The 57,671-nt window shown below is 40.4% G+C and carries 63 protein-coding genes (2 of these 63 cut by a window edge); 21 read left to right on the forward strand and 42 right to left on the reverse strand.

The genetic code is table 11. The annotated features are described in order from the left end of the window. Together E4K67_RS15090 and E4K67_RS15095 are read right to left on the reverse strand one after the other, a co-directional pair. A protein-coding gene (locus tag E4K67_RS15090) for a DEAD/DEAH box helicase (protein WP_135548136.1) crosses the window boundary here: on the reverse strand, positions 1-77 show its 5' end (the start). 2,299 nt of this gene lie to the left of the window's left edge; 77 of the gene's 2,376 nt are visible here — the first part of the coding sequence; the start codon lies at positions 75-77; its stop codon lies beyond the left edge, outside the window. Between the two features lie 7 nt (positions 78-84). After that, positions 85-672, reverse strand: coding sequence for a hypothetical protein (locus tag E4K67_RS15095; RefSeq protein ID WP_135548138.1), 588 nt, complete (start codon positions 670-672; stop codon positions 85-87). 136 nt (positions 673-808) lie between these two features. Between E4K67_RS15095 and E4K67_RS15100 the strand changes: the two genes are divergently transcribed. Both E4K67_RS15100 and E4K67_RS15105 read left to right on the forward strand, forming a co-directional pair. Further along, complete coding sequence (locus E4K67_RS15100) at positions 809-3,241, forward strand: DEAD/DEAH box helicase (protein ID WP_135548140.1); 2,433 nt, start codon at positions 809-811, stop codon at positions 3,239-3,241. Continuing rightward, entirely contained in the window at positions 3,234-4,154 is a 921-nt protein-coding gene (locus E4K67_RS15105) for a tRNA-guanine transglycosylase (protein ID WP_135548142.1), read from the forward strand. Before E4K67_RS15100 ends, E4K67_RS15105 begins: the two co-directional genes overlap by 8 nt. Before the next feature lie 149 nt (positions 4,155-4,303). Here the strand turns inward: E4K67_RS15105 and E4K67_RS15110 are convergent, their stop codons facing one another. The 13 genes from E4K67_RS15110 to E4K67_RS15170 form a co-directional block, all read right to left on the reverse strand. Beyond that, positions 4,304-6,049: a hypothetical protein gene (locus E4K67_RS15110; protein ID WP_135548144.1), complete on the reverse strand. Its 1,746-nt coding sequence runs from the start codon at positions 6,047-6,049 to the stop codon at positions 4,304-4,306. A gap of 264 nt (positions 6,050-6,313) precedes the next feature. Beyond that, positions 6,314-8,056 carry a hypothetical protein gene (locus E4K67_RS15115; protein WP_135548146.1) on the reverse strand — a complete coding sequence of 581 codons (1,743 nt, stop codon included), beginning with the start codon at positions 8,054-8,056 and terminating at the stop codon, positions 6,314-6,316. A 35-nt stretch (positions 8,057-8,091) separates the two neighbouring features. After that, positions 8,092-9,849 (reverse strand): GmrSD restriction endonuclease domain-containing protein, encoded by a 1,758-nt coding sequence (locus tag E4K67_RS15120; protein WP_135548148.1) that lies wholly within the window; start codon positions 9,847-9,849, stop codon positions 8,092-8,094. Between the two features lie 98 nt (positions 9,850-9,947). Next, positions 9,948-11,117, reverse strand: coding sequence for a PD-(D/E)XK nuclease family protein (locus E4K67_RS15125; protein WP_158408486.1), 1,170 nt, complete (start codon positions 11,115-11,117; stop codon positions 9,948-9,950). A gap of 13 nt (positions 11,118-11,130) precedes the next feature. Then, positions 11,131-13,479, reverse strand: a complete 2,349-nt coding sequence (locus E4K67_RS15130) for a UvrD-helicase domain-containing protein (RefSeq protein WP_135548152.1) — start codon at positions 13,477-13,479, stop codon at positions 11,131-11,133. Positions 13,480-13,509: 30 nt separating this feature from the next. Then, complete coding sequence (locus tag E4K67_RS15135; protein WP_135548154.1) at positions 13,510-15,291, reverse strand: ATP-binding protein; 1,782 nt, start codon at positions 15,289-15,291, stop codon at positions 13,510-13,512. A 10-nt stretch (positions 15,292-15,301) separates the two neighbouring features. Beyond that, on the reverse strand, positions 15,302-16,504 hold the full coding sequence (locus E4K67_RS15140; RefSeq protein WP_135548156.1) for a hypothetical protein: 1,203 nt from the start codon (positions 16,502-16,504) through the stop codon (positions 15,302-15,304). Between the two features lie 249 nt (positions 16,505-16,753). Beyond that, a complete protein-coding gene (locus tag E4K67_RS15145; RefSeq protein ID WP_243454484.1) occupies positions 16,754-17,365 on the reverse strand; it encodes a 7-carboxy-7-deazaguanine synthase QueE in 612 nt (203 codons plus the stop codon). After that, positions 17,343-17,738 (reverse strand): 6-carboxytetrahydropterin synthase QueD, encoded by a 396-nt coding sequence (gene queD, locus E4K67_RS15150; protein ID WP_199242553.1) that lies wholly within the window; start codon positions 17,736-17,738, stop codon positions 17,343-17,345. Before queD ends, E4K67_RS15145 begins: the two co-directional genes overlap by 23 nt. Further along, complete coding sequence (gene queC / locus E4K67_RS15155) at positions 17,735-18,394, reverse strand: 7-cyano-7-deazaguanine synthase QueC (RefSeq protein ID WP_135548158.1); 660 nt, start codon at positions 18,392-18,394, stop codon at positions 17,735-17,737. Before queC ends, queD begins: the two co-directional genes overlap by 4 nt. Before the next feature lie 15 nt (positions 18,395-18,409). Further along, positions 18,410-19,210: a GTP cyclohydrolase FolE2 gene (gene folE2 / locus E4K67_RS15160; RefSeq protein WP_135548160.1), complete on the reverse strand. Its 801-nt coding sequence runs from the start codon at positions 19,208-19,210 to the stop codon at positions 18,410-18,412. 43 nt (positions 19,211-19,253) lie between these two features. Beyond that, positions 19,254-21,275 carry a tRNA-guanine transglycosylase DpdA gene (gene dpdA / locus E4K67_RS15165; RefSeq protein WP_199242554.1) on the reverse strand — a complete coding sequence of 674 codons (2,022 nt, stop codon included), beginning with the start codon at positions 21,273-21,275 and terminating at the stop codon, positions 19,254-19,256. Positions 21,276-21,789: 514 nt separating this feature from the next. Then, on the reverse strand, positions 21,790-22,110 hold the full coding sequence (locus E4K67_RS15170; protein WP_135548161.1) for a hypothetical protein: 321 nt from the start codon (positions 22,108-22,110) through the stop codon (positions 21,790-21,792). Positions 22,111-22,485: 375 nt separating this feature from the next. Between E4K67_RS15170 and E4K67_RS15175 the strand changes: the two genes are divergently transcribed. Together E4K67_RS15175 and E4K67_RS15180 are read left to right on the forward strand one after the other, a co-directional pair. Further along, positions 22,486-22,725 carry a Uma2 family endonuclease gene (locus E4K67_RS15175; RefSeq protein ID WP_243454485.1) on the forward strand — a complete coding sequence of 80 codons (240 nt, stop codon included), beginning with the start codon at positions 22,486-22,488 and terminating at the stop codon, positions 22,723-22,725. A 28-nt stretch (positions 22,726-22,753) separates the two neighbouring features. After that, positions 22,754-22,957, forward strand: a complete 204-nt coding sequence (locus tag E4K67_RS15180; RefSeq protein WP_135548163.1) for a hypothetical protein — start codon at positions 22,754-22,756, stop codon at positions 22,955-22,957. A 202-nt stretch (positions 22,958-23,159) separates the two neighbouring features. Here the strand turns inward: E4K67_RS15180 and E4K67_RS15185 are convergent, their stop codons facing one another. Next, a complete protein-coding gene (locus E4K67_RS15185; RefSeq protein WP_135548165.1) occupies positions 23,160-23,591 on the reverse strand; it encodes a response regulator in 432 nt (143 codons plus the stop codon). A gap of 188 nt (positions 23,592-23,779) precedes the next feature. Here E4K67_RS15185 and E4K67_RS15190 point away from each other — a divergent pair, with 188 nt between their 5' ends. Then, positions 23,780-24,031: a helix-turn-helix domain-containing protein gene (locus E4K67_RS15190; RefSeq protein ID WP_135548167.1), complete on the forward strand. Its 252-nt coding sequence runs from the start codon at positions 23,780-23,782 to the stop codon at positions 24,029-24,031. A gap of 559 nt (positions 24,032-24,590) precedes the next feature. Here the strand turns inward: E4K67_RS15190 and E4K67_RS15195 are convergent. From E4K67_RS15195 to E4K67_RS15210, 4 genes are all read right to left on the reverse strand, one after another. Further along, the gene (locus E4K67_RS15195; protein WP_199242555.1) at positions 24,591-27,203 is read right to left on the reverse strand and encodes a S8 family peptidase; all 2,613 of its coding nucleotides are present in this window, start codon (positions 27,201-27,203) and stop codon (positions 24,591-24,593) included. After that, positions 27,196-28,191, reverse strand: coding sequence for an AAA family ATPase (locus E4K67_RS15200; protein WP_135548169.1), 996 nt, complete (start codon positions 28,189-28,191; stop codon positions 27,196-27,198). The genes E4K67_RS15195 and E4K67_RS15200 overlap by 8 nt, the downstream gene beginning before the upstream one ends. A gap of 432 nt (positions 28,192-28,623) precedes the next feature. After that, complete coding sequence (locus tag E4K67_RS15205) at positions 28,624-29,427, reverse strand: permease prefix domain 1-containing protein (protein ID WP_135548171.1); 804 nt, start codon at positions 29,425-29,427, stop codon at positions 28,624-28,626. Further along, complete coding sequence (locus E4K67_RS15210) at positions 29,411-29,755, reverse strand: PadR family transcriptional regulator (protein WP_135548173.1); 345 nt, start codon at positions 29,753-29,755, stop codon at positions 29,411-29,413. Before E4K67_RS15210 ends, E4K67_RS15205 begins: the two co-directional genes overlap by 17 nt. A 357-nt stretch (positions 29,756-30,112) precedes the next feature. Between E4K67_RS15210 and istA the strand changes: the two genes are divergently transcribed. The 11 genes from istA to E4K67_RS15270 all read left to right on the forward strand — a co-directional run bounded on the left by istA (position 30,113) and on the right by E4K67_RS15270 (position 38,934). Next, entirely contained in the window at positions 30,113-31,648 is a 1,536-nt protein-coding gene (istA, locus tag E4K67_RS15215) for an IS21 family transposase (RefSeq protein WP_135548175.1), read from the forward strand. Continuing rightward, on the forward strand, positions 31,648-32,391 hold the full coding sequence (istB, locus tag E4K67_RS15220; RefSeq protein ID WP_135548177.1) for an IS21-like element helper ATPase IstB: 744 nt from the start codon (positions 31,648-31,650) through the stop codon (positions 32,389-32,391). The genes istA and istB overlap by 1 nt, the downstream gene beginning before the upstream one ends. 295 nt (positions 32,392-32,686) lie before the next feature. Then, entirely contained in the window at positions 32,687-32,854 is a 168-nt protein-coding gene (locus tag E4K67_RS31550; protein ID WP_135548179.1) for a DUF2000 family protein, read from the forward strand. A gap of 22 nt (positions 32,855-32,876) precedes the next feature. Next, positions 32,877-33,785 (forward strand): DMT family transporter, encoded by a 909-nt coding sequence (locus E4K67_RS15230; protein ID WP_135548181.1) that lies wholly within the window; start codon positions 32,877-32,879, stop codon positions 33,783-33,785. Further along, entirely contained in the window at positions 33,775-34,074 is a 300-nt protein-coding gene (locus E4K67_RS15235; protein ID WP_135548183.1) for a hypothetical protein, read from the forward strand. The genes E4K67_RS15230 and E4K67_RS15235 overlap by 11 nt, the downstream gene beginning before the upstream one ends. A gap of 303 nt (positions 34,075-34,377) precedes the next feature. Beyond that, positions 34,378-35,295: a bifunctional helix-turn-helix transcriptional regulator/GNAT family N-acetyltransferase gene (locus tag E4K67_RS15245; protein ID WP_135548185.1), complete on the forward strand. Its 918-nt coding sequence runs from the start codon at positions 34,378-34,380 to the stop codon at positions 35,293-35,295. Between the two features lie 49 nt (positions 35,296-35,344). Next, positions 35,345-36,244, forward strand: a complete 900-nt coding sequence (locus E4K67_RS15250) for a DMT family transporter (RefSeq protein WP_135548187.1) — start codon at positions 35,345-35,347, stop codon at positions 36,242-36,244. A 178-nt stretch (positions 36,245-36,422) separates the two neighbouring features. Continuing rightward, positions 36,423-36,881, forward strand: a complete 459-nt coding sequence (locus E4K67_RS15255; protein WP_135548594.1) for an RrF2 family transcriptional regulator — start codon at positions 36,423-36,425, stop codon at positions 36,879-36,881. 59 nt (positions 36,882-36,940) lie between these two features. Beyond that, positions 36,941-37,579, forward strand: a complete 639-nt coding sequence (locus E4K67_RS15260; RefSeq protein ID WP_135548189.1) for a class I SAM-dependent methyltransferase — start codon at positions 36,941-36,943, stop codon at positions 37,577-37,579. A gap of 237 nt (positions 37,580-37,816) precedes the next feature. Further along, on the forward strand, positions 37,817-38,686 hold the full coding sequence (locus tag E4K67_RS15265) for an N-acetylmuramoyl-L-alanine amidase family protein (RefSeq protein WP_135548191.1): 870 nt from the start codon (positions 37,817-37,819) through the stop codon (positions 38,684-38,686). Beyond that, on the forward strand, positions 38,683-38,934 hold the full coding sequence (locus tag E4K67_RS15270) for a hypothetical protein (protein WP_206752205.1): 252 nt from the start codon (positions 38,683-38,685) through the stop codon (positions 38,932-38,934). The genes E4K67_RS15265 and E4K67_RS15270 overlap by 4 nt, the downstream gene beginning before the upstream one ends. Positions 38,935-39,849: 915 nt before the next feature. On the opposite strand, the gene E4K67_RS31325 is transcribed toward E4K67_RS15270, so the two are convergent. From E4K67_RS31325 to dsrJ, 9 genes are all read right to left on the reverse strand, one after another. Next, complete coding sequence (locus E4K67_RS31325) at positions 39,850-39,978, reverse strand: hypothetical protein (protein WP_338031876.1); 129 nt, start codon at positions 39,976-39,978, stop codon at positions 39,850-39,852. Position 39,979: 1 nt separating this feature from the next. Then, the gene (locus E4K67_RS15275) at positions 39,980-40,300 is read right to left on the reverse strand and encodes a hypothetical protein (RefSeq protein WP_338031877.1); all 321 of its coding nucleotides are present in this window, start codon (positions 40,298-40,300) and stop codon (positions 39,980-39,982) included. A 166-nt stretch (positions 40,301-40,466) separates the two neighbouring features. Then, a complete protein-coding gene (locus E4K67_RS15280) occupies positions 40,467-40,679 on the reverse strand; it encodes a hypothetical protein (protein ID WP_135548193.1) in 213 nt (70 codons plus the stop codon). Continuing rightward, the gene (locus E4K67_RS15285) at positions 40,676-40,915 is read right to left on the reverse strand and encodes a hypothetical protein (protein WP_135548195.1); all 240 of its coding nucleotides are present in this window, start codon (positions 40,913-40,915) and stop codon (positions 40,676-40,678) included. Before E4K67_RS15285 ends, E4K67_RS15280 begins: the two co-directional genes overlap by 4 nt. Before the next feature lie 435 nt (positions 40,916-41,350). Beyond that, entirely contained in the window at positions 41,351-42,031 is a 681-nt protein-coding gene (locus E4K67_RS15290) for a GGDEF domain-containing protein (RefSeq protein ID WP_135548197.1), read from the reverse strand. 18 nt (positions 42,032-42,049) lie between these two features. Further along, a complete protein-coding gene (locus tag E4K67_RS31330; protein ID WP_338031878.1) occupies positions 42,050-42,373 on the reverse strand; it encodes an HD-GYP domain-containing protein in 324 nt (107 codons plus the stop codon). Next, a complete protein-coding gene (locus E4K67_RS31335) occupies positions 42,279-42,482 on the reverse strand; it encodes a hypothetical protein (protein WP_338031879.1) in 204 nt (67 codons plus the stop codon). The genes E4K67_RS31330 and E4K67_RS31335 overlap by 95 nt, the downstream gene beginning before the upstream one ends. A 465-nt stretch (positions 42,483-42,947) precedes the next feature. Next, entirely contained in the window at positions 42,948-44,102 is a 1,155-nt protein-coding gene (dsrP, locus tag E4K67_RS15300) for a sulfate reduction electron transfer complex DsrMKJOP subunit DsrP (RefSeq protein ID WP_135548199.1), read from the reverse strand. A gap of 60 nt (positions 44,103-44,162) precedes the next feature. After that, positions 44,163-44,573: a sulfate reduction electron transfer complex DsrMKJOP subunit DsrJ gene (dsrJ, locus tag E4K67_RS15305; protein WP_135548201.1), complete on the reverse strand. Its 411-nt coding sequence runs from the start codon at positions 44,571-44,573 to the stop codon at positions 44,163-44,165. A 446-nt stretch (positions 44,574-45,019) separates the two neighbouring features. Here dsrJ and E4K67_RS15310 point away from each other — a divergent pair, with 446 nt between their 5' ends. Then, positions 45,020-45,718, forward strand: a complete 699-nt coding sequence (locus E4K67_RS15310; RefSeq protein ID WP_135548203.1) for a C40 family peptidase — start codon at positions 45,020-45,022, stop codon at positions 45,716-45,718. Between the two features lie 527 nt (positions 45,719-46,245). Here E4K67_RS15310 and E4K67_RS15315 read toward each other — a convergent pair. The 9 genes from E4K67_RS15315 to E4K67_RS15355 all read right to left on the reverse strand — a co-directional run bounded on the left by E4K67_RS15315 (position 46,246) and on the right by E4K67_RS15355 (position 53,428). Continuing rightward, on the reverse strand, positions 46,246-47,184 hold the full coding sequence (locus E4K67_RS15315) for a peptidase (RefSeq protein WP_243454486.1): 939 nt from the start codon (positions 47,182-47,184) through the stop codon (positions 46,246-46,248). Positions 47,185-47,444: 260 nt separating this feature from the next. Next, complete coding sequence (locus tag E4K67_RS15320) at positions 47,445-47,651, reverse strand: hypothetical protein (RefSeq protein WP_135548205.1); 207 nt, start codon at positions 47,649-47,651, stop codon at positions 47,445-47,447. 33 nt (positions 47,652-47,684) lie between these two features. Then, positions 47,685-47,855: a DUF2933 domain-containing protein gene (locus E4K67_RS15325; RefSeq protein ID WP_135548207.1), complete on the reverse strand. Its 171-nt coding sequence runs from the start codon at positions 47,853-47,855 to the stop codon at positions 47,685-47,687. 39 nt (positions 47,856-47,894) lie between these two features. Continuing rightward, positions 47,895-48,674 carry a prolipoprotein diacylglyceryl transferase gene (gene lgt / locus E4K67_RS15330; RefSeq protein ID WP_135548209.1) on the reverse strand — a complete coding sequence of 260 codons (780 nt, stop codon included), beginning with the start codon at positions 48,672-48,674 and terminating at the stop codon, positions 47,895-47,897. A 157-nt stretch (positions 48,675-48,831) separates the two neighbouring features. Continuing rightward, positions 48,832-49,050: a hypothetical protein gene (locus tag E4K67_RS15335; protein WP_135548211.1), complete on the reverse strand. Its 219-nt coding sequence runs from the start codon at positions 49,048-49,050 to the stop codon at positions 48,832-48,834. Between the two features lie 15 nt (positions 49,051-49,065). Continuing rightward, positions 49,066-51,645: a heavy metal translocating P-type ATPase gene (locus E4K67_RS15340; RefSeq protein WP_135548213.1), complete on the reverse strand. Its 2,580-nt coding sequence runs from the start codon at positions 51,643-51,645 to the stop codon at positions 49,066-49,068. 64 nt (positions 51,646-51,709) lie between these two features. Next, positions 51,710-52,045, reverse strand: a complete 336-nt coding sequence (locus tag E4K67_RS15345; RefSeq protein ID WP_135548215.1) for a metal-sensitive transcriptional regulator — start codon at positions 52,043-52,045, stop codon at positions 51,710-51,712. 260 nt (positions 52,046-52,305) lie between these two features. Next, a complete protein-coding gene (locus E4K67_RS15350; RefSeq protein WP_135548217.1) occupies positions 52,306-52,698 on the reverse strand; it encodes a hypothetical protein in 393 nt (130 codons plus the stop codon). A gap of 352 nt (positions 52,699-53,050) precedes the next feature. Next, complete coding sequence (locus E4K67_RS15355; RefSeq protein WP_243454487.1) at positions 53,051-53,428, reverse strand: YncE family protein; 378 nt, start codon at positions 53,426-53,428, stop codon at positions 53,051-53,053. Between E4K67_RS15355 and E4K67_RS31555 the strand changes: the two genes are divergently transcribed. Next, entirely contained in the window at positions 53,414-53,479 is a 66-nt protein-coding gene (locus E4K67_RS31555; protein ID WP_420841552.1) for a multicopper oxidase domain-containing protein, read from the forward strand. The genes E4K67_RS15355 and E4K67_RS31555 overlap by 15 nt on opposite strands. A 272-nt stretch (positions 53,480-53,751) precedes the next feature. Here E4K67_RS31555 and E4K67_RS15365 read toward each other — a convergent pair whose 3' ends face one another. The 3 genes from E4K67_RS15365 to E4K67_RS15375 all read right to left on the reverse strand — a co-directional run bounded on the left by E4K67_RS15365 (position 53,752) and on the right by E4K67_RS15375 (position 54,936). After that, a complete protein-coding gene (locus E4K67_RS15365; RefSeq protein ID WP_243454488.1) occupies positions 53,752-54,117 on the reverse strand; it encodes a hypothetical protein in 366 nt (121 codons plus the stop codon). Between the two features lie 230 nt (positions 54,118-54,347). Continuing rightward, positions 54,348-54,521 (reverse strand): DUF1540 domain-containing protein, encoded by a 174-nt coding sequence (locus E4K67_RS15370; RefSeq protein ID WP_135548219.1) that lies wholly within the window; start codon positions 54,519-54,521, stop codon positions 54,348-54,350. 157 nt (positions 54,522-54,678) lie between these two features. Then, positions 54,679-54,936, reverse strand: coding sequence for an SHOCT domain-containing protein (locus tag E4K67_RS15375; RefSeq protein ID WP_135548600.1), 258 nt, complete (start codon positions 54,934-54,936; stop codon positions 54,679-54,681). A 214-nt stretch (positions 54,937-55,150) separates the two neighbouring features. On the opposite strand from E4K67_RS15375, the gene E4K67_RS15380 reads away from it, so the two are divergent. The 3 genes from E4K67_RS15380 (at position 55,151) to E4K67_RS15385 (ending at position 57,123) form a co-directional block, all read left to right on the forward strand. Then, positions 55,151-55,336: a hypothetical protein gene (locus E4K67_RS15380; RefSeq protein ID WP_135548221.1), complete on the forward strand. Its 186-nt coding sequence runs from the start codon at positions 55,151-55,153 to the stop codon at positions 55,334-55,336. Between the two features lie 251 nt (positions 55,337-55,587). Beyond that, entirely contained in the window at positions 55,588-55,713 is a 126-nt protein-coding gene (locus E4K67_RS31120; protein ID WP_274594880.1) for a hypothetical protein, read from the forward strand. Positions 55,714-56,241: 528 nt separating this feature from the next. Next, positions 56,242-57,123 carry a pentapeptide repeat-containing protein gene (locus E4K67_RS15385; RefSeq protein WP_135548223.1) on the forward strand — a complete coding sequence of 294 codons (882 nt, stop codon included), beginning with the start codon at positions 56,242-56,244 and terminating at the stop codon, positions 57,121-57,123. A 290-nt stretch (positions 57,124-57,413) separates the two neighbouring features. On the opposite strand, the gene E4K67_RS15390 is transcribed toward E4K67_RS15385, so the two are convergent. Continuing rightward, a protein-coding gene (locus E4K67_RS15390; RefSeq protein ID WP_135548225.1) for a CDP-alcohol phosphatidyltransferase family protein crosses the window boundary here: on the reverse strand, positions 57,414-57,671 show its end. The gene runs 273 nt beyond the window's last position; the window shows 258 of its 531 coding nt (coding positions 274-531); the start codon falls outside the window, past its right edge — the gene reads right to left on this strand; it ends in the stop codon at positions 57,414-57,416.

The raw sequence follows: 57,671 nt of genomic DNA on the forward strand, positions 1-57,671 counted from the left end.
TCCACCGGCAATTCTGATAAGTTTTTGCCATTAATTTTTTCATTTGTACCCGAGTTTCCACAGAAAAACTTATCCATTTTAACCTCAATTCAATAGCTTTATTAGAGCGGGATATAACTCTTCAAGCTCATTATCCTCTAATGTATTGAGAAGATTTATTAACTCTTCTCGTTTAAATGATCTTCCCGGAGGTGATAACTCTAGAAACAATCTTTCCTTACTAAGATCTACTGCCACCGACTTACCGAGACTTTCTTCAATAAATACCATGAATTTTCCTAACGAGCGGCCCACGGGTTCGCTAGCTTTTTTTGCCCATCTAGAGATAGTATGTTCATCTACACCTACCTCTTTAGCCAAGGCTTTTTGGGAAATATCAATCTTTTTCAACATGGCAATTAAATATACCATGTTTTCTTGAAATATATTAATTCCTATCTCCGTAAGCAAAGAACCGCTTAATATTACATCTTCTGCGAGGTTAAACTTCATAACCAAAACAGATAAATGATTATCGCTAAGAACTTCATCTCGAGTTAGTAACCTAATAGCAGCATCTGGGGAGATGTTGAGTTCCTTAACTAACCATTCATCTTTTCTGCTTAAAAATTGCTTCTTCTTGGATAAATCGATCCATGCTAATACTCTTAAGTTTTCAGCAAGTTGTCCCACGTTTACACCTGCCTATCTCATAAAGTCTATAGACACAGCTTTCGCTGCATATTATAATACAACTATGAACATATTACTATTAATATAGTTCATTTTATTAATATTTTATGAATTTTTATGATAGGGGGCGATTATCTTGCCAAATCAAAATCTTTTTCCGCCCCAACAAGATGTTATCGAACAAGGGTTATTAGAGAAAGAAACTCACTGCCTTCTCAATATGGCTACAGGTTCAGGAAAAACCTTTTTAGCCGAAATAGCGATTGAAAAATGTTTGCAAAGAGGATTTAGAGCAGTTTATCTAACCCCTCTCAAAGCCTTAGCTGATGAAAAATATACGAGTTGGTTACAACGATTTAAAGGTTACACTGTCGGCCTTTTTACAGGAGATATTAACCTGTCAAATAAAAGTAAAAAACATAGAAACTATCTGGATTCTCAAATCTATATCATGACTCCGGAACGTCTGGATGCTTGTCTCAGAAACTGGCGAACCCATTGGTCCTGGATACCAGAAATTGACTTAGTCGTTATTGATGAATTCCACTTGTTAGGTGATAAAAATCGGGGTCCTCGCCTGGAAGGCAGTATAACGCGTCTTATGCGTCTTAATCCTTTTGCGAGGATACTTGGACTCTCTGCTACTTTAGCAAATGTTAAGGAGTTAGCCGATTGGTTGCAGGGACTCCATTATGTATCGAAGTGGCGACAGATTCCATTGAAAAAGAAGACTGTTAGGTTTTCAAATCCCAAAGATAAGTTCCCATTATTAATTGAAGAAGTTACCTCATGTCTTGATCGTGGTGGTAAATCTCTAATATTTGCTAATAGTCGTTCACGAGCTCAAACATTAGCTCAATCCTTTAAAGACATCGGACTCAAAGCAAAACACCATCATGCTGGGTTAAATCGTGACGAGCGAAAAGAAACAGAAGATGCTTTTCGGTTCGGTGACACTCAAGTACTTGTGGCAACTTCTACGTTAGAAATGGGTCTAAATCTACCCGCGCGACAAGTGATAGTATATGACTCATATGCTTTCGACGGTATAGGTTTTACAGATTTACCAGTTTGGAGTTATATGCAAAGAGCCGGTCGTGCAGGACGTCCAGGTTTAGATACTGAAGGTGAAGTAGTACTCTTTCTACCTAAATGGATTGGCAGCATAGATAAGTACATAAATGAAGAATGCGAGCCTATAAACTCCAGCCTATCAATATCCAAGGCAATGGCCGAGCAAATTCTTGTTGAACTATTTGGGGGCTACTCGAGAACTAGAGAAGATCTAATAGAAGGTTTTCTACCCTTAACTCTTTACTATCACCAAAACCCTAATGCGAACATAAACAAAGACATTAATACCCTTTTCTTAGCGGATATGATAACCATTGAAAAAGAGGAAGAAGATAACTCACTTAAACAACAGGATATATTGAAACCGACAAAATTAGGCCGACTAGCAGTAAAATTGATGTTTACTCCATCTTCCGTAAAATTAATAAAAGAACATTATGTTAAAATCGATCAATTTTACTACTTTGATCTACTATTACTTGCGGCATTAACAGAAGACTGCAATCCAATCCTTAGGGCAAATTACGAAGACCTCGATCCACTAATGGAAATCGTTCTATCAACACCAAGTTGTCTCCTCGATTATTCCCTGGAAAAACTTAAAAAGCTTAGTGATGAATACCCTTCCACTTTAAGAATTTTGGCTGCTATTAAAATGGCTGCTATTTGTCATTCTCTAGTTAACAATAATTCAAAGACTGAATTAGCACTATTATTTGATATTTATGAAGCAGATATTGATATGTTAAAGAATAACGTTGTGCGGTTGTTAGACGGAATGTCAGCAATTTTCAATGCACTTGACCCATCAGATGAAGACACTGAGGAATCATCTGATGATACTTTAGAAATTTCCTCAAGCCAACTATGCAAGCGCTTATCGTCCATGTTATATTATGAGATTGACTCAGAAGGTGTATATTTAACCGAAATAGATGGTATTGGGGGAAAGTTGGCTAAAGAATTGATTGGTCATGGTTATTCCACGATTTCTATTGTTGCTCAAAGCCGTTCAGAAGATCTAGCTAAAATTCCACGTATAGGTACCAAGTTAGCCAAAAAAATCAATGTGAGTGCTCAAGCACTATTAGCAACTGAACAAGATTTTGAGTACATTGAACAGCGTCTGAGTCCAGTGGTTACTCAAGTAAAACTTCATACTGCTAATATTTGCCCGTATAGGTTAAGAAGGTCTATGGAATTACGTTTACGTGGCCATGACGGGAATATGTATTATGTAACTGGGGGTAGTGAGGACCACAGGGTTGTAAGTGGAGCAAATGGATTCATCTGTGATTGTAAGGACTATGAACAAGGACAGTCGCACTGTAAGCATGTTCTCACCGTAAAACGGTTCATAGGAGATAAATTAATTTGCAATATGTTGAAAAATATTACGGAAGATAAGAAGCATTCTTTAAGGGATACCCTTCCAAGCCTCTGGTTTTCAGTGCCAAAGCCAGATCAAGCTTCCAAGGAGGTTACGTATGGATAAATATATTTATAAGGAAAATAACAGTATACGAAAAGGGACTATACAGACATCCCGTGGAACGATAAATACCCCAACTTTCTTTCCTGTCACAACCTTTGGAGACAAGTTTCCACTAGATAAACTTGTTCAACCGTATCTCAAACGTCTTTCACAATGTCTTATGGTTAGTTATCACTACGCCAAACAAATGAAAAACCGTCCTAACCTTCCAATGTTTATCGACTCTGGTGGCTTTGCCAGTCTATTTGAAGGGTCAGAGATTATTGAATACAAAGAATATGCCACCATTCGCACTAAAGATGGTGAAGAAATTCAACCATTGGATGTTCTTAAGTTCCAGGAACAGCATGCTGACTTGGGGGCTACTCTGGACTTCATCATTCCGCCTGGATTGGCGGAAGATGAGGCCAAGCGGCGACAACGATTAACCATCAAAAATGCTCTATACGCCTTAGGGCAGAGACAATCAAAGGATCTATTCTTATATGCCTCACTGCAATGCTGGGATGAAGAATCGGCACGAATCTCAGCAAAAGAGTACGCTGCAGCTGGGTTCGACGGTATCGCGATTGGTGGGTTAGTACCAAGAATTCGCGATGAAGAATATGTGAAGAGAATTGTCAGTGCAGTTCGGGAAGAGGCGCCGTATCTGGCCCTGCATGTATTTGGAATTGGAAAGGTTGAACTCTTGAGAGAGTTGGTTCGCTTAGGCATTGACTCAACAGATTCCAGTTCTTACATTCGAAGCGCTATCAATTCTAAAAGTTTCAGCAATAATAAAGCAATATTTTTAAAGAAAAAGATTGCTGGTCCTCATTCGCCCCTATTCTCAGCTCTTGGTAATTTATATCAGTTAAATTTGGAAATTGGAGTATTTGGAGATAGCTTTTCTCTCAATCATGAAGGAATTTAATTGAAACAACCAGTACTGTCTGTAATCATTAAATAATTAGTTTCGAACTCCGTTGGACGGCATAGGCTTTCAAATATCAACATGAAACTTTCATTATTTTCATGTTGATAACGTTGGCGATAAAGAATTATCCCCAACGTTATTTCCAGTTATTTATGTGTATCAATCCATAGAGATACACTTTCGACCATACTGTCTAATTCGTCTGGATAATAAATCTCATCCCATCCAGCATCGAACATCATTGCCAGTTTGGGTTCTGGCATTGATCCGAGCAGAGTCCCATCCAGAACTAAAATGTGTTTAACTTCTCCACTGGGATAGTCCGAAGATAATTGAGCCCAGCGCAACCTTGCGGATATTTCTTTGTGTTTATGTGAAGAGTCATAAGCCGATACAATGAAAATCAGGACAGATTTTAATCCGTTTGAAATACAGAAATTAAAATCTGTTCTCCCTGCAGATGCGTTTCCTGATGACCCGGCTAGTGGATGGTTAATACCACGGGAGGCCTGAATATAATTGTTTGGAATCTTTTTGTTGAGCAATGAATCTAGAACCATGATTTCGAGAACATCAAATTTTTTCATCAGGGTAGTCATTCGATCTTTTAAGATGAGTTCATGACTCACCTCGGTTAAGTTCCAACCCTTTATCGAAAGGAAGATATATTCAAACAAACGTTTCTTATGTGGTTCGTCTATAGATTCAATATTTCCTGAAGCAAAGGATGGCAAAGGAGATATTCCGCCAATATATGGAAGATTCATTTCTTGGGACAATTTCTTAAACCCGTATTTCTTACCTTGTGTTAACTGCCTTTTTACAGACATAAAGTAATCAACTACCCATACTCTTTTTGTTGTATATGGTTCAACCCCAAGCGATGCCTTATATAATTGGTCTGAACTGGACGCATTGATTAGATAATTTAAAAGGTATTGCCTGCGGTCTTGGTCTACAACATCAGAATAGTGATCTATATAATGCCTTAAGGAACTATCAGCTGAGTAAACATGTCTCGCAATGACGTTTTTAAATTCCTCATACCATCCTTCGCCCAAGGAGGCTATATCCTTAAGCATAGGGTGAATCTTTACTCCTATCCTTGCTTTTTCAATTAACCCTTGAGCCTTTAACACCTCAATAACAGCGGTTGAAAGCCCTTTAACTTCTTTTCGGGTTATTGCTTCGATAGTTTCATTAAGAATATTGGGGTCTATTTTTAATAGAGTTAACAACCCTAGTTTATAGTAGGTTTCTCTGTTACCTGATAAGGTGATTTTCCCTCTTCTTTTATGTTTTCTTATACCTTCTCGTTTAACAAAAGCATTCACAAAGTCATCTTCATAATCACAAGCAATAAGTTCTGAAATTTCCTCACCCAATTTATCTATTAACCTTCTAAATTCACTATTATCGTTATAAAGCGCACGGCAAATGAGAAGAACATTGTCTTTCCCGCTACCAAATTGTTTCACTTTTCCTTTATTACTTACATAAGCTTGCAATTTAGGTATCGCCACTGAGTTTTGTATTGATAATGCCTGTCCATTACATGTTTTTCTGATTATATTGTCTAATGCGTCATCTGAATTGATATTCTTTTCATATAACACATGCACAAATGAACTATTTGGAAAAGCACATTTTACTTCAAAGAAGTCCTCGTTTGCCCGCCAGAATTTCTTATTTGATGCTTCATGCGAACCCCAGTGGGTAACACCCACTACAAATTTCGGATCATCCTCCGAAGAATAGGCCAAGTCTTGATCAGCAATTACCCCAGAAAGATTCGGGTCCCATAAAACAGGTCCCCCTATCTGTTTTTCAATTGCTAGTAAAGTAAAAGCTTCATATATAATACCCTTCTTTTCGCTTTCTTCTCCTGCCATATCATCAATCCTTCCGAATATAGGAATAATTTTATTAGTCCAACAAACACTGAGTTGCACTGCATTGCATGCGACGATCACTGGCATTTGCAGGGTTTTCACACATGTGTCTGGTAGGTCTGGATCTTTCCAGGTTCCTGTCAATCGATTCTGTTTAATTTGCTTTACTGTGTTTGCAAACTTTCCGAAAACTGCGAATTAAATACGTCACCACTAATATTTAAGTTGTTTATTGAAAAGCTAAATTTTTTCGTTAACAGTGGGTTACATAATAGCTGCTGCCAAACCCACGAGTTCATCTGCATAGAAAATCTGATCCCACCCAGACCGGACCAAGGCATCCAAATCCTTTTGTCGCCAGGTCCCATCGAGAACCAATATCAGTTTATTTACACCTGGACGCCTAACAAATTGATTTCGTATTGCATCCCAAGAGTATCGCAAGCCGACAGCGCGACCACACAGTTCCTTTTTCTTATGATCACGCCCAGCATCAGAGACAGATTGCCAGTTGATAAGAGTGTTTTTAACCTTAACAACGGTTGTCTTACCGGCTTGCCCACCCAGTCCGGCTTTCTCAGCAAAGCAGGTACTAATGCCGGTTTTGCGTGAAGATGCTTTAATAATCCCCGTATGAATCATTATTGCTAATAGTGGGTCAAAACCTCTGTGAGCCAGAAGAGTAGCTTCATACTCCTTCGCTATATATTGCGATATTATATCGTCACTTAAACGTGATATCTCTAATGAGCTAACGGTCTTTAGCTGCTCCGCTAAGACATTTGCGACATATTCCTCAGCTATTACGGGCGGATTAAATGCTGTGTGTCTATTAAAATATTGATTCATAAAACAGCTACACCAAGTTCCAACATCCATGCTCCCAATGTAAGATGATTTGGCATCCACATGCCCAGCAAAGGTAGAGTACCCGAAACCTTGGGATCTATTAGTCCTTGCCTTAATCAATGCGCCGATATAATCGAATAACCAAATATTTTGCGGTGCTAATACTCCCTCCGGAATATCTATGCTTTCTGCAGGATTAGTCAATTGTTTTCTAAGATGTTCCAACATTCCTTCTTTAGTCTGCAATTCCAATAAGTGCTCTAATACGTATCTTGTGTATTCCTCTAATAAAACAATAGATCTAACCTTGTCTACCTGTTGGAGAAAACCTTGGGTAATGCAATTTCCAGAAACTGCTTCATATGAGTCCGCCCATGGAGAAGACATAAACCACTCTAAATCGTGATCAACAATATGAAATCCTTTAATAGCGCGATTTAACAAACCTACTTTGTGGGCCCAAATATAATCTTCTGATTTTATAGACCCCCCATTGATTGCATTGCCTAATAAAATTCGCTTAGTAAAACCCCTGCGCACATAGGTATCCCTTGCCACTGGCGCCTTTCCTCGTATTCTATCTTTTTCCATTCCCCATAATTGTTCTAGTTCAGGCAGAGTTGATGTGATTGCTTTTCCCAGATCCTCTGTCAATCTTGATATGGCACGGTTCAGACCGTCATTATTTCCAACCATTTCTGTAATTACTTCCAACTTCTCCATCATCGCAGTAGGTAAGTTCGCTAAGTGCTGATCGACCCAAGCGATGAGTTCTACACCATAGTCCCGATCCCCCACTACCACCTGTCCATCAAAGGCAGCAGCTTGCAATTTCTTTAAGCTTTCCTTGATAATGGAATCGAAAGCTATATTGACTACTCGAGGTACTGTTGCCAGACAAGTCTTGGCCTCCACGAGCTCACCCATATTGCGCCAAAACTTCATATCGGAATTTTTCGCTGATCCACTATGGGTAACCAGAATAACTATTTGAGGATGATTGACATCATCTCCGATGCAGAAATCGGGTTCAATGGTCATACCGGCAGGAGTTTCATTCCAAAATATCTCACCTAGATTTTCTTGTTCAGTTCTTAATCTATCCAAGGCGACTTTAACTAACGCCTCATAAGTCTTACCTTTGCGTTCACCTGCCATGTTGTAACCTTCCTCCGACTAAAGTGCGATTATTGCTATTTGGTATCAATGACGTCAAAAACGATCCCATCTAATTTATGTCTTAATAGATCCAAAATCAGCTCAACCCGAAGCTCAATAAACTGGTCTAGAGCATCATCCGGTAATTGCTCTTGCCGTGACCAGTTCAACAAATCGGGTGGAATTAGATGATCGTCTAGTATTGTTTGCAGTTTGCTAGAATCGAATTCCTGAAGATAGTGCACAGGATTCTTATCACTAATTTGCAAGTTTGTCATTTGTGTGATGTAGGCAATATTCATAAGACTGTTTGAGGTTAGCTTACTGCTCCCTGGGTGTTTATCTATATAATTTGTCGGGAAAATATGATGTAGGTTAGGTTTATCAGTTAACAAATAGTAGACTTCGGCCAACACATTTCGGTCAGTGTGTTTCCAGTCTTTAGGTTCTTGGTTTGCCATCAAGGCTAAAATTGCACGTGATCTAGCACTACGGGCACTATAAGACGCATCGCGTAAAGTGTTTTTATTGATCAGAAACTTGTCAAATGCAAACGCGGTAACTGGTAATGTATTGCGACAAGGTAACAGATTATTTATGTTAGATTTGAGATCAGTGGTATTGCTAAGTAAATTGGTTTCATGAAAGCTATAATACCAAAAGTACTTTTTCAAAAAGGCATAGTCGGGTTGATTATTCTCATAGAAATAGCATACTAAGGTCATATAGAAGTAACGATAGGGAATTAGTTCTGGACCTCTGAAATGCATGTGGTTGTCCAGAAAATCAAATACCTTTTTGATTGCCTTTGTCGCTTCCAACCATATTGTCTCCACATACTCGGTCTTAATTTCATTTAGGTACCTATCCGTAATGTTCATAACTCCCGAATCTGGTATGAACTCTCTTATGAGTACGGCTAACATGTGCAGAATCGTCAAATCATCTACGCGCTTATATTCTCCAGCAAAACTATTGCGAAACTGGTCAAATTTCTCCCTCAAATCGAAACCGCTTGTACCGTTTTTTTCTACACGGAATGTCTTTGCTACAACAATGTCAAAAATACTAAGTGGTTTTCCCGATTGGTTAATTCTCTCAAATATCTGGCATACTTCTCCAACCTGAATACCCTTCAACTCGATAAAAGCCATTCGATAGTTATCCAATACCTCTTTCATTTTGCGTAGTCGAAAGCGATGAGGATCCTCATAATCAGCAAATCCGTTTCTAACCAAGTTACCTTCAACTGATCCATATTGATGGTAAACATCACGCAATGGAACAATCAATCCCTGAGCAAATCGCTTTTTCCGCGGAATATTTCGGAGCAGAGTAGCGTTTTGGTCATCAATCTCGTTCCAGAATACAAACCGTTCTCTATAGCTAGTTTCGTCCAAATCTTCCGGGTCGAGTATTGAAAGATCAAAGTACAAAGTAGGGTCAAAAGCTTCCTGCCCCTTGATCTTGCCACCATAAAGTGAAGTCATGAGTGCGGTAGTACGCTGCTGACCGTCTAATATGTACTGACAATCACCAGATATCATATTATCACTAATAGGATGTCCGCCAATTTGACGGTGACGCTGCAACTGGATATCAGTCTTCCAAACCAGAATACTTCCCATCGGATAGAATTTATAAATCGTATCCCAGAGTTTTTTTACATGTTCCTTTTCCCACACAACATTTCGCTGAAACGTAGGTATCTGATATAAATTCTTCTTCAGATTGTCTAAGTATGTGGATATGCCAAAATCAGTCGGACGTATGCGATCAGTGAATGTCGACATCTCTTATTCTCCGTTCTATCTATGAGTAAAATTCCAAATTTGGGGACTGCACTAATTAGTAGCCCCACTCTCGCCTGAAATTGTCCAGTTAAAGCTTGTTAAAGTTTTAATTTAATACCCGGCAGTTTTGGCATTCCTTTTTCAGGACTATTAGTACAAAAAGTCTTTGAATCACATGCAGTACAGGTGCGGTGGTCAGAATTATTCATATCCCAACAGGTCATTAGATTCCCACATAATGTCTCTTTTGCCCGGCAAATTTCAATGTTTTGGACCACCTTATCAAACTGACCAAGCGCCAGCTGAATTGAGTTGGGATCCACGGGCGTGATGTGCAATGCCCTTTTTAACCGAAAATCAGCGGGAAGCGCAGGCGGAACATCTTTTTTCTTCCACCCTTGTAATAATTTATCTACGACCGGAAACTGATCAGGACGAACGTCAGTCCTACTGTTTCTTACATCTTCCATAAGATCCAGGAGATCTTGCTTAGATGGTTCTAATTCATTGACGTATACCAGCACACCGGCGACTATTGGGTGACTATCTTCATGCATCTGCCGAAGATGCGCATAGGTCTGAACCTGCCATTCGTGATGCTCCCAAAGGGATGGTTGCGAGCTTTTTGGGTCTGGGAGGGACGGTCTTCGCATCCCCTTGTAATCGACGATGATTTCAAACTCTTTGGGAACTTTCTTAGGGAGTGCTGCAATAATTGCTTGTACGAGTTTATTGGATTGCGTAGCGGGATTTTTTAATTGGACATGAGTAATTACATCTACAACCCCGGCAATTTCATATCGATCGGCCACTCTAATCTGATACGGGGCAGGCAGTGCCGGTAACAGTCGTGCACCAGTAAGCCGCACTTCCGCCCGATAAATCAGTGGAAAAAGATCTGGCCCCAACTCGTTAATCATTTGTTGAGCACGCGCTCGACCAATAGCCTCAACCTGAGGCGTCCATGGTACCAATCCCTGCACTCGCAGGCGATCCTGTACGGCATCGCAGATATCATCGATCTCCTGGGTGGTCCAAGGTGGTCCCTGAATCTGCCCCAGTTTTTTGGCTGCTGCATATTTAAGATAGGATTCTTCCATCACTCCATGAATGAATTGACCAAACCACATTTGCACTGGGCGCGATGAGGGTAATCGTCCAACTCGAGTGTATCGGTATTGAAGACCACATCGAATGAACCCAAGTATATCGGATGTTAAGCTATAAGTCGGTAGAGTATATAATGGAGGTCTCGATGATAGGTTCATTACGTCATCACTCCTAGATTTGCATAATTGAAAACTTCGACCAGTGATTAATTCCCTGTCGGTCATACCCTGTAGTTACGGTCTTGATGCCGTTGGGCAAACAACTGTTCAATCCGACGAGAAGCAGGACTTCCTGAGCACGACTATAGGCCACAAAATATAGCCTATATAAATCATCGAACGCTCTGTCAACTCCAGAACGATTGGGAATACCCAGATTCGGACTATAAGGTCTCAGTAAATCTTCTAGTAAATGGGGTGGACCAGACTTAGTCGGAAATCGTTTAAATGTATGACTGCCAGAACCCTGTCCCGGTTTAAAGTCGGAGCCTACGTCAACGATAGTAATCGGAAATTCCAAGCCCTTAGATTGGTGAATAGAAAATACGCTAAGACGGTTACGCGGAAACATATCCACCAAATCCTCATTGATTTGGGTGGACCCACTGGCAATAGGAGCAATAACATTTCGCAAAACTTCTACTACAGAAGCATCAGCAATGCCTTTGTTTTGAGGGTCATAAACTACTTGTCCCTTAAATTTACCAATGGTCTCAGCTGAAGAAGCCTGACGTGTAAATATTTCAAGATATATTTGTCCCTCGGGGTCGTCATGTAGTTCTGGAAACCAGTGGACCAGTCCGTAGAGCAATTCTAAAAATGAAACTTGTCTTGGCCAAACGTGTTTTGCTTGGTTAGGGTCTCGATCTCCCCATCCAACTGCATAGTCAACCAAACCCTTGGGACAATTAGGGCCATTTGTAAAGTCGATAGCTTCACTTCGCCAATTGTCCAAAATGGGATTAATATCGTTAAACCCTGAGATTCCCCTCTGGATTCTCCCACCAGGATCGAGACACTCCAGTAATAATCCTGCAAACCGACAGACTACAGGAATTTGAGTCAAACTCTGACCCCGTGGGTTGAATATCTCTAAGTTTGGAGTTCTCTGGCCCAATTCCTCACGCATGACACCGGGAAGTCGAATTTTGCCACTACCACTGGATTCGTTTGGAGATGAACATAACAAAGCGCAATCCCCCGGAGCCCCTTTTATTGGATCCCTTTGTATCACTTCTCCGCCAGGTAATACAAATCCGCTACCACAAAATATGTCATGAATAAATTTGGCCAGATCTTTACCCAGCGTTTGCACATCATTTCGAAACATACCGAGCACTGGGAGCCCCGAGACTGCCTTTGGATGAATGCTTATAGTTGGCTTGTTCGCAACACGGACTGTCTGGTAATCTCGATCGATGGTGGCAAATGTATTGACGAACTGAACAATGTTACTTGTGGAACGATAATTAGTACTCAAGAATATTCGAGTAGGTTGTTTACCATAAGTCCGAAAATAGCGATTTTGAAAGTCTCTAAATAGCTCTACGGTGGCCCCGCGGAACCTATACAACGACTGGTCATCGTCGCCCACAACTGTCAAAGCACCCTTACTAGACTGTGCCAGTGCGAAATATATCTGTTCCTGCAAAAGATTGGAATCTTGATATTCGTCTACAAGAACTACCTGTATCTGATCAGTGAAGTCTTTCAACGTTCCGTCTTGTAACCTAATTAAAAATTCGGTCTCAAGGCTTGCGAAATCCAACATTTTCAGGGTCTGCAATGCCGTCTGGTAGGAAGACAAAACCTGGTCCATCAACCCGACACTTTGTTGTTGAGTTGGTATAACTGACCCAACAAACCTTTTCCAGTCAACCATATCATGCTGTCTACGATCGAAAATCGCAGTTAACACCTGCGCCATTCCACCAACGCCAAATTTGTATGCTACACTGGAAAACTGTCGTAAAAAGAGCTTTAACTCATCATCCTTATAAATCTGGTTAGGAAACAGACCTTCCTTCAGCATCAATGTTGACGTTATATAGCCATCGGCCAACAACGGTGGAATCTGCCCAGGTTGCCGATACTCGCGCAAGACTCTTTCTGCTAGACTGTCCGTTGTACCAGTAAGAATCTGGTTAATATCGAGACGATCTAACCAGTCCCTTTGGCTTTTATCAAGCGTCTTGTCCAACTTCAGTTCATCAATAATCTTGAAACCCCATCCAAGAATTCGAGATCTAAGCTCAGCCGCAGCCTTTTTGGTAAAGGTTGTTGCCAAAATAGCACGTGCAGGAATTTGATCAACAATTATTAATTTTAATATTCGTAAAGTTAATAACGTGGTCTTTCCGCTACCAGGCCCGGCGACTATAAACAGCGGGTCACTGGGGGCCTTATCAATTGCCTGGCACTGATAGTTATTAGGTGGATTCCCACGAACAATTACGATTACCCGATGAAAAGTGCTGATTGGTATTAGTTTTACCAGAGTGGGTGTTACTATAGTTGCCACATTCTTTCCTCCGCAATGATTCTATATTATCTATCTAATGCATCCTCTTTCTACCAGACTATCAAACAAAGGCGCCTGCACCGGCAACGGCACGTCCCTATAACTGGCCGTCATAATTGCCTGCCCTTTCCCCATTACTTGCAATTCTTTCTCAAATCCGTACAAATCGGCTGAAGCATTCTTAATGGCTTCTTTTCGCTCCGCTTCATTACCGAGTGCCATAGTTATCTCTGTATTTAATTGAGACAAGATACCGTGATCGATGGCAGTTACTTGCTGACTGATAACAGTAAGCCCAATGCCAAATTTCCTTCCTTGGCGAGAGATGTCTCTGAAAATACTGCCGAATCGCAATCTTTCAGGATTAAGAACACTCGGTGCCTCCTCAATCAGCACATTTACATGGGGTAATTCTTCTATCCTAACTACTTCCCCATTTCTGACATACGGCAGTCTTCCCTCATTGAGTGCCTCTATCATGCTTTCCGCAAATGCACGCATTCCAGTCGAACCATTCTCTGGATCAAAACCTAAGGAGATACAGATTTCCCGTTCTAAGGTTTCTGCACTTCGAGCAGACTTAAGAGCTTTTCTTAACATAAATAGAGTCCGTGCCACTACAGTTGTCACGAGAAATTGCTCTAATTCTGTCATAAGTGTTGTATCCACGGTAATAATACGCCCTGACTCAAGGGCACATATGATGTCTGGCAGCACCGACTCGTATTCTTGATCAATCTCCGGATCATAGGATGTGAATATTTGTGTTTGTCCACGACGGAGGAAACTTACTCTCCGCTCTACTGCGCTAATTGTGCCCGGAAGGAATGCAGCTCCTTCCCCGGTGTGTTCGCCAATGTCTCCGGATAACAATCTATTGATCCATCTTTCGCCATGAAAACTATATATTTGATTTGCAAAAGCTGTTTGTTGATCTGTGAATTCCATGATGCTTAACAAATCTTGTGGCCCTATATCTGCTCTAGAAAGTCGAATACGACGTTGTCCTTCTTTACTGATGGTATCTCTTGCCGTTAAATAGTAAAACGGAGCAACCAAGCTATTCCACGAGCCTGATTTGAAGTCATATTTGCTTACGATTTCTTCTATCCCATTTCTTTGACCTGATGGCCAAGTACAAAACTCGTCATGAGGATCGATAGCAAGCAAACTGACCTTACGTCCGTTACCGTCCAACTCAACTTTTTCATTGTACCTAAACATCGATTCAATCAATACCATCAGCAGGTTACTCTTCCCACCTCCTGTTCGCCCAAAAACACCAATGTGGTGCGACAATGCATGAGGTGGCATATATACAGGAACACTTGATAAAGCCTTTTCACCTGCCAGCAAATAGCCGACAAAAATTCCACTCCCTAATTGTGAAGCCAACAATTCTCGTACTACCACCGCATTTTCTTCTGTTACTAAATAAACTTCTGTCAGATGTTCAGGAAGACGACGTGGTCTATGGAAACTCCACTTACCATTTACCTCCTTCTGGGCATAACCCAAAAGCATCCCTTTGAGTTCAATTAACTTCTCATCATTTAGGTCATCAGCAAAATACGAATCATCCATCGTTAATTTGTTTCTCGCCACATCACCCATATCTATGGTTCGGTTCATAACATTGGCATATTGTGTGGCACGGAAGAAATAAAAACGAGCATGGCCCCTTCGTGATGGAATAATAAACAAATCCCCTACAGCCACGTCCTCATTTTTAGCCATTACTTTAAGTTGAGTTGTATCACTCTCCGCGAGCACACCAAATTTATTTCCAAGTTTCCCAAGCAAATCTTCCATTTCACACCCCCTAACTATGCCCTGTAAGCATACTTGCATTGACAAAATTTCTCCGCTTAAGCCCATTTTTCTCAGCTGCATCTATAAATTGTTTTTTTAGCGATAACCTTTCTGCGTCGGTCAGACTCACCATATCGTGGCTTGCCTTAATCGGATATGGATATCCGTACACCCGTTGTTCGTGGGACGCAAAGTCTAAGTCCCTAAAGATTTGGGCTTCTCTCTGTGCCATAACTTCTTTTTTGCTATGCCAAACGTTTTTCTCCCAATATTTTATATCCATATCTAAGCGCATAGGGGGCGTAGTTTTGTGGAATCTAAAGATATATGTGACGGCTCCTACTGGTGGTATCCCTCTTGTTCCTAAGAATTCAGGTCTATATCCATCTTGCTCTAAAGTAGGTATTCGTAGATACCAGTGCTCTTCACTTCCATTTTCTTTGATCATATCTTCAAGTTGGTCCATATGAGGCATACCGTGTGACTTCGATATTGCAAAAAATGCCACCCGCTTTTCTATAGCTAACTGGGTGACATATCGCTTAACTAATTCGAAAAATAAACAACCATGTTGTTTAATTAAGGGTAAGGTTAACGTCGTATCCGCTAGGACATAGGTTGGTTTAACCTCTGAATTAAGTACCCTTAAAATTGTACACATCTCCGCCGCCGTCATAATATTTATTCTTACGTTACTAGCGTCGTGAGCAGGGGGTTTGACAATCCGATGAGTCAACTCTTCTGCAGTTACTCGTTTCGACGTGTTTTGATTACGCAACTCGAGATAATCGGATTTTTGGCAAAGTTCTAATAAGCTCATTCCTACTAGACTAGAAAAGAACTCATCATACTTCTTATTAGCTTTTTTCTGATCTTCGGGTACTAAAAATAATTCAATGATTTCACTATCTTTAGATTCAATTTCTTTGAGACAACCTTCTAACGTAGAAGTGTATAGTCTCATACGAGCAGTAACCAAATATACAAAACTGTCACCATAAGAAACTAACGGAAATTCTCCCGAGCTGTCAGAACCACCAACAGTGAATGGAGTATCGGGGAAAGGACAATGCTTAAAAAAACTTAGGAAATTGGCCATTTGGAGTATTTCGTTTTCATCTGCAGTTGTCTCGGAATTATATGTCTTCATATCCTCGACAATGTTCTGAACCTTACTCCTAAAATCTTGTCTAAAGTTTAAATCAAACCTCATTTTAGTCCTCCGCTTGAATAATTCCTGCTAATTTAGTATTATACGACTGTTTAGTCAATTTTTCCATCATTGTAAATTTTATATTCCCATTATTCTCTTATTCATGCACAAAAACTGGTTATAATTATATAAAAAAAGAGCGGTTCTTCCGCTCTTAAACTCTTAACTATTATAAGATTATTAACTTATAAAATATATTTACTTAATAAGTGATTCATTTATATTTTCTAATAAGGTAAATCTTCAGATTTATCTCACATCCAAAATCTTATGCAGTTGTATTCCCATCCTTAATCGGCGATCTGGATGACTATTAATTAGTTCGTATCCCTTTTGCGCAGACTCTTGCCGACCACTTTCTACCTGGAGAAAAATTCTTCCTTCAGGCAAATATTGTTTAGTTATACAATCTATAGTAAATTCATCATCGACCACATACTTCAGTTCGTCCGCTTGGCAACATAAGGCAAAGTCACTACCAGGTTTCGGCGAGGCAGTAATCCAATCAAGAGCCCAATCAGCAGGTATCGGGTTAGTCCCATTGGTTTCTATCGCGACATATTTACCTAACTTATGCAATTCCTGAACTAGTGGTCCGAGATCGTAAAGCGTCGGTTCCCCACCGGTAATAACGACATGTTGATGCGTTATTTCGGACTCTTCGATGATTTCCTCGACACTCATCCATCGTGCTTTAGATACATCAAAGGAATGCTGAGTATCACACCAACTACAACGCAAATTGCATCCAGCAACCCGAATAAACGTTGATCCTTTACCCATATGAAATCCTTCACCTTGAATACTACTGAATATCTCAACAATGGGATAGAGCGCCTTATTCATAACAAGCTTCGACATAAGAATCTGGAGTCTCCCATAACTTGATTCTATCCACAATAACGCCGCTTGCTTGCAATTTATCTGTCAAAACTTTAAAAATATGGTCTGCCATATTTTCAGCTGTCGTTCTAAACGGCAATACGTCATTCAACACTTTATGGTCCATCTTGTCGATCACTTCAGCCTTCACAATCGCTTTCAGATCAGCAAAGTCGATCACCATACCTTCGTCAGACCCACCGTTACCAAGTATCCCATTATTGCGAGCAACAGATACTTCTAACCTGTAGGTATGCCCGTGCATATTAGCACACTTCCCTTTATGGTCTGGCAAAAAGTGAGCCGCATCAAAAGTGAAACTTTTGGTAGTTTTTATAATTATCTTTGTCATTGAGCAGCCTCTTTCTTTTCTAAGTACTTTTTCAGCCCGGCACTTCGGAGTATACAGGCCGGACATTCGCCACACCCTATACCCATAATTCCATTATAACAGGTTAAGGTATTTTTCTGTACGTACTCCAATCTACCTAATTTATCCGCCAATTCCCAAGTATCGGCCTTATCAATCCACATCAAAGGCGTATCGATGACAAACGTATAGTCCATAGCTAAATCTAATGTCACATTCAACGATTTTATGAAGATATCACGGCAATCCGGATAACCGCTAAAGTCCGTCTCACAAACACCGGTCACAATATGATTTATCCCTTTTTGTTTCGCTACAACAGCCGCAAAGGATAGAAAGAGTAAGTTTCGCCCATCGACAAAGGTATTGGGTGGTTCCCCACCTTCTCCAACTTTTATTTCAAGATCATTCCTGGTTAATGCATTAGGCGCTAACTGGTTAAGCAGACCCATATCTACCACCAAATGAGGTATATCAAACTCTGAAGCAATCTTAATTGCACAATCAATTTCTGCCTTATGCCTTTGGTTATAGTTAAAGGTAATTGCTTCGACTCGATCAAAGTTTTTCATAGCCCAAAATAGGCAAGTAGTGCTATCCTGACCTCCACTGAATACAACTAATGCTGATTTATTCATTGTACCCTCCCCTTCCTACCTATCTAAGTTAGTTATTGCTTCATTATGATATGCATAAGCACTATGGTTATGGATGGACTCAAAGTTTTCGCATTCAATTTCAAACCATGTTACACCGTCAAGAGCTCTCATGGCTAATATCAGGTCGCGTATCACGTCTTCGACAAACTTTGGGTTTTCATAAGCCTTCTCTGTTACGTATTTTTCGTCCTCACGTTTTAATACAGAGTAAATTTGAGAACTGCCTTGGGCTTCCATCAGCTCAACTACATCCTCAAGACACAAAGATTCTTCTGCCCGAGATTGTTGCAACTTCATTCTCATAACACCACGTTGGTTATGTGCCCCAAATCGAGAAATCTCCTTACTGCAGGGGCACAGAGCAGTGAAGGGGACCACTACCCCAAGGGTAAACTCAAAACCATTTTCTTTGCTCAACACACCCGAAAAAGTGCAGTCATAATCAACAACACTTTTGATAAGACTAACTGGTGCTGTCTTTTCGATAAAATATTTAAAGTGAATATCCATATGGGCGCTACTTGCATCCAATCTTTCGAGAACATTTTCCAATAACGACTCCAATTCTTTATTGGAAAATGTCTTCTGACGCCATTCGTTTAGCACTTCAATGAATCGGCTCATATGAGTTCCTTTATTCTCCATTGAAAGGTCAACCGTAAGTTGAATATTTGCTGAGACAGTCTGATAATCCCCATTCTTTGTCTGAATCAGAAATGGCAGGTATATCTCTTTTACACCAACTTTCTGAATTGAGATTCCTCGTTCGTCAGCACAACCTTGTACATCTATCACTATTTTCCCTCCGTATAAAACACTGCTATGTGTTTACTTCTACTCAGAATATTTTTTTGAATTGATTATAAAACACATAGGTATTGTGAAATCCACGTCTACGGTTGCGGTTGTTTCCTCGGAAGATAATAACCTCTATACCAATTTCGCGGCATATCTTGCAGTCGCATTTTTTCCAAGGTTGATCCTCTAATACCCGTCGATAATAGTCGGCATGTTTTTCCCTGCCTTCGCCAATCTTTTCATCATAGGTCAGCACAGCCTCTAACGCGTCATCTAATGTTACATTTCCTCGATCAAATCCCCGCAAAGCTGCCAGGGCATTTACCTCCAGCACCTTGAATTCTTCCTTAGTACCGATACCTGCTTCAATCATTTTCTTGACACGCACCCCATGTCCATCTACAGGGGGAATTCGAATTGCTGCATAGGTTTTTCCATCCATTGCAAAGTAATTGCTGCCAGACCCTAACCAAGCTCGCCTTAAGTGACTGGCTGAATCAAAGGAAGTGACTCCTAGCTTTCTAAATGTCGGAATAGCATCCAAACGAGCCACCCCAAACAAGTGAAATTGTAAATAATCCGGGATAATCGGTACTACTTTATTTAGTATTTCTAAAATTTGCTTGGTTGGGGTTCGGGCCACGCCTCCTAAAGCAATAAACTTATACCCCATATCAATCAATTCGCCGACTGATTCAAGATAAGACTGTGGATCCCACCCTTGGGCTACACCAACGGGTTCAAACGAAAAATTCCCGGTTTGCCATTTCTGGATAAAGTCAGCGGCATTCCTCCGCGTAATATCATAGCGTCGCTTTCTTTCCACCGGATCTTTTGCAAAATCTCCAACTATCAGATGATCAATCGAGACACCCTGTGTGAAACCAAGATCCTCATAATAGTCAAGGATTTCTTCTGTAGTGTACGGTGGTTCTTCGTCTGTGATATAACCAAAGGCGCCACAATCACCCATTATGGGTTTTGAGTTTGGGTAACGGATAAAGTCATGAACACCTACAGCTTGTACCCTTGCTTTCTTTATGTTACTTTCTTCAATCTTTACTTTTGATATCAGAACACCATCATAATTTGGCGTATCGAAAATCTCATGTGAATAAACATCATGAAGATAGGGATTTCGTCCTTCAGTTGACTCATCTTTTATAAAGTTATAAGTTGGGTCAACCCGATCGTCCCATTCAGGAATAAAATAACGCATCGATATACCATAGTTCTTAGCCCGCGGGGCATCTGAAACATAGCTAGTCGGCACCTTTTCTTTTGGAAGTATTTTTTTTTCAGTAGCCACTCCTTTAGCTATCTCTTCAATAGCGAAAAGTGATTCTTGTTCTAGTGGCACCTTACGATATTTGTCTAATATCGAACTAAGCATATCGGGAGAATCTTTAATCTGGCTAATAAGACCAGTACCATTTAGAACCAAATCCTGAGCTAACAACTTGAATAAGTAACCCTTTAAGGCAACTAGGCCATAACTAAAAGATTTAGCATCTTTTTGTCCGACTTCATAGATGAAGTAATTCGGTTCATTAGGTATCAATTTACGACTAGTTCCACTAGCAAAAAAGATGAGTCTTTGATCCCCCGATGTCAGTACGGGCAACTCTAACGCACGTAAATATTTGTCACCTAAGAGAAACAGAATAAGATCATAACCTTTAATAGCCGTAGATAAGGATTCCTTTATTCGTAATGTTTTTGACCAAGCAACAATTTCTTTTGGGCTCATGGTATTAAATGTGACCTCATAGGGGGCGATTCTTCTATTTTCTGAGATCAATCCATAACCGGCCGATACAATGTTAACATCTACAACGTCTGAACCGTATTTATCCCTAAGTATCTTAACCCCTTCCATTAGACGAAGGTGCTGCATACCTGTATACATATCTCCAGCAGTTACCATGTATTCTTCAAGTTGTTTTTCCTTTATGCTTAAATTATCACAAGCTTGAAAATCTGCCTGCAACAACTGGTTTTCAGGCTTAAATTTCTTCTCTCCTGTGCAAGACGTAATTATGAGTGTTTTAAAGTGCACCATGTTTCCTCCTAAATTCGACATCAACCGTTCTCGAGTTTATAATTATATCACATCATTGTTGTGCATAACCACATTATAATTTCTATCGTCTTCCTAGTGGAGAGTATGATTATTGTTTGGTAACCCTTCCCTCCCTTAGAAAGTCTGCATTAACCTTAAATAATTCCATAGGTTAATAGTAACATGATGGCAAGACAATTATTTGTCCATCAAGATACACCCACCCAAACAAGAGTATCTACCCTCAGCAACCGACAGGACCAGCGAACCTTCAGAGAACAATTTCCGCCGATGGAAAACGTGTCTCAACTTTCTTAGGGCTCAATATGCAAAACAAAAGAGCGTTCGTCTGGATGGTAGCCAGTCTTAGCTCAATGTTATGGACTATTCAACGTGGGGTGACAGTAGGAGAATAGCCGCTCATTGTTTTGCAGCACGCCTAAGTCAAGAATATTGCATAAATTCTCCAATTTTAATTTTCATAATTCCCTCTACTAAACAATTGGGCATCCCCTTATTCAAAATGCGATATCAATGCAAAAATATAAGCTGTATTGCGGGAAAGTAACCTAACCTCTTGCCGTAAGTACCTTTCGCCACTTGTCCACCGTTGATAATATGAATAGACTGTGGAAAAGTCCTTTTTAGTGATTTTTCTCGGTTGTGACATTTTGGTCGATGGACAATGTGTTTTTGCATTGTCAACGTAAATATTGTCTTTGTCTGTATATACACTAAACCATAGACGTATTTTATTATTACTTGGTACTGTGGCAATTTCAAACGGTGAAGATAAACCAGCAACTATTTTCCCCCACACACTTTCAACATTCATTCTTTAAAACCTTCTTTCAACAGAATATAATTACCAATCAAAACGAAGAACAAATCTGGGTGTGACCACGTCTTGTAAAGATTTATCTTGTGTTGACCTCTACTACTAATTTTTGAATATGCTTTATTTGATCTTCGTTCGCCCGGGCCCCTTTCAAGATTCTACAGATTTCACTAGATAAGGAATTATCTAAAAATTCGAATTCCTCTTCCTATAATACTCCTCCAACCTCTCCTCACACCGCCCGACAATCCACGCTTTCTCTTCCCCCGACAGTCTCTTCCACACAGGCCTATTAAATTCAACATACTCAATATCCCTACAACGACTCATAAACCGCATATCATCAATGGTTGCAAAGGAAGTCCTGACCTGGTGGTGGAGATTACTTCACCCTCTACTTTTCAAAAGGACCTGAAGGAGAAATTCAATCTGTACGAAAGAGTAGGCGTACATGAATACTGGATCGTTTACCCAGAAGAGAATACAATCTGTGTATTTCATCTTACACATGAGGGTAAATACGGCAGACCAGAAGTGTACACCGAGCAAGATTCAATTAATGTTGGCATTTTTGCAGATTTTACTATAGAACTTCCAGAAGTCTTTGCCTAGATGCCCTTTTCAAAGGGAGAATTGGGAAATGCGAAGAACCATTCCAGCCATGGGGGACACAAAAAAACCACGCATATTAGTGTGGTTTTTTTGTGTTGTTTTGATGAGCCAAGACATAGTCAGTAAGGCGATATGGTCAGCCCTGAAAGAAGCACCGCCTAGCTGCAGTTTAAATTCGGATTCCGAATTTGAGGAGGTAAGCTGTTCGGCTCTTTACTCTAAGATCGTATAGACAACTTCAACTAAGTCAGCCATCTCTTCAATACGCAAGACATTATCTAATCTTATTGATTAATTCTACATCAAATTACGGCAAATTTTAACCTTTTGAATCTGCCAATTTGAAATATATCTCTCTGACCTTAGCCGGATTACAAATCGAATTTTCGTTATCACCCATTTAGATGAAGCAATGGCTCTCATTCAAAGACGGGTTAGTCTCTCAATAGCCTTCGGGCTCTATCGTCCAAAAGTGTTTCACTGACTTTCCCGACCAATACTTCATCTAATATTTTATTTATGTCTTCTTGTTGGAGCGGTTTAAACAGTATCTCAAGCGGTGAAGCTGCCATAAAAGCATGTTGCATTTGCTTATCGGATGCCGTTACAAAAACAATGTGACACTCTGTGTTGTCGTATCGAATCCTTAAAGCGGTCTGAAGTCCAGTCAGCTTTTTCATAAAATTGTCCAGAAAGAAAAGATCGAAAAAATCTTTATTCTCCTCAAATTTTTCAATAATTTCTTCTCCGCTATCGAATTCATAAAGATTAAAGCGCACTCCATTTTGTTCCTCATACTCATGAATCAGTAAATTTAGAAGTTTCCGTTGGATGGGTCTGTCGTCACATATAGCAATATTAAGCATTATATCCACTCCTCTCTAAAATCAATTAATTTTGTCTATCAAACCGCTATTTGAGAAATATTAATATACATACATTTCCATATTGTTGTATGACAACAATATTATACCTTATAATTGCGTATTATTGCAATTTCGTTTTAGATAAAATGGTATAAACTATTGTTTTATCTAAAAATGGAGGAATCATAATGCCCCCCAGCAAAAGCAAGTCGTACACAGCAGAAGAAAAACAATTTCTAAGAAACATCGGGTTCAAAATCCAATTTTTTCGAAAACAACAAGGTCTCAGTCAAAATGAGCTTGCCGAAAAATCAGATTTAAGTTATACCACCATTAGCCACCTCGAAAGCACAGCTGTCTATGGGGTATCTATCATTTCCATATTTAGGATAGCGCAAGCTCTTGACGTTGATCCAAGCCAGCTTCTAACGTTCAAATAAGCGGTAAGTGTTCATTGAGGTGTATTTTGCAGATTCCAAAGTTTGATGTTTTTATTGCATCTTACTCTGCATAAATCATAGCACTTAACTAGACATTTCTATGTAGATCAGAGCAATAAAAGGAGCGACGCCAATTTGGATGAGGGGGCTATTTATTTTATATTTATGTAAATTAATGAAGAAAAAGTAAGTCTTAATAAACCGGTGCATTGACAAATAAAACCCCAGCAATCATCCTGCCGGGGTTTTACGTCATCCTATTCAATGCTTATGTTGCGGCAGTAATCTGGCAGCTTTTGCGACCAGGGCAAAAAGTCATCAATGAGCGATGGATCGGTTTTAAAATCGATCCATCGCTCATTGATGAAGATACGGACTAGATACATTTAAACATTGAGTTTATTCGTAAGCGGTGGAACAAATAGCATAGTACTAAAATTCGTCCCGATTTTCAGCTATTGAAAACGAATTTAACTTTATTATAAAAATCCTTCACTTGCAACATCCTTAATGTATTTATACTGTTTACGGATCAACCTCTTGAACTGGGCATGTGGGGTCAAGAAGGAACAACTACCTCAATTGTTTGCTCAACTTCCAATTCCACCGGATTAGCTATTTCTATTCTCGAATAGATCTCTATATCCTGATTTACAGCCTCAAAAGATATTACCAAGGAATAAGGCACCGCAGCCTCGATATCTTTAGCCCAACCCGCATGGCCAATGACAGCAAGACAAAATCCTTCTGCTAGTTCATGGGATTTAATAGTCACCCAGTCTTTCTGAACCGTTCCGTGGTTACGGCTCACCCCTTTGATTCCCCAATCGCTCCTTTCGCGAATTGCCCACTGGATTGCACCTGAACTGGTCGATGGCGCAGAGTCATTTTCGGTATCTGCATGCTCATTATTATTTGCAAGTTCGATCATTCTCCCAGCAAATATCTCACTGGGTTCATTTAGTTTGCTACTCTGCCATTCCAGCCAAGTGGACAAGTACCTTTGTCTGGTCCTTCTCGTTCGCCGAGGCTGAGCCTTGTAAGATAGTGTCACTTCTACCCGAATATCATAAGCATCCGCCGGACTGCGCAAGTCTTCGGGGATTTTTACTTCATAAACATGTACTTGTCCCGCCCGAATAAAGACCTCACCCGTCGTAACGAGAGTAATCCGGTACTTAGAGTTACTTATTGCCCTATTTAAGTCCGGTATGCCATACCCAATATGTTTAATAACCTGAGCTTTATCAGGATAAGAGCTTGTCCAAGCTGGCCAGCGAGCCGATTGGATTAACAGTGCTCGATAGAGAAGTGCCGGTTCTTGCGGTAGAATTGACTGGATAGCTGCCACAATGTTTGAAATCTTTGGAGCAGCAAACGATGTTCCCACATTATCATTCCCAACTAAGGACCCACCGTGTAGTGTAGAACGAATAAGCTGAGGAGAATTTTCTGTAGAAATTTTAATATTTGGAGGATGTCCTGTATCATAAACGAAATCACCGCCATACTCAACAACCTCTGGTTTTATAACATCCCAGATGCCCAGTCCAGAACGAGAAAATGACGATGGTTCGGAAAACCCAGCAAAGGATTTTTCAATCCCAGAAACGGAGTTTATAGCGATTGATCCGACCGTAACAGCTTGGAGACTCTGTCCAGGATTAGCAATTCGTGCCCATGGCAGAAATAAATAATTTGGATATCTTCGGCCACTGACAATATATTCTCTTATCCCAGGTTTACTTACGTCTCCGTATTTCGAGATATTACCAGCAGAAACGATAAACAGCAGGTCGCTTTCCCAAGTTAGTTGATCTATTGATGCTGCCCAAGCACTCATATGTACCAATCGGCAAGGACTTGTGGCATTGATAGAATGGTTAAAGACCTTTGTATGAGCCGATCCTTTATGAAAATGTTCGATAATTTCTTGCAAAACCCGAGGTGGAAAAAGCGTCTCGGGCATTTTGTTGTCCTGATTGAGAACTCGTGCGTTTTGTAACCAGCATATTGGTTTATATGTAGAACTATAAGGGATATCCCTGGGATACAACACCGCCCCGGCCACCCGCGTTCCATGTCCACCCTGATGAACATAGTCGGCAACATCTGTCTCCGTGTTAATCCAGCTTTTCGAATCATGTTGCTCGATGGCATCTTTAAGTAAAGGGTGTCGCTCTTGTATCCCACTATCAATGACACATACTCTTGGCGCATCTGTATCAGGAGGTTCTAACTTTAGTGGCTCTAAAACTTCCTCTGAAGTGGCGGCTAACTCGCTATATGCAAATTCAAGTTCATCAACCTCTGCCACATCAAATAGGTAAGGGAAATTTAGAACAAAATCCCGCAATCCCTTCCCATTCAGACGGAGCCTGCAAGTAAAACTATCCGGAAGTTGGCTGGCTGAATCTTTTGTTCCTTCTATCATTGATGAAAGTATTTCACCATCATAGACTTCAACTAATCTCGTTAGAGCCGAGAATCTTTCATCGGATAAATCGTCCCATTGTTCGTAGATTTCATCGCGTTTTCTCTGCCATCTGCCAACAGCATCATTGTAGCGGTCCTCTGTTGCATATCCTTCCCTTCGTTTTATCGGATGTATGGGAATTTGGAGAATTCCTAAACAGGCTATCCCTACATCAATTACAAACTGGTCATCATCTCGGATGCTCGGCCAAGCGGTTAACAACTCTGGCGATAGAATATGCTCCATTCTCCATGCTTTACCACTGACAATTTCCCATAAAGCAGCTACATTATCTTGTCCACTATTAGCAAACAGTTCGATTTTTGTAGCCAAATCACTTAACGAAGTACTCGCAGAAGCCCCAATAATATAGCCGCCCTCAAGTTCGCCAATAATTTCAATGCCAAAGACCTTTAAACTCTCAATCAGTTCAGAACTAGGATCGATACGCAGGAATATTGGAATAGCCTCCGGCATCTCCGGATAACCCTCGTCACGTCGGCTTACAACGGTTTCATCCCATTCATTACGTAACGAGCCAACGGAAGTACGCAAAGTTTGGGCATGTATTCCCCTGTTCATTTTGTTTGCAGCTGTAATTGGATTAACTTTCCTAGGACTGGAAGGACGTTTCTTTTTCGAGGCATCTCTAACAAGTTTGAGATAAATATGTGGAAAGGGATTAACATTACTCACTAATACGCCCCCCGCTCTCCATCAGGGCTTCGATGAGAATTCTTTCTGTTACTGTCTCTTGGCCTTCGAGAACAACCCTTTTGAGAGCGTCTCGGCAACCGCGAACAATTTCCGCTGCCGAATAATCACGACCAGTATCTAAAACCTTGTTCCAATCATTAATCTCGAAATGAGCAACGGCCAACGTTGTTTTGATTAGTTTTTCGATCTCGTTTCTACCTGGTTTCGGTACTTCCAGTATTTCATCAAATCGACGCCAGATCGCCGGATCAAGTTCCGAATCTAGATTAGTGGCACAAACAATCAAGCCTGGAGCATCGTAATCATCCAATAGTTGTAAAAAGCTATTGACAATTCGTTTGATCTCGCCAACCTCTTGAGTTGCCATACGAGATTTGGCAATCGAATCACATTCATCAATAAACAAGAGGCATGGAGACTGACCTGCTGTCTCAAAGATTAAACGCAGGTTAGCCGCAGTTTCTCCTAAATAGGAAGATACCATGGAATCAAACCGAACCTTAATAAATTCTAATCCTGTGTTCCAAGCTAAGCGTTGTGCACCTAAGGTTTTTCCACATCCTGGTAGACCATAGAGCAATATTTTTTTGCGCGGCAAAAGTCCAAAAAGAGCCAGTCTTTCCCGGGCTGCATATTCTCTTTCAATGCGTAGAAAACGTTCTTCAACAGCTTGTGGAAGAATCATTAGATGTTCTAAACGATCATTCTGCACATGGGTAATTAATGGTAACTCATATCGTCTACTTCTAGGCAAAACACTTAATCCAGATGGCTTCCCTTCGGTCAGAGGTACTGTGTTATGGCTAGACGAAGCCTTTTCTTTTAATAGATTGCTCAATTCTTTGGCCAATTCACCGTGACCTTTTTTGAATTCATCCTCAACAATTACCTTGGCCATCTTTTGTAGTTCCTCTGGCTTACCGTCGGAAATTGCTCTAAACAGCCTCTTCATTAATACGGCGTTCATCTTTACACCTCCCTTTGCCTATGAATCGACTAATCAAGATTTTTAGTTTCATCAATAAAGAAACCTCTTCATTTATTATACAATAATTTCTTCATAAGAGATTCATCTACATACCTCTTATTTCATTATTTTTTGTTAATTCTGCACAAACTACCTTCCTCTTTCTTACTTTTTACCAGCCGCCCCAATCTACTCCTTTTAATATTCAGAATTTCACTTTATTCAAGCTACATGTTGGATGGTCTTCCCATCTATTCTCATTTTCTTAGCACGGGCTCTCTGCATGATACTTTCTATCGCATAGCTTACCTCTGTGCAAATCATAACACTCAGCATTACTAATAAAAGGAGGAAGCCCTTCCTAGGTTGACTATTTACTGATCTGCAAATTTCCAAAGCTTTGTCACCAGTGTAGGACCTTCATTCTCTGAATTACGCTATTTGCTCTTTAGAATTTTTTGCCGATATTATAGCCGACATCAGTAGTTGAGGAACCAAACACATAATAAAAATGATGACTAAGGCTTTAGGAACATTCTCAAACCCACCATAGCTGCCATTCACTCCGTGGTTGTATATGTAACAATTAATTTGGGTACCTACCACTAATAGAAAAAGTCCAACAAAGCTCGTTACCGTCGACACCAGACCAATTTTAACACTTCTGCTGATTCGATATAAGACAAGAAAGCTGATGACATTCGCAACAACCAAGAGCAGAACAAACCTAATACGAGGGGATACTTCGGCTAAGTAAATAGCTGTCAGGATAAACCCTTGACACCAAACTACGGCTTTACTTATCTTCCTTGGAGCAAAAATAGCTGCAAGTGAAACTATGATCACAAACACTCCGACTAAGTAAATTAGTTCTCCTAGCAGTGGAATATACACCCCAAGCACCATTTGGTCTCCCACGCCAATAATTCGTAATAGACTGTAACCCATATCCGCTGTCCCTAAAATACCTAGAACTAAAAGTATTCCTAAAACCAAGCCAATAAGCCTAGGTCTATGAGCACGGTCTAGCTGCTCCCCGACAACGATAGGATCGCCCATCTCGGCAATTGCCTTGTCTGTTGCCTCTTCTTCGTTAAATCCATCAATTACAAAGGCGTTCCTTTGATCAATAATGTGGTTATTAATTTCCTCTAAAACAGAAGACTGCACCTTTTTCCAACGTATCTGTTGGCGCACAGCTTCCAAATATTCGTTAATTTTAGTAGGCTGTTGCAAAACTTGCACCTCCTAAAAGATCATTTACAGCAGTGGTATATATCTTCCATTCTTCCTTTTTCTCTTGCAAATGCTTACGACCTGTTTTTGTAATACTGTAGTATTTTCGAACCCTCGTATTATCAGCCGTCTCTTCATAAGAAGTGAGCATCTTTTTCTGTTCTAAAATGTGGAGTAGTGGATATAAAGTTCCTGCTTTCAACTCAAACGTATTGTTTGACTTTTTTCTGAGTTCTTCAATCATCTGGTAACCGTACATATTCGTTTCGTCAAGTAGCTTTAAGATAAGCATGGTAGTGCTTCCAGTTAAAAGGCTTTTATCAATCATCTTCTTGCCTCCATATATAGATGTTCTATATATCTATAATATATAGAACATCTATATATGTCAATACAAAAAATACAGGAACGTTTGAAACATTCCTGTACAATAATCCCCTGTCGTCTAGAAGTTTCAACTATTGAGATACTGTTAGTCTTACCGCTTTATCCCACAACACTAAGCCACAAATCTACATCTTTTGAATAATCCGGAGCGAAATGAGCTACTATTCCGGACCACGAGAGCCACAATTCCGGAATTTCAGAGCACACCTTCTGGCCTGAGAGCCATTTGACGATACTTCCTATTAAAATGTAGATATACACTCAGGACGGGTGTAAATACATTTCATAGGAGGTCAAAATGACCAATTATCGAGAGATTCTTCGGCTAATTAGCCTAGGAATCAGTCAACGAAGCACCGCAGTGAGCTGCGAGTGTTCACGCAACACTGTCGCCAGTGTAGTGAAAAAGTCTGATGAGTTCAATGTTGTCTGGCCGTTGAACCCGGAAATGACGAATGGCGAGTTGCACAAGCTTTTTTACCCCGAATCATCCTTACCTTTAACCCGAAAGCGCCCGGATCATGAGTACATTTATAAAGAAATGGCGAAAAGCGGAGTAACTCTCAGTCTACTTTGGAATGAATACTGTGAATCCTGCAGACTCAGTAATGAAATTCCACTCATGTATTCTCAGTTTTGCTATCATTACCAACAATATGTAACGAAAACCAAAGCAACCATGCATATCGGACGGAAGCCTGGTGAGCAAATGGAGGTTGACTGGGCAGGCCAAACGGCAACTATTATCGATACGGATACAGGCGCGAGCATTGATGCTTCTGTTTTTGTAACTGTCCTATCTTACAGTCAATACGCTTATGTGGAAGCCTTTCTGAACCAGAACCAAGAATCTTGGATTACTGCTCATATCAATGCGTATAAATACTTTGGAGGCGCTACTCGTATCCTAGTGCCGGATAATCTAAAGACCGGTGTGGAACGACCATCTTGGTATACGCCAGTCATCAACAAGTCCTATCATGAAATGGCAGAACACTACGGGACCGCTGTCATTCCGGCACGGGTGAGAAGGCCGAAAGATAAGGCCAGTGTCGAAGGGGCGGTTGGCATCATATCCACATGGATTCTTGCCGCGCTCCGTCGCCAACAATTCTTTTCTTTGCCAGAACTTAACATGGCGATTCGAGAAAAGCTTGAGGTATTTAACACTAAACCCTTTCAGAAAAGACCGGGGAGCCGTCAGAGTGTATTTCGAGACGAAGAGAAAGCACTATTACTGCCACTTGCTGCACCGTATGAATTGGCTGTTTGGAAGGTGGCAACGGTCCAATTCAACTATCATATTTCAGTGGATAAAATGCACTACAGCGTTCCATATGAATATATCAAACACAAGGTCGATGTGCGGATAACACGTAATGTGGTTGAAGTGTTCTTCAATAATCATCGGATTTGCTCCCACTCTCGATTGCATGGTCGTCCTGGACAATACAGTACGGTTGTTGAGCATATGCCGGAAGATCATCAAAAGTACACTGCATGGAATGCCGAACGCTACGTATCCTGGGCTAAAAACATCGGAGAATATACCACTGTGGTTGTGAAAGCGATCTTATCCTCTCATCGTATAGAACAACAAGGGTATAAAAGCTGTATGGGCTTACTTAAGCTAGCAGACAAATACTCGGTTAGTCGGTTAGAAGCAGCCTGTAAAAAGGCACTCTCCTACACGCCAAACCCTAACTACAAAAGTATTCAAACCATCATTCAAACGGGCCAAGATAAAATCGTTAAAGAAGAGCCAGTTAACCCTGAAAACTCCACAAGCTTCGGCTTTACCCGAGGCGCAGACTATTATGGGAGGAATTCATAATGGTTAACGAAACAACGATCAGCAAACTCAATGAAATGCGGCTCCCATCAATGGCAGAATCATTTCGGCAACAAATACAAGATCAATCCTTTAACGAATTATGTTTCGAGGAACGATTTGGCCTCATGGTTGATACGGAATGGGCAAGGCGAAAAAACAATAAACTCTCTCGGCTTATCCGCAAAGCAGATTTTCACTTTAGTCAAGCGTGCATTGAGGATATTGAGTATCATGCCGATAGAAAACTGGACAAGACTCAAATTACCCGGTTATCTACATGCACTTACATCCAAGAAAAGCACAACATCATTATCCTCGGTGCATCGGGTGCAGGAAAGACGTACCTCGGCTGTGCCTTTGGCATTGCAGCCAACCGCAACTTCTATACAGTGAAGTACATTCGCCTACCTGATTTGCTGAATGAGCTAGCTGTGGCACGAGGAGAAGGCATCTACAAGAAGGTCATGAAACAATACAAACAAGTCAGCCTGCTCATCTTGGATGAATGGTTGCTTGTCCCGCTGACTGACAGTGAAGCACGCGATCTTCTGGAAATCGTTGAAGCGAGGCACAAAAAAGGTTCCACCATTTTCAGTTCTCAATTTTCCCCCGCCGGTTGGCATGGTAAAATTGGAGAAGGTACTTTAGCCGATGCCATCCTTGATAGAATTGTCCATGATTCCTATACAATCTTAATTGATGGTGAAGATTCCATGCGCAAACGCAAAGGAATACAAGAATAGCAAGACACTTACCATCACTGACCGTAGAGAGCTGTGGATAGTGCCGCATTGTGGACAACCCTACGCTTAGTCGCTTCAGGTTGACCACAATGCTTGGACAAGCACTTTGGGGTCATTCTTAAAAGAGCTTGTCCACACTCTCCACAGCCCCGGCGGCAAGCACAAGATTGTTATTGATAATACGTATAAAACGGGGATGGCTCGCTATCCGGAGGGGTTGCTCTCTTTTTACAGAGACATGGCTCAGTGACAACCGGAATGATGGCCCTCAAAGACCGTAATATTCAGTGAACTAATGGTAATTGATTTTTCAACCCTTGCTCAACAAAGCAAAAGCTATGATGATTACGTTAATAAAATGGAAAACGAAGATGCGGACGGTTTATTCTATCTAGGAATTTGTATTTATGGAGCAAAGGAAGCGGTTAATAAAGTCACAGGAAATATTTCTACTCTAAAATAAATTTGTAAGTTGAGGTAAATGTGTGAACAGTAAAATTAAAATAATATATGTTATGATAATTTGGGGTAGCATAGGTGTTTTTGCTCGGAATATTCCTGTTTCCCCGATACTACTTGCTTTTAGCAGGGCGATTATTGCACTACCAGTTGTTTACTTTTTTATTAGGAAGAATAAGCAACAATTATTTTCGTTTATCAAGAAAAAAAGTGCAAGGCCTGTAATGCTAAGTGGAATGTTGATAGGACTTGCATGGGTAGCACTTTTTATGGCTTTCCGCTTTACAAGTGTAGCCAATGCAACATTGGCATATAATATGTGCCCCATTTATGTGTTGATTTTAGCCCCATTACTATTAAAGGAAAAACTCTCATCTAAACAAGTTTTAAGTGTTGTAATTGCATTTTGTGGATTGATTTTGATTGTGGCAACATCGCTAAATATACAAGAAGCTAATTTAATGGGCATATTACTAGGCGCAGTGTCTGGAATGTTTTACGCTATTATCGTGCTTATTAACCGTAAGTTTGGGTCTCATATTCCTACTGAATCAGCTACATTTATACAACTAATGATGTCAGCAGTAATTTTAGCCCCCCTAGTTCTATTTGAAAGTCCAATTCAACAGTGGTCTTCATTAGATATACATGGAATTGTTATGTTGTGTATTTTAGGGATTGTACATACGGGGTTAGCGTATCAAATGTATTTTTCAAGTTATAAGGAGCTATCATCAGCAACCGTAGCACTATACAGCTACTTAGACCCTGTATTTGCTATAATATTCGGAGTAGCTATTTTAGGGGAACCATTTGGAATGTATCAAATAATTGGAGGAGCACTTATATTGGGATCAACACTGATTTCATACAAACATAAAAATTTAGTTATAGTAATAAATAATATTCCAGGAGGTAAAAACAATGAATATTAACAATGTTAAGCCTTTTATTATCAATCCTTTTGAACTAAAAGCTATCTCTGCAACTGAAAAATTAGTTATTAAGGACACTCTAGATGACCGAAGCGGGACTACCGAGGTGTCCGGTTCAAGAAAAGCTTTCGAACTTATACTTGATTCTTCCCATTGGCAGGATCTCTCTCCTCTGACTCAATTGGAGGGATTGTCAGCTGATGAATGCGCACAAATCCATATAGCTTTTAGTGAAGCGATTTCAAGCGGGCTACAATCTTATGACGATACGACAGGCAGAAGATATTAAAGAAATTATGTTATTACTAACTATTTATTCAGGATTTCCTTCAGCAATTAATGGAACAAATATTTTAAAAGAAGTTTTAAATGTAAGGTAAAGATAATAATATCTAATAATTTATGAGCAAAATGATTATGAATAAATGCCTTGTGTTAAGTATTTTGTTTTGACGCAAGGTATTTTATTGTTCTGTGTACAAAATAAAACGAATCAAATTTGTTGACATAGTCCACAATCGGCTTTATATTATATATAGTGGACATAATCCACTATATATCAAACGAAGCGAATAACAGGAGGAAAAATAGATTGTCAACATCAGCGGATATTGTTTCAGATATCAGAGAATTTAACCGCTTTTACACAAATATTTTGGGATTGTTGGACCAACACATTTTGGATTCTGGCTATTCTTTGACAGAAGCACGGGTTTTATTTGAAATAAGTAAAACAAAGCGTTGTTTCGCAAACACATTGGTAAATCAACTGGGGATTGACCGCAGTTATATGAGTAGAATGATACTCAAATTTGAGCGAAATGGACTCATTACCAAAACCGTTTCAGAAACAGATACTCGCGTGAGTTATATTCAGCTTACCGACAAAGGGTGGCAAGACTTTAACGATTTGAACGAGAAATCGAATGAACAGATTAAGAAACTGATTGAACCTCTTAGTGATGAAGCTTGCATTCAAGTTCATAATGCTATGAACACCATTAAAAGAAATCTGTTTATTACTGCGGATTCAATATCTATTCGTCCTTTTACCGCAAATGATATTGATTATGTTATCTCCCGTCATAAAGCTTTGTACCGGTTAGAGCGTAATCTATCATCAGCTGCTTTTAGCAATTATATTGATGAAGGTTTTCGTGATTTCGTCCAAAATTTCGATAAGGAAAAAGATTGCATGTTTATTCTTGAATATAATGAGAATCCAGCAGGAAGTGTTGCAATTAGACATGCAAATGAAAAAACTGCACAGTTAAGATATTTCTTTCTTGAGCCAGAAATGCGAGGTTGGGGTGCAGGACATAAATTGATTGATATGGCTTTGGAATTTTGTCGAGAAAAAGAATATCGACATGTTTTCCTTTGGACGATAAGTGCTCAAAAGGTAGCAAGACATTTATATAAGAGCAAAGGGTTTGAAATAACACAAACCCACGAAAACAATGAATGGGGAGAAGTTGTTTTGGAAGAACGCTGGGATTTGGATTTATAAAGGAAATGCAAAATACTCACCCATACTTTTAAAATAAGGGGAGCAACAAATGGAAGCAAAACTTAAAATAATTTTTTCTATGTCAGTTTTCGGAACTATTGCGATTTTCGTCAAAAACATTCCGCTTTCCGCTGGAGAAATTGCACTTTTCAGGGCGATTATAGCATCTGTGGCAATTATCATATTTAAGCTTGCAATCGGAAAGAAAATTTTGTTCTCAGATATAAAAAAAGACCTTCCTATACTTTTTGTTTCAGGGGCGGCAATGGGCTTTAATTGGATTTTGCTATTTCAAGCATATAACTATACAACAGTTTCACTAGCCACATTAAGCTATTATTTCGCACCTGTAATTGTAATGGCAACATGCCCGATTTTGTTTAGAGAAAAGATGACCATCAAACAAATGGTATGCTTTGTTATGGCAACAATAGGACTCATTATGGTAATTGGTATTAACGGAATGGAAGAATCCAGTAACAATCTTATTGGTATAGGCTTTGGTCTTGGTGCAGCAGTACTTTACGCAACTGTTGTGATACTTAATAAGTTTATTAAAAATGTTGCTGGCATTGACAGAACGCTTATACAATTTTTTGCGGCAATTATTGTGCTAACGCCTTATGTACTCACAACAACAGGAATACATATCACCAGTGTAAAGAATATTGGAATAATAAATCTACTGATACTTGGTACTGTTCACACTGGAATATCTTATGTTCTGTATTTTTCATCTCTTAAGGATTTAAAAGGTCAAGAGGCAGCGATTTTAAGCTACATTGACCCACTTATCGCTATAATTGTTTCGGTAACGATTTTGGGTGAATCAATAAACCTTTTGCAGATTACAGGTGGAGTGATGATTTTAGGTTTTACGCTCTTAAATGAAATTAATATTAAATCAAGAAGGCTTTGTGATAGTGTTAACGACAAAAATCTGCGGTAAGCTATTATTCTCTGAATGAAGTAAATGAAATAGAAGAAGAGATGGACATGTAGCGAATTCATGAAGTATTAACAACTTCAAATTAGTCTAATTCGGGCAATCTTAAATGAAAACGGCTCTACAACTATATCTAAGTTTCAAATTGACAATTCTAATTTCATGTAATAATATAAGTTACATGAAAAGAAATAAACGCTTATCCGTCGCCCTGCACGTGCTATTACACATGGCCGAGCGACCTTACGCCGCGATGACCTCAGAGGAGATGGCCGCTTGCGCCGGCACTAATGCAGTAGTGATCCGCCGCACATTCGCCGGTTTGCGCGAGGCGCAAATCGTCTCGTCTTTGAAGGGACACGGCGGCGGTTGGCGACTGGTCCGGCCCCTTTCCGAAATTACATTAGAGGAGGTGCAACGCGCTCTCGACGAGCGGGTAGTCGCCGCACCCTCGCCGCACGATGAAAGCCCAGGCTGCCTCATCGAAAAGGCGATTCACCTTGCTCTAGATGACGCCGTTGCAGAGGCAAATCGTGTTCTAGATCGACGCCTTGCGACTATTAGCTTGGCCGACATCGCCGCCGATGTTTATCGACTCGATAGGGCGGTCTCGTCAACGCCTGAAGACCACAAATATTAAAAGTTCGAGATTGCTATCCCCGTGAAACCTGGAGCATTAAAGCATAAAGGAGAAGAGATATGACTGAATTCTGGGAATCAAGTTTTATAGAAAAACAAACGATGTGGGGATTTGAACCTTCAGGCTCCGCAATCTTGACAAAGGACTTTTTCCTAGAAAAGAAAGTTAAGGACATATTGATACCAGGTATTGGATACGGCAGAAATGCAAAGGTTTTTATTGACAACGGAATTAATGTAACAGGTATTGAGATTTCAAAAACAGCGATTGATTTGGCACGACAAAACGGTCTTGATATTAGTATCTATCATGGTTCAGTATCTGACATGCCTTTTGATGACAACCTTTATGAGGGTATATTTTGCCATGCACTCATTCACTTATTGAATAATCGTGAGAGAAAGAAATTTATTAAAGATTGCTATAGTCAGTTAAAACCAAACGGATATATGATTTTTACAACTGTCTCAAAAAAGGCTCCGATGTTTGGAAAGGGTAATCAATTGAGTAAAGACCGATTCGAGAGAATCAAAGGCGCAAAAATTTTCTTTTATGATTCCGATTCAGTAAAACGAGAATTCGGAAAATATGGATTGATAGAATTTGCAGAAGTTGATGAGCCAATTAAGAAAATGGAAAATAAACCTCAAATGAAATATATAATTGTAAAATGTAAAAAGAACGATATAGATAGTTGAATAAATAGTATTCAACTAACGAATTGAAGTGCAGTGCAGCTAAATCTCTTATGCACTTTATAGCAGGTTGAGTGAGAAAATATTTCGTTTTCACACAACCTGCTATAAATTTGGGACATGAACAAAATTTAGGCTAGAACTCTAAAAGTTCTGACTTAACTATGTTGAAATGGAAGGGATGTACATGTAGGATGTAGAATTTTACATCTAAACTAAACCAACGGAGAGGTAGTATTTATGCGAAATAAACTTAAAATTATGGTCCTATTATTGAGTGTGGGAATGATGTGCATAAGTCTTAGTGCTTGCACTCAAACAAATAAGTTTGAGCCTGTAGCTGGGACAGAACTTCCCAAATATTCTAATAACGAAACCTGGAATACTGACACCAGTACAATCGGAGATGGAGGTCAAGCTACTATTCAGAAAGCTGAGTATGCGCCGTCTCGATCAAGTACCCCAACTCCAATTGTAAAGTCAATTGGAAAGGTTATTGTCATTGATCCTGGTCATGCGAATAGATCAAATCTCGAATTAGAAGCCAATGCTCCTGGTTCTTCTGTAATGAAGATTAAGGACGGAGGTGGAGCTGTCGGAATTGATACAAAGACACCAGAGTATTTAATTAATATGAACGTTTCCTTACAGCTAAGAGATTTACTTCAAAAAAAAGGATATACAATCGTAATGACTAAGACCGATAACTCAGTGAGCCTTGGAAATATACAACGAGCTGAAATTGGAAATAAAGAGAAGGCAGCACTTGTTTTAAGAATTCATGCAGATTCCTCAGAAAATACTACAGCATCTGGAGCTTCTATGTTAGTTCCCTTACCAGTAAATGACGAAACTAAAGCAATAATTGATGAAAGTAATCGGTGTGGTCGTATAATACTAAATTCACTCACTAGCGAAGTAGGTATGAAAAACAGAGGACTTGCTCCACATAACGACATGACAGGCTTTAATTGGTCAAAAGTACCAGTGATACTCGTAGAAATGGGATTCCTATCAAACCCAGATGAAGATAGGGCGTTAAGTGATGCAAATTATCAGGCAAAACTGGCCAAAGCACTTGCGGACGGTATTGCCGAGGCGCTGAAATGAAAGTGTCTTTTACCTCCATTAGCAAACATATATTGTTCGATTATGGATTCATGCATAGGCTAAGTGAGATAAAAAGTGACTTAAAACAGTTCGTTGATTGGTTCGAGGCACCAGAACACCAGGAAGAGGAAACTATTTTTTGTATTGAAGACGTGTCTACGCCGACATTAACTTGGTACCGTGAAGTTGTGCAAAGGATTACAGAATTAAAAACGGCCACGATTAACAGACAGGTTAAAACCCTCTAAGGTTTTTTGAGTGGGCTTTGCATAAAATGACGTATCAATTAGTTCCAAACTTTATGTTGCCGGTCACGATGGGAAGCGCTACTTTACAAGACAAATTAAATTGGGTCCCATAATAGATATTATGTAAAGTAGATTTAATACCGTAGGGGAGTACTACTATAATAGCCCAATAGATTGTCTAAGCAAGATCAATTTATTATGTACGTGTTTTTCTTTGCATCGCACACCTGGTGCAATTCAAAATATGTGCTGAGCTTTTTTACTCAGTCATTTCAGGTATGGTTTTTCATGTGGATAGATTGGATAGATTAATTGAAATTTTAGAGTCAGTTCACTCGTAATCGATCCTAAAACCACCCTCTAGGAGCCTCTGTAATGCTTTAACGATATGAGCCTAGTATTATTCCACCTATATAACTAAGAGAACCATGGCCATAGGGCTTAAACATCTCACTAAGGGCAAATCTAACGAATTAGAAAATTCCCTGACATTACAATAGAAATGTTGACCAATTTAGAAGAAATGTTGACCAATTTAGACGATGAAGATTCGACACGTTGAAATGAAGATTTATCCTTTTAGCCAAGAGCCACTTTTGTCAGTTTCCAACTATGCGCTAAAACACTCTTTAGTGCATAGTATCATTTGTTAAATTACTATATATAATAGCGATATCATCTTTGCTTTACTTCTTGCTCCTTCTTGCTCCTTCTTGCTCCTTGCTATATTCATTCTATTCCTCAATTTTTAATACAATACCATCTTGGGGACTCAAGGTATTTCCTCCAGAAGTTTCTTGCTTCGAATGTCCACAGCAACCCATTTTACATCGCTCCTTTTTATAATTAGATATGCTTAATATTTTGCCCCAATTGAGGCAGTGCTTAACCATCAAAGATCTAGTGATTACTGTCTTAGAAATTCATCATGTTACTTCCCGTCTTCAATGTCCCACTACCATTCATCATTATACTTTCAGAACTGGTAACACCACTTCCGTTGGTCATCATGTTTCCTCCAGATTGACTCATGAATTCGTTCATTTTATTTATCCAGATTATCTTGTCCCATTAAGGCTTTAACATTCGGATCTGAATTCATAAATTCTTGCATTGCCTTAACATCCCCTGTTTGCATAGCATCCTGCATCCCCTGTGAATTATGAAGATTTTGCATATCGTTCGAATTCATAAGCTCTTGGTGTTGCTCCGGTGAAAACGTTTGCATCATGAAGCCTTGCATCTGACCAACCCACCCGTTACGTGGTTGCTCGGTCGTTCCAGCCATAGCAGGTAAAGCTACAAGCCCAATTACCAGTGTTGCAGTTCCTAGAATTGCTGTAATTTTTTTGTTAAATTTCCACATTGTATATTCCTCCTAATTTTTTCTATGTTCTACCGCTTTTGCGGATCTTCCATGTCCTTAGTTTAACCCAAGGTTACGATTATCTCATGAAAAAGTTGTGAATTTCTCATGAACAAAGGACCCTGATTTTACTTCAGGGTCCTTTGTTTCAGAAGACGTTTGAAATTTATTTTGCAGCTAAGGCTTCCTTAACCAAGGGTTGTAACGCTGGATCTTTAAGCATAGCTGAGAATGTCGCTTTCATTTTAGGATCGGACATGATTTGTACCATAGGCTTATACATGGATGGATCAGACATAATGCCCACCATGTTAGCCTGATTTTCCCCACTCCCCATGATACCCATCATATTTTTTTGTACATTACTATCTTTCATCATATCAACATATCAACCATCACAGGCATCATTTGGGACGACCCCATGATTTTTACCATGGACTGGCGCGAATCCGGCGAACTTAATACATTCATCATTTCTGTGGGATTGCTCGTCATATATTGGGTCATGTTGCTAGAGTTCATCATATCTTTGGATTGACCACTGCAACCGGCTAGACTTAACGTTGCAATAGAAATCAGAGCTACAAACACAATCGATTTGATTTTCTTATTCATAATTTCATCTCCTACTCTTTAAATCAGTGTTAATAATAATTTCTGTTTGCAAGTGAACTCGTTCAACTAAATTCAAACATCGAGTCTTTGGTGGAGGTACTACTCCTACTTGTAGAAGTGGAAGTCTTACAATTAGATGAATCGAGCAAACACAACCGTAGGACAAGGACTATAATATTATTACAAACCACGAAATGAGCGGCTACCAGAGGACAAGGAATACAAAAATGTCCCAAGGTTAAATATTACAAAATTAACTCGTTTTCTACAAGCAGGCACCTCCTATAATTATGGGATAGAATTATTTCTTAACTCCAACAACGCGATTAAGGAAACTTACTTTAAGATGGACTATCCAGGGGTAGTTTCCTTATCTGTGTCAGAAAATTTCATACTCTTCTTATATGAATACCTTTCCTTCTAAAAGACTACATATTAGCAGGAAATGGTACGATTCTTCCCGCTTTGTTTTGCTTTTAAAAGCGCTTTATCTGAAGCAACAATAAGGTCATTAATCACTAGACCATCGTCAGGATAACTCGAAACGCCCAAAGAAACAGTTATCTGCGGATATGCTTGATGATCAAGTTGACTTATTGCCGACCTTATTTTCTCGGCCATTCTTAAGGCGTTCTTTTTATCACAATCCATTAAAACTAGAGTTATTTCTTCTCCACCATATCTATAAACACGGTCGCTCGCGCGGACACAGGCTTGAATGGTCTCTCCGACCTTTCTGAGTACATTATCCCCAATATCATGGCCAAAGCGGTTGTTAAAATCCCTAAAGTTGTCAATATCGAGAAATATAAGGGAATAGTAACCACGACCGTCAACATCTTTAATTGCCTGATCAAATGCCCTTCGGTTTAGAAGTCCCGTTAAGCTATCTGTCATTAGGTTAGACTTCAACTGTTGATTTAAGTGTTTTAGTTTCTTATTCCTTTTATAATAAAGAACAGCCACGATAAAATTCACTACTCCAAACAAAACTCCCAATAAGATACAATGCAAAAGAGTGATATTGGACTGTGACATAGGTATGAAATACAAGAGTACCGCTGCATAAATTATCCCCGTCAATATCATAGCTATTAGCAACCATAATTTACTCATTAGACAAACTCCCTCTTCTTAAGTGATCGCCAAAATTTTCTTTTCACAATCTAAAAAAGCTTCTACCACATCAGGATCAAAATGCTGATTTTTATCCGCTACGATTCTATTCATCGCTTTTAGATGGGAGAGTTCTTCCTTATAAGATCTCTTAGATCGAATTGCATCATACGCATCACAGAGGGCGAAAATCCTTGCCTCTAGAGGAATCTCCTCACCCACAAGCCCCTCGGGGTATCCTTTTTCGTTAAATTTCTCGTGATGAAATGCGCATATATTCATCCCAATTTCGAGAAATGACTCCGTTAAATGGTATTTTTGCGATCGTCTCTCTGAGTACATTTTGACCAGTAAGTACGTGTTGTTTCATTTCATCAAACTCTACATCCGTCAATTTTCCATTTTTTAATAAGACTGCGTCGGGTATTGCTACTTTTCCAATATCGTGCAACGTGGTAGCGTAGTAGGGAAAAGCCTCATTATTTTGTAATCCTTTCAGATTATTACACCAATGGTTTTTATAACATAGTATAACAGCTAATGCAGTTAAGTTGTGAAAATGATATTAATTTGTCAAATAAAGTGTTGAAGTTGATATCACAATCCCCTAGTAAATGATTAATCATACTACACAACTATGAATTTCCTGTGAACGCAAACAGAACTTAATTTTAAAACCATCAAAAGAAATTTCCATAAACGATTTAGCTAAGTATTTAAAGCAGTTAAGGATTATTTTAAACTCTAATACCTATCAATTTTTAACGATTTGAATGAGAATGCAGCATTGTCTGGGAAGCCAATATCTATTATAGGAATGTAATACCAAGGCCTTTATAGTCAAAAGTCTTTTCAAAAAACCAATAAAAGTTGACTAAAGTTTGTAACCTTAGTCAACTTTTATTCATTAAACTTCTTATTGTTCCCTTACCGAAATTGCAATCTTATAGAGGATTGTAAGGAGCAGGATCCCAATCGCATATACACCCAGTGTCACGGATATCTCGGTGTAGGTTATTACATACTCAGTGACTCTCTCAAAGGAATTTGGAATAAATCCGCCAATCACCAGACCCATTCCTTTGTCAATCCAATTAGCTACAATAATCGCTATAAGGGCGAAGGGCAATATCTTAGCGTTCTTTCGCGTACTCGGAAAAAGCAGCAATCCACTTCCTACAAAGGCAAGAATGGTGGCTGTCCACATAAACGGAACCAGTCTTGTCTGTACGTCGAACCCGACGAAAAGATACTTTAGGGGAGCCATGGCTTCAGGTATATTACTATAAAAAGCTGTAAAAAACTCCAGAACGTAGAAGAAAATATTAGCGACCATAGCATAGGTAACAATCTTGACTAGAGATTGTATTGCCCCAACGCCCGGGTCTGGATCAAATTTACTAATCTTTCTGACCAGTAAACACAAAAGAATCAGAATCGCAGGACCCGCTGCAAAAGCAGATGCCAGAAATCTCGCTGCCATTATTGCAGATAACCAGAGATGCCTTCCCGGTAGACCAGCGTATAGAAACGCTGTCACCGTATGAATACTGACTGCCCAAGGGATGGAAAGGTAAATGATCGGTTTTAACCATGCCGGTGTTGGGGTTCCTTTACTCTCAGCGCCAAGTGTCGTCCAGCCAATAACGATGTTGAGCACGAGATATCCGAATAAGACCAACATATCCCAAAACATTATGGATTGTGGGCTCGGATAACGTATCACATTAAAGATTCGCAAGGATTGACCCAAATCGACAATAATAAAGAGCATACTCATGATTACCGAGGGGATTGCTAAAAATTCACCGAGGATGACCATCTTACCAAATTTCTTAAAGTCATGCAGATAGTAGGGTAAAACAAGCATAACAGCAGAAGCAGCGACACCCACGAGGAACGTAAACTGAGCGATGTACAAACCCCACGATACATCCCTACTCATACCCGTTAATCCCAGGCCATAGCTGTATTGATTAATGTAAGAGTAGAAGCCTACCGCAATGACAGCAAGTAAGAATAAAACCCATGTCCAGTATCGTCGACTACCTGTCAAAGCTCTTTCAAGCAAGATCCTCACCCCCTACCAGGTAGTAGCCGCTCTTTCTTAAAAACCGCCTTCTGATTATTCTCATTTCGTGGTGTCCTTTTGCCAAATATGGCAAGTCCAACAGTTCGGATTTACAGCTGTATGAGTATGGCATGAAACACAGAATTGCTCAGACTCTTTTGAGGCCGGATCAAAATGACAGTTTACGCAGGTTTGAAGATTATTTTCGAATGACTTTCCTTGACTATTTGTATATACCGTTTTGCCATTGCGCACGGCTTCCTCTCTCCATTGGCTCAGAAGTTTCATATGATTGGCCCTCATCCATTCCACAGGCTCGACACATTCCTTAACCGCTAGTTTCTGTATAGCGGGAGTATTAAGATTTATTACAGGTCCTGTGTTGGATTTCCCCATATTATAGAAAAACGGTATGCTCAGTAAAGCAACGAAGACAACAAGCGCCGCTATTATTTTTCCTCCCTTGTACATTATCCATCACCCTTCTTTTGCGTTGTTAGGATCACCCGCATAGTCTTTAGTCAATGCCCTCTCTTTATACGCCTTTCAGGAACCTGCTGCCACAATTCTAATATGCCATTGTTTCCTACATATTATCTCTAAATATTTTAGTGCTTATGTGGATTATGTGTCTAGGTACAATCGCCCTACAAAGCAAAGTCTGGAGACTATTCATCATCTAGCTTACTAAAGAGATAAAAGTGACTGTGGAAATAGAGCCTCGGCCACTTTTATTTTATCAAGGTGAACTAACTTGGCTCGATGATTAAAGCTAAGTGCATCGATTATTCCAAATTAGACCCGTTTGCTTAATCCATTATTCACAAGAAATTCATAAGTTTTTCATAGTAAGTCCATAAAGATATGATAGCTTGATCAAGTGGGTGACGACTTGTAAGAAAGAAAGGAGATGCCACATGAAAAAACTCATTAGCTTAGTGATTCTAGGTACACTTCTTATACTTGCACCAGCCCAAACAGTTCAGGCTGCTATCGGAGATACTTTGTTAAAGGTAGGAACAACCGGTTCAGAGGTTGTTCAAGTTCAAACCAAACTTAACTATTTAGGATATAACGCTGGTAAAGTCGATGGCATCTTTGGATCAAATACTCAAGGAGCTGTAAAAGCGTTCCAATCTGCTCAATCCTTAAGCTCAGACGGCGTCGTTGGTCCAATTACGGGTAATCGGCTTAACACTCTATATGCTACCAAAGTTAGTCAAAAAAGTAATACCCAATCCCGCCAAGAGAAAGCAAATTCTATTATCTCAACTGGTAAAAAGTATATCGGTATACCCTATTTATGGGGTGGGACATTTCCTGGGACAGGTTTTGACTGTTCGGGTTATGTTCAATATGTCTTTGCCCAAAATGGAATTTCTTTACCAAGGGTTTCCCGTGATCAATACAAAGTTGGAACGTCCGTAGACTTCAATAACCTCCAGCCGGGAGACCTAGTCTTCTTTTCCTTTGCTAAAAATGGGATTATCGATCACGATGGTATTTATGTAGGAAACGGTCAGTTCATCAACTCGTCCAGCTCCAAAGGTGTTACCATTTATGATCTTGGCCCCTATTGGAAATCTGTTTATGTTGGTGCAAAACGTGTACTCTAATCCGTTCCCAGCAAATTTAACTTATTTTTAATACTTGGGGAGATCCTAAACTATAAGAGCTCAGACCTTAAAAGATCGGTCTGAGCCTTTCTTTATAATTATAATCTGCCTGCCAGGGACCACTTTAGTTGTGATGGCACCGATTTGGATGCCTAATAACGATCCAGGTAGCAAAAATGGAAACTAAGCCGAAGAATAACCATACTCCAATCGTAGTGATTAACCCGCCGTCGCCACCACTACTTTTGGTAGTTCTAAAATAATCGCTAAGAGAAAGATAATTTGGAAAATATCAGTACCTACAGCCGTTGCAGTTTGTCTTAGGCTAGTCCAAAGCTGTTTAAAGTTATGGACACTAAGCTTTGGTATTAAGTAGATTGTTTATGTTTTACGCAAAGATAACTGGGTCAATTTCGTAACAGTGAATTTTCGAAATCCCTTCATACCTTGTGGCCAATCAGCTAAAACGTGCCAAAGGACAGTTTCTCCTTTATGCGTCACTGCCCTTTAGTTGCTTCAATTTCCTTTTACTTTGCATCAATAGTTTTAATAATGGGTCCCTGCCAGTTTTCAAGCCAAACCTGGCCTGTGTATCCATTAATATTAAGTTCTGCGTAATCCTTGCCGTCTTTTTGAACCATGAACTCATAATACCCAGGCGCTAGTTCCGGTTTTCCGATTGAATATCCTTGACCCATTTTAGTTACAAACTCTTGAGCGGTATTCGCAGCCTGTTCTTCACTAACCGTAACCGCCCCAGTGTTTCCCCAATTCATAGGTCCGTACTTGGTGTTCCACATAATATTCGGACCCATTTCAGTTATGATCTGTCCGCCCTTCTTGTAAACCACCACTTCATAGGCTTTAGCACCTGTCGCTCCCTCTTTGAGCTCTACTTCAAATCCATTTGCAAATTCATGAAGCTCGCCCACGACAACACCCTGGTTAGTTTTTTGAGTATAAGCCTTCGTAATGGCTACTACTTGATCCGATGTGGTGACTTCACCGTTTGTAAGATCAATACCTAAGCTTTTTGCATCATAGCCACCGCCCATCATGCCATAGCCTCCACCGATTCCAGCAGCACCCTGGCCACCCATCATACCGTAACCTCCACCGGTTCCAGCAGCACCCTGGCCACCCATCATACCGTAACCTCCACCGATCCCATCAGCACCTTGACCACCCATCATACCGTAGCCTGCTCTGTAGCCATTGGACTCCGGAGTAGTAACTGTATTCGATTCATTGGTCGGAGAAGACGGTGTTTTAGAATTTACTTCGTTGCTTCCCAAGGTATCATCGACAGTTCCTTGATTTTGAGTTGTAGCAACAGTTGCTACACCCAGTGTTTGTCCGACGGATTGGGCTACCACTGACCCAGAGTTTAGGGCGAAAGCCGTACCCGAAAGCGCCATCACGCCTGCAATTGAGAGTCCAACAATCCATTTTTTCTTATTCATCATTTTTCCTCCTTAATTTTACCCAAGAATATTTTCACAACAACTCTGACTTCATGTCTCAAAGTATATCGAATCAATTCGAATATGCTGTGAATGAGTTATGAATTTGTTATGAATTTTACGCTCGGGTTCAATAAAAGCATGAAAAGGCATGGAGGAAGTCATGACGAAGGGACCCTGATTGATATTCAGAATCCCTCTGTCCATTCACGCATTAACAGTTTCGGTTATTCTTAATTAAAGAAACGATGTGGCTTAGTTCATTAGGTAGGAGAGAATGAGGCTTGGTTACAAAACATCCTCAGCATACATGTCATTACAACACGATCACCCTCTACCAAGATTAACGCCTGATCCACTTGATTCTGGGCAAGATATCTTTGAGCGTCGGAAAAGATCTTTCGTGCATCAATGATATTTTTGTATTTTCCTACAATGCCGTTTGACTTCTTCCCCTTCAAGATGAGCATCGATCATCGTCCTTTCGCAGGCTACCTTTCGAATTACTTCTTTTGTTCAAAGGATATGGGATCTTTAGTCCCCCGCTGATCCTGTTGATCCTTTTTACCCTGTTGATGTCCTCCGCAGCACCCACCCGCACCTCGTCGATGCATAACGAACATCAGTCCGAAGATAATAAAATACCATCCATATTGGTTTAAGAACTCTAACATAACGATTCATCCTCCTTCAATTTCATATAATCATCGTATTTAATTTTTCGCAGTCATTCTTGGCAAAGTCAGAACAGCTGCAGAAATAAGGGCTATAACAATCATCCCCATACTACTCCACTGTGCTGAAGTCCAGTTGAATAGATAACGTGCGCCATCCCCTCGTAAAAATTCTAATCCGAACCGTCCCAGTGAATAGAGCACAATATAGCTGACAAAGAGGATACCCTTCGGCAGTTTGAGCCAACGCGGAAGGATTAAGATCAGAGCAAAAACAATCATGTCCCATTGCCCTTCCCATACCTCTGCTGGCCATAAAGGTTGGCTGCCATATGCATCATAAGCCGGAGTGCCCGGGGGATAAACTAGGCCAAACCCTTGGTTCGTCGGGCTACCGAAAGCATCCCCATTAAGAAAGCAAGCAATTCTTCCCAGCCCTTGCCCCAAGATAATCCCAGGGGCGGCAATATCAGCCATTTTCCAAAAATCAAGCTTATACTTACGAGTATAGATCCATCCCACAATGAAAGCCCCAACCAAGCCTCCTTGAATAGCCATGCCTCCGTGCCATATCATGAAGCTTTCGACGAGATGGAGGGAATAGTACTCCCACTCGTAGAAAAGGACTTGCCAAAGACGGGCTCCAATAATAGCTCCGATTACTGCATAGAGAAGCAAGTCGATAAGATGCTGACGGTATTCCTTTTCAGAAGAGGCTAAATAATAGGCTACCCCCAAACCGATTAATAGTGAAATGGCAACCACTACTCCATAAGATCCAAGAGAAAATCCCCCAACAGTGAATAAAGTTTGTAGCAAATCTTGTTCCTCCTCTAAAAACAGTTTTTTACCTTCAGGTAAGCTTAACTAACATTACCCTATCAATGGATAATTCCAATGGCTCGTTTTATCTCGTTTTTATTACCTAAAAGGTTAAATCTCATAAATAACCCCATCACTTGAGCAGCCACACTCTTTATCCCATGACCTTCTTTTTCAACACCGGAATGACAATCGGCATAAAGACAATCATACTCAGGATGAAAACCCAAACCACGCCGCCAATTCGGGCCACAGCGGTATAGGTAGTTCCATTCACCCAAGTGATGACCAGAAATATAAGGGTTATCGCCAGCGAAAGTGCCGTATAAACCACGAAAGACTGCCTGGCCGCTTTTGCTTCTAACTCGTTCATAGTAAAACCTCCTCCTTAGCGTGCTGTTTGTGGTTGGGGTACCGAAAGCGCACTGGTTTTTAACTGGGCCTTCCGGAACGAGGGTTGGTAGCGTTTTAAGAATAGTGTGTTCATCGTTACCGATATCGAACTCATGGCCATAAAGAAGGAGGCTAGTTCCGGGCTAACTAAAAACCCTGTGAATGGATACAGGATACCGGCAGCCAAGGGAATCCCTGTGATATTGTAAACGAAAGCCCATACCAGATTCTGTTTGATCTTGCGCATGGTAGCCCGCCCGATTTCAATGGCTCCTACCACATCGCGGATATCGCTCTTGATCAGGATTATGTCGCCTGTTTCTTTGGCGACGTCTGTACCGGAACCGATTGCGATTCCCACGTCAGCCTGAGCTAAAGCTGGGGCATCGTTGATCCCATCCCCAACCATGGCTACTTTCAGACCTTTCTCCTGAAGCTTGATTACTTCGGCAGCCTTATCCTGGGGCAGCACTTCGGCAAGCACTGTCGTGATTCCCACTTGCCGGGCGATGGCTTCTGCCGTCCGACGGTTATCCCCGGTTATCATCGCGACTTGCACACCCATTTGCTGCAAGCGTTCCACGGCTTCTTTAGCATTTTCCTTCAGGATGTCCGCCACTGCGATGATCCCAGCAGCCTTACCGTCAACAGCGATCAGCATAGCAGTCTTGCCTTCTCCCTCAAACTGCTCCATTTTTTCATTCAAGTTTCCGATATCAATCTTCTGCAGCTTCATCAAACGACGGTTTCCCATCAGGATTGTCTGTCCTTGATAAGTTGCTCGCACACCATGTCCCGGTATCGCTTCAAAATCATCTGTATCTCCAACAGACAATCCTTTCTCCTTGGCCCCGCGTACGATCGCTTCACCTAGAGGGTGCTCAGATGGTTTTTCCGTGATCGCTGCCAGCCTTAACACATCATCCTGGGCAAAGCCCTCTGTCGTATAGACGTCAGTCACAGCAGGTTCCCCTTTGGTCAGAGTCCCGGTCTTATCGAAAATAACCGCATTAAGCTTGCTGCTGGATTCTACTGCATCGGCTCCTTTGAATAAAATACCGTTCTCCGCCCCCTTACCCGTACCGGCCATTATTGCGCTGGGGGTAGCCAAACCGAGAGCGCAGGGACAAGAAATGATTAAGGTCGTCACTGACAAGAGAAGGGCGAAACCAAAGACACCGACTTCCGCTAAGCTATACGGCGAGAAAACAAACTGGCTTGTCGGTAAGAAGTAAGCATCGTAACCAATAAAGAACCAGAAGAAGAAGACTATCAACGCGAGGACATGTACCCCGGCGATGAAATGACCGGCCACAAAATCCGCTAATTTTTGGATGGGGGCCTTGGTAGCTTGGGCGTCTTCCACCATTTTGATGATTTGGGCCAGAGCGGTTTCGCCACCAACTCTGGTTGCCTTGAATTTAAAAGAACCCGTCTTATTAATGGTAGCACCAGTGACCTGTGAGCCTGCGCGCTTTTCCACCGGCATGCTTTCCCCGGTGATCATCGCTTCATCAACCACTGAATAACCGTCTGTAACTTCGCCGTCGACAGGGATGCTTTCCCCGGGCCGCACAAACACAATATCCCCGATCTCCACCTCATCGACGGCAATCTCTACTTCTTCACCGTTGCGGATCACCCGCGCTGTTTTGGCCTGCAAGCTCATCAGATTGCGGATCGCCTCCGAAGTTTTACCCCGGGTGAGGGCTTCCAAATAGCGCCCTAGAACGATGAACGCAGTCAGCAAAGCAGCTGACTCGAAAAAAGCCGCTCCCCGCCCGCCAAAACCAGCATCGGGCCAAAAGGTATTGATGGTGGCAATTAGATAAGAGGCCCCGATCCCAGTCGCGTAGAGTAAGTTCATATCGGTGGCGCCACGTTTTAGTCCGTTCCAACTGTGTTTAAAAAACTGCCAACCAGGAATAAAGGCGATCGGTGTGGTCATGGCCCAAAGAACATAAACATTGCCCAGAAACTCTGGCACAAAATAAGGGAAAATCCACATATCCCGGAACATGCCAATCATCACCAAACTGGCTAAGGGCCAGGCAATCCACATGTTACGAGTTTGGAACCGGAGTTCCTTTTGCCGCGCCTCTTTCTCCCGATCTATCGCTTCCTGGCCTGTTACCTTCTCACTAGCTTCATAACCCATAGCTTGGATTTCCTTTTTGATCCGGGTTTTATCCACGGCTCCGGGGTAAAACTTTACCTTGGCCGACTCCGCCGGTAAATTAACGACAACAGAGGTGACTCCCGGCATTCCCTTGATAGCCTTTTCAACTTTAGCGACACAAGCCGCACAACTCATACCGCGCACCGTGAGCAAGACTTCCTCCTCCGGCACCTCGTACCCGATGTCTTGAATCATCTTCACCATCTGGGGGACTCCGATTTGATCACTCTCATAAGTCACAGCCGCCTTACCCGAAAGCAAATTCACATGCACTTCTTGCACACCGGTCATGGTTTTTAGAGTTTTTTCCACTTTAGCCACACACGCGACACAAGTCATACCCTGTACCGGCAAACTTACCTGTGCCAATTGTTCGCTTCTTGTTGTTTCTCTCATAACGTTTCCCTCCAACTAGCATTCTGTTTCAGATTCCCTTTTGCTGTCTATTATTGACCGATGATTATCTCATCATGCGAAACACCGTTTTTAGTACTTCGTCTACTACCTCAGTGTCACCAGTTTCTAACCGTTCCCTCACGCACGATTTCATGTGTTTTTCCAAAAGCAACTTCGATACCCCGTCGAGTGCAGCCTGGGCTGAGGATATCTGATTTAAAACGTCATCACAATAATCTCGTCGCTCAATCATTCCTTTAATGCCCCGGATTTGACCCTCGATCCGGTTCATCCGGACGATGAGTTGCTGGATCGTCTTTTCGTCATGATGACTCCTGATATGACCGTTTTTTTCCGTCTTATCTTGGCAACAAGAAATCTCTTTAACCAGTCCGTTCATTGACTCACCACCATTTCATAAAATAGTATAGGGGGCTACCCTATATTTTTGAGTTTAAAAAAAGCAACCACAATGGGTATACTCCTAAAATTGATCCTGTACTTAGTGTGACTCAATGATACGATAAACTTATGAATAACTTGTGAATTTCTTATTAGAAAAGTTGTAATTCTATTAAAGGGCTGTAACTCCCAGCGGAGACACGACCCTTTTTCCAATTACCCAGTATTATTGACAAACTTATAATCTTTCAAAACACATTAATGCCCGTGAATATCTTTCTCTTGCTCTAGTTGTTGCTGAGACGGTGGAAAAACGTCAGAGATCGCTTGTGGCAAGGCTGTCATCACCATGACAATCGAGATAATGGAAGATATAAGATAGACCCATGCAGCAGGACGGTCATAACTCCATTTACGTTTAGCAACCCGAATAAACCATGCTGAAAATACTAGGGAAACTAATAAAAATATAATCTTTACTGGCGGAGATAGCGATAATAGACTTGAGCTTAGAGTAGTTAGACCCAATGCGATTAAAAGAGTATGAACCCAGTGGTGGGAAGAAGCAACAATTGCAAAAAGAACTGAACCTATGGCTTTAATGATACCTTTATCCTTTTTTCTGTCCTGGACCGCTTCGCACTCATTCATATGTGTTCCTCCTTAGTATGTTAAGATTTGTTAGCTTGGAGACGGTACACAGAGTTAATATTTTTCCCTTTGTAACTCTATGCATGAATCCTTCTAGGGTTTTATAGTAACTATTGAATATGACTAAGTCATGAATCACCTATGAAAAACTGATGAATAAAGAAAATTTGCAGACATTCGTTAGTATGGATACGGAGGACACTGAAGTCGCATTATCTGCAGATATACCCCTAAAAAGTTTGGGTACTTAAATGTAAGGAGAACAGACTGCCTTTATAGCTGCCTGTTCTCGTCTTACATGGGATACTTAAGATTTAGTTTATAGCTTATTTTGTGCAAAGAGGAAAATTTGTTATTTTGGTTGGGAAAAGCTTATTCCGTTGGGGGTTTTGCCGACTTTTACAGTTGTACTTACCTTGTTAGTGTTATTGTCAATTATACTAACGGTGTCCTCATACATGTTAGTAACAAAAATATATTTATTGTCCTTACTTACTACAAGCCCGTGAGCGCCTTTGCCAGTCTCTATGGTAGCAACAACTTGGCGAGTAGCTAAATCAATTTTGCTAACAGAATTTGAGGGTTTCTCTTCAGTACCTTGGTTAGCTATAAAAATGTATTTATCGTTGATTGCAAATAAACCTGAGCTGGTCCTATTCCTACAGCTGGCGAGTACGTCGATATTGCCTTTACCATGACTAATCCAGGAACGTGGATGCTGCACTGCCATATACTTGACCATGAGGATGGCGGTATGATGACAAGTATAGTGGCAAGATAAGTATATTTAGCACGATAAGTTTGCTAAGCTCGTAACAAAAATAGCGCAAAGGGTCAGCTTACATATAACGCTGGCCCTTATTCACGTTTAACTTTGAATAAAATTTATAGCTGAATTTGAGTTTTACTTCTTCTTGTCTCAATTGAAGGCAACATCTAAGCAACGCAAATCCAATTACAGGTCTTAGTAATTCATCATATTACTTCCGGCCTTTGCTGTCCCACTTCCGTTCATCATCGAACTTCCTGAACTGTTAGCACCTATACCATTGGTCATCTGGTCATCATATTTCCTTCAGAATTATTCATAAATTCGTTCATTTTATCAAGGTTTTCTTGCCCCATTTGGGCTTTAATATTTGGATCTAAATTCATGAGATCTTGCATCGCCTTAACATCCCCCCTGTTCATGGCGTCCTGCATCCCCTGAGAATTATGAAGGTTTTGCATTTCGTTCGAATTCATAAGCTCTTGGTGTTCCCCCGAGGAAAACGTTTGCTGCATAAAGCCTTGCATCTGACTAACCCACCCGTTCCCTTGTTGCTGGGTCGTTCCAGCAATTACTGGTAAAGCAATCAGCCCTACTGCCAATGTTGCGGTTCCGACGATTGCCGTGATTTTTTTACTGAATTTCCTCATTATATATTCCCCCAAATTCAATCTTTGATTTACGCTTTGCGGATCTTCCATGAGATAAGTGTAACCCTTGGATACACTTATCTCATGAAAAAGTTGTGAATTTCTTATGAAGAAGGGGATGTAACGAAACTAACTGTTTCGTTACATCCCCTCAAGGACAGCCATTTTCGTCATGTTATGCACTATACTGAGTACCTTCTAGGTAGGTAGTGACTATTTCGCTCCATTAGTTACTCGGGGAGAAAAGTTGCGCAGTCAGTCATTTCAGTGTTCGTTGCATTTGGGGATTGAACTTCGATTTTATCTGCATAGCAATGATCCCCTGAGCCATAATAATGGCATGTGTTTACGACACATTTGATCCCACCGTTAGGTTGAGACATTTTTTTAGCATGTCCAGTCATATTTAGAACTCCTCCTTTGTTTTAAATTCAATAGTATTATGCTCTACAGAAATGGATTATATGAATAATAATCTCATAACTTATGCCATTAATTAGTTATAATTCATGTTAAAACGGCTAAGGTTAAAATCTTCAGCCGCTTTTTATTGTCTTCTGTTCATTTACCCTCTAGATCCTTTTTTCGGCTCTGATACTCTGTCGAATCTATTTCACCACGCGCATATCGTTCACGCAAGATATCCATTCCACTATACTTACTTTGCCCTCCGGTATGATTGTGCGAAACAGTATGTCGAAATATATAGATTCCCAGCAAAATAATCCCAATCCAGAAGATCAGTTGCATTCCAAATCCCGCCATCCCCATCATCCCATAGCCGCCACTTCCATAACCCCCATATCCCCAACCACCCATCATATAAATAAATTCCTCCTTCAATTAATTTTATTAAACTCCAACATATTATCTCTAAATACATTGTCAATTATGTAGGATGCGTTCTCTTTTAAAAAACCATGGTCACTTGTTATGTTCATAAGTTATTCACAACTTATTCATGAGTTTTTCATTTTAATCCGTTATAGTTCATATATAACTTGTCCCAAGAAAAAGATGGAGGTAAATAATAATGAAAAAGATTTTCACAATAATTACAACTGGATTTATGATTATGGCTTTCTCCAACACTGCTTTTGCATCTACAGCAGTATCCCAAATGGCTACAAATAAGGGTGGTCAAGCTGTAGCACAATGTGCTCAACTAATGGATAAAGGCGTATCTGAATGTGCTCAAATGTCGATTTGCAATCAATAAACATTTAATAATGATTTGATTCAAATAAACCCAATACCACTTAAGGTCCATTGGCGTAAAATCCTATCATTAGCCTTAATCAGTTCGTTAGAACGTAATTAGGCATTGAGGCAGCCCTTGGGTCTTTTCTTTTAAGTCACTTTCACAATGTTAAATTTTTGATATTTCTCCTTGATGGCGTTTACGATTATTTAATCGTCTCAAGAAGACTTCTTTGAATTTTCATGCTTGAAGTAGATATGGACACAAGTATGGAACTATTAATTAACCGTGATGCTAAAGTTCTTAAAGCAATTGATGTAACTCAAAGGTCCGGAGATTCACCAGCGAATCAACAACTTCAAGGGGTTCAGAAGGGTCAGGAGAACATCAAATGATGCGTTAAAGTACGGATGACTTTGATAAAAACAAGTTAAGAATAACCTCTTTGGTGTGTTACAAAATTCCATCCCCTTTCTCGCCTTCAATCCTTACAAGAATTTGATTAAGGAGACATACGATTGATTGGTATGCAGTCTATATTAGATCGCCAAATCTCATTAATTTTTTTCTGTTCTTCCAGTGCATGCTCGAGCAAACGTCCATAACAAGACTGTTGCAACTCGAATTTTAGCCAGACTTGCGAATCTGTATTTGTATAATATCTCTCACTATTGGACCTAATCTCTATAAATCTCTTAGACATAATCATAATGAAAAATTTAAATATATAGTCCATAAACCGAGCTTGATGTTCATCAAGCTCGGTTTAACTTTTACTACAAGGTATAATCTCCCTAATACTTCTAATAGGGCACAGTATAAGAATGGGTAGATGTTCTATGTGGTATAATTTTCAGTGTGGCGCATTCGCAGGAATATCTGCACTAAAGACTATTTGTAATTTGCTAATGGGAGAGAATGATATGAAATATTCAGATGAGAATATGGGAAATCAGATATCTGATAAGGGTCGCAGCAATCTTCGAGCTGACTGTGAAAAATGTTTCGGTTTGTGCTGTGTCTCACTGTACTTTTCAGCTTCAGAAGGCTTTCCAATCGACAAAGACGCAGGGCAGCCTTGCCTCAACCTGCAATTAGACTTTCGCTGTTGTGTTCACAAAAATCTCAGCGAGAATAACCTTAAAGGTTGCCTTGGATTTGACTGCTTTGGCGCAGGGCAAAAGGTTGCCCAAATCAGCTTCGGTGGACACGACTGGCGGAAAGCCCCAGAATATTCAAAGCAGATGTTCGAGGTGTTCTTAATCATGAGGCAACTCCATGAGTTACTCTGGTATCTGACAGAAGCGCTGACGTTAAAACCAGCCCGTCCTATTCATGGTGCACTCAGCTCTATGCTCGATGAGACGGAGCGCCTCACTCACCTTAGTCCCAACTATCTCACGGAACTGGACGTGGCAGTACACCGAGCAGATGTGAATATTCTGCTCCTAAAGACTAGTGAACTTGTGCGAACCGAAGTTCGTCGCGGGCAGAAAGCTCATTCTGGGCGTCAGAAGACCTTCAGTCGAGGAGCCGACCTCATTGCTGTCGACCTAAGAAGAATTGACCTCATAGGAGCCAACTTGAGAGGAGCCTACCTTATTGCTGCTAACCTTAGAGGAACCGACCTGAGTGGGACTGATTTAATAGGGGCTGATTTCCGAGATGCTGACATCAGAGGAGCCGACCTTACCAAGAGTATCTTTCTCACCCAAGCCCAACTCAACGTAGCAAAGGGAGATACAAGTACAAAGTTACCCTCATCCCTCACTCGCCCAACGCACTGGATAAGTCCTGCAAAATAAAGCGAGTGACGAAGTCTTACCGAATAAGAGAAAACATTGCTAACTGTTGGCAACTTGATTTTGTGATATAAAGAAACAAGTAAATATAAAGCGAATAAGCTTAATACACTAATGTGGTTAAGCGCATTAGTATATTAAGCGTTGTATTGCCTATAATGCCAACCTCCAATTCAGCCTAGCATTTCCTAAGTCATTTTCCTTTCTAGATGGCAATAATTATGAAGTATTTCTCGGGACTCGCAACGATTACACACTTGATACACAAATTCTCCCATCGTCTAAAGTAATGATCATTTTGCGAATATGCTTTTCTTATTTGCTCGCAATTCGTTTGACGATAGATGAATGGATAATTCTTCAATAGCAGAAATACTTGCAACTACACAAATTATATACATCAGCACATCTGGTTGGACAAAAGCAAGTGATAGTGGGAATGCAAACAGCACAAGCCCTGTAATTTTATTGCCATAAGTATGAAGTATCCCAAAATTTTTATACTTTACAAATACCACCATCATTGAAACTGCTCTGATTATTCCGATGAT

It is taken from the genome of Desulfosporosinus fructosivorans (assembly GCF_004766045.1).
GTDB lineage: Bacteria > Bacillota > Desulfitobacteriia > Desulfitobacteriales > Desulfitobacteriaceae > Desulfosporosinus > Desulfosporosinus fructosivorans.

Coding starts and splice junctions, on each gene's coding strand:
- E4K67_RS31325 (WP_338031876.1), bottom strand. CDS start 39,978: ATGAACGAATTCATGAGTCAATCTGGAGGAAACATGATGACCAACGGA.
- E4K67_RS15270 (WP_206752205.1), top strand. CDS start 38,683: ATGAAAGTGTCTTTTACCTCCATTAGCAAACATATATTGTTCGATTAT.
- E4K67_RS15280 (WP_135548193.1), bottom strand. CDS start 40,679: ATGATGAAAGATAGTAATGTACAAAAAAATATGATGGGTATCATGGGG.
- E4K67_RS15350 (WP_135548217.1), bottom strand. CDS start 52,698: ATGAATGAGTGCGAAGCGGTCCAGGACAGAAAAAAGGATAAAGGTATC.
- istB (WP_135548177.1), top strand. CDS start 31,648: ATGGTTAACGAAACAACGATCAGCAAACTCAATGAAATGCGGCTCCCA.
- E4K67_RS15325 (WP_135548207.1), bottom strand. CDS start 47,855: ATGTTAGAGTTCTTAAACCAATATGGATGGTATTTTATTATCTTCGGA.
- E4K67_RS15285 (WP_135548195.1), bottom strand. CDS start 40,915: ATGAATAAGAAAATCAAATCGATTGTGTTTGTAGCTCTGATTTCTATT.
- E4K67_RS15260 (WP_135548189.1), top strand. CDS start 36,941: ATGACTGAATTCTGGGAATCAAGTTTTATAGAAAAACAAACGATGTGG.
- E4K67_RS15115 (WP_135548146.1), bottom strand. CDS start 8,056: ATGGCAGGTGAACGCAAAGGTAAGACTTATGAGGCGTTAGTTAAAGTC.
- E4K67_RS15235 (WP_135548183.1), top strand. CDS start 33,775: ATGAATATTAACAATGTTAAGCCTTTTATTATCAATCCTTTTGAACTA.
- E4K67_RS15180 (WP_135548163.1), top strand. CDS start 22,754: ATGCGAAGAACCATTCCAGCCATGGGGGACACAAAAAAACCACGCATA.
- queC (WP_135548158.1), bottom strand. CDS start 18,394: ATGAATAAATCAGCATTAGTTGTATTCAGTGGAGGTCAGGATAGCACT.
- E4K67_RS15385 (WP_135548223.1), top strand. CDS start 56,242: ATGAAATATTCAGATGAGAATATGGGAAATCAGATATCTGATAAGGGT.
- E4K67_RS15265 (WP_135548191.1), top strand. CDS start 37,817: ATGCGAAATAAACTTAAAATTATGGTCCTATTATTGAGTGTGGGAATG.
- E4K67_RS15200 (WP_135548169.1), bottom strand. CDS start 28,191: ATGAACGCCGTATTAATGAAGAGGCTGTTTAGAGCAATTTCCGACGGT.
- E4K67_RS15375 (WP_135548600.1), bottom strand. CDS start 54,936: ATGGGTGGTTGGGGATATGGGGGTTATGGAAGTGGCGGCTATGGGATG.
- E4K67_RS15275 (WP_338031877.1), bottom strand. CDS start 40,300: ATGTGGAAATTTAACAAAAAAATTACAGCAATTCTAGGAACTGCAACA.
- E4K67_RS15345 (WP_135548215.1), bottom strand. CDS start 52,045: ATGAACGGACTGGTTAAAGAGATTTCTTGTTGCCAAGATAAGACGGAA.
- E4K67_RS15210 (WP_135548173.1), bottom strand. CDS start 29,755: ATGATTGATAAAAGCCTTTTAACTGGAAGCACTACCATGCTTATCTTA.
- E4K67_RS15190 (WP_135548167.1), top strand. CDS start 23,780: ATGCCCCCCAGCAAAAGCAAGTCGTACACAGCAGAAGAAAAACAATTT.
- E4K67_RS15105 (WP_135548142.1), top strand. CDS start 3,234: ATGGATAAATATATTTATAAGGAAAATAACAGTATACGAAAAGGGACT.
- E4K67_RS15135 (WP_135548154.1), bottom strand. CDS start 15,291: ATGGAAGATTTGCTTGGGAAACTTGGAAATAAATTTGGTGTGCTCGCG.
- E4K67_RS15315 (WP_243454486.1), bottom strand. CDS start 47,184: ATGATGAATAAGAAAAAATGGATTGTTGGACTCTCAATTGCAGGCGTG.
- E4K67_RS15140 (WP_135548156.1), bottom strand. CDS start 16,504: ATGAGGTTTGATTTAAACTTTAGACAAGATTTTAGGAGTAAGGTTCAG.
- E4K67_RS15290 (WP_135548197.1), bottom strand. CDS start 42,031: ATGAGTAAATTATGGTTGCTAATAGCTATGATATTGACGGGGATAATT.
- dsrJ (WP_135548201.1), bottom strand. CDS start 44,573: ATGTACAAGGGAGGAAAAATAATAGCGGCGCTTGTTGTCTTCGTTGCT.
- E4K67_RS15320 (WP_135548205.1), bottom strand. CDS start 47,651: ATGCTCATCTTGAAGGGGAAGAAGTCAAACGGCATTGTAGGAAAATAC.
- E4K67_RS15370 (WP_135548219.1), bottom strand. CDS start 54,521: ATGACTGGACATGCTAAAAAAATGTCTCAACCTAACGGTGGGATCAAA.
- E4K67_RS15145 (WP_243454484.1), bottom strand. CDS start 17,365: ATGTCGAAGCTTGTTATGAATAAGGCGCTCTATCCCATTGTTGAGATA.
- E4K67_RS15120 (WP_135548148.1), bottom strand. CDS start 9,849: ATGTCGACATTCACTGATCGCATACGTCCGACTGATTTTGGCATATCC.
- istA (WP_135548175.1), top strand. CDS start 30,113: ATGACCAATTATCGAGAGATTCTTCGGCTAATTAGCCTAGGAATCAGT.
- E4K67_RS15185 (WP_135548165.1), bottom strand. CDS start 23,591: ATGCTTAATATTGCTATATGTGACGACAGACCCATCCAACGGAAACTT.
- dpdA (WP_199242554.1), bottom strand. CDS start 21,275: ATGGTGCACTTTAAAACACTCATAATTACGTCTTGCACAGGAGAGAAG.
- E4K67_RS15170 (WP_135548161.1), bottom strand. CDS start 22,110: ATGAATGTTGAAAGTGTGTGGGGGAAAATAGTTGCTGGTTTATCTTCA.
- queD (WP_199242553.1), bottom strand. CDS start 17,738: ATGACAAAGATAATTATAAAAACTACCAAAAGTTTCACTTTTGATGCG.
- E4K67_RS31120 (WP_274594880.1), top strand. CDS start 55,588: ATGGAACTATTAATTAACCGTGATGCTAAAGTTCTTAAAGCAATTGAT.
- E4K67_RS31330 (WP_338031878.1), bottom strand. CDS start 42,373: ATGTACTCAGAGAGACGATCGCAAAAATACCATTTAACGGAGTCATTT.
- E4K67_RS15380 (WP_135548221.1), top strand. CDS start 55,151: ATGAAAAAGATTTTCACAATAATTACAACTGGATTTATGATTATGGCT.
- E4K67_RS15310 (WP_135548203.1), top strand. CDS start 45,020: ATGAAAAAACTCATTAGCTTAGTGATTCTAGGTACACTTCTTATACTT.
- E4K67_RS15125 (WP_158408486.1), bottom strand. CDS start 11,117: ATGAACCTATCATCGAGACCTCCATTATATACTCTACCGACTTATAGC.
- E4K67_RS15355 (WP_243454487.1), bottom strand. CDS start 53,428: ATGGCAGTGCAGCATCCACGTTCCTGGATTAGTCATGGTAAAGGCAAT.
- E4K67_RS31550 (WP_135548179.1), top strand. CDS start 32,687: ATGGTAATTGATTTTTCAACCCTTGCTCAACAAAGCAAAAGCTATGAT.
- E4K67_RS15335 (WP_135548211.1), bottom strand. CDS start 49,050: ATGAACGAGTTAGAAGCAAAAGCGGCCAGGCAGTCTTTCGTGGTTTAT.
- E4K67_RS15255 (WP_135548594.1), top strand. CDS start 36,423: ATGAAAAGAAATAAACGCTTATCCGTCGCCCTGCACGTGCTATTACAC.
- E4K67_RS15110 (WP_135548144.1), bottom strand. CDS start 6,049: ATGGCAGGAGAAGAAAGCGAAAAGAAGGGTATTATATATGAAGCTTTT.
- E4K67_RS15250 (WP_135548187.1), top strand. CDS start 35,345: ATGGAAGCAAAACTTAAAATAATTTTTTCTATGTCAGTTTTCGGAACT.
- E4K67_RS15340 (WP_135548213.1), bottom strand. CDS start 51,645: ATGAGAGAAACAACAAGAAGCGAACAATTGGCACAGGTAAGTTTGCCG.
- E4K67_RS15365 (WP_243454488.1), bottom strand. CDS start 54,117: ATGAGGAAATTCAGTAAAAAAATCACGGCAATCGTCGGAACCGCAACA.